43 protein-coding genes and 2 tRNA genes (1 of these 45 running past the window's edge) are annotated in these 57671 nt (G+C 59.3%); 23 read left to right on the top strand and 22 right to left on the bottom strand.

Annotated elements, in window-relative coordinates:
• On the top strand, positions 1 to 926 hold the 3' portion of the coding sequence (locus tag Q0K10_RS00225; protein ID WP_294501608.1) for a hypothetical protein. Its footprint begins 709 nt before the window's first position; 926 of the gene's 1635 nt are visible here — the last part of the coding sequence; the start codon falls outside the window, past its left edge; the stop codon is at positions 924 to 926.
• Between the two features lie 7 nt (positions 927 to 933).
• On the opposite strand, the gene Q0K10_RS00220 is transcribed toward Q0K10_RS00225, so the two are convergent.
• From Q0K10_RS00220 to Q0K10_RS00205, 4 genes are all read right to left on the bottom strand, one after another.
• A complete protein-coding gene (locus Q0K10_RS00220; protein WP_294501605.1) occupies positions 934 to 2157 on the bottom strand; it encodes a hypothetical protein in 1224 nt (407 codons plus the stop codon).
• Positions 2158 to 2356: 199 nt separating this feature from the next.
• Positions 2357 to 3055, bottom strand: a complete 699-nt coding sequence (locus Q0K10_RS00215) for a hypothetical protein (protein ID WP_294501602.1) — start codon at positions 3053 to 3055, stop codon at positions 2357 to 2359.
• Positions 3056 to 3120: 65 nt separating this feature from the next.
• Positions 3121 to 5130: a DUF6259 domain-containing protein gene (locus tag Q0K10_RS00210; protein ID WP_294501600.1), complete on the bottom strand. Its 2010-nt coding sequence runs from the start codon at positions 5128 to 5130 to the stop codon at positions 3121 to 3123.
• 44 nt (positions 5131 to 5174) lie between these two features.
• Positions 5175 to 5933 (bottom strand): helix-turn-helix domain-containing protein, encoded by a 759-nt coding sequence (locus tag Q0K10_RS00205; protein ID WP_294501597.1) that lies wholly within the window; start codon positions 5931 to 5933, stop codon positions 5175 to 5177.
• A gap of 602 nt (positions 5934 to 6535) precedes the next feature.
• Between Q0K10_RS00205 and Q0K10_RS00200 the strand changes: the two genes are divergently transcribed.
• The 9 genes from Q0K10_RS00200 to Q0K10_RS00160 all read left to right on the top strand — a co-directional run bounded on the left by Q0K10_RS00200 (position 6536) and on the right by Q0K10_RS00160 (position 16180).
• Entirely contained in the window at positions 6536 to 7897 is a 1362-nt protein-coding gene (locus Q0K10_RS00200; RefSeq protein WP_294501593.1) for a replication-associated recombination protein A, read from the top strand.
• On the top strand, positions 7890 to 8459 hold the full coding sequence (locus Q0K10_RS00195; protein ID WP_294501591.1) for a 5-formyltetrahydrofolate cyclo-ligase: 570 nt from the start codon (positions 7890 to 7892) through the stop codon (positions 8457 to 8459). Before Q0K10_RS00200 ends, Q0K10_RS00195 begins: the two co-directional genes overlap by 8 nt.
• Before the next feature lie 61 nt (positions 8460 to 8520).
• Positions 8521 to 10164 carry a ribonuclease Y gene (gene rny, locus Q0K10_RS00190; protein WP_294501589.1) on the top strand — a complete coding sequence of 548 codons (1644 nt, stop codon included), beginning with the start codon at positions 8521 to 8523 and terminating at the stop codon, positions 10162 to 10164.
• A 53-nt stretch (positions 10165 to 10217) separates the two neighbouring features.
• Positions 10218 to 11348: an alanine racemase gene (gene alr, locus Q0K10_RS00185; protein ID WP_294501586.1), complete on the top strand. Its 1131-nt coding sequence runs from the start codon at positions 10218 to 10220 to the stop codon at positions 11346 to 11348.
• The gene (locus Q0K10_RS00180) at positions 11345 to 12748 is read left to right on the top strand and encodes an aldehyde dehydrogenase family protein (protein ID WP_294501583.1); all 1404 of its coding nucleotides are present in this window, start codon (positions 11345 to 11347) and stop codon (positions 12746 to 12748) included. Before alr ends, Q0K10_RS00180 begins: the two co-directional genes overlap by 4 nt.
• Before the next feature lie 17 nt (positions 12749 to 12765).
• Positions 12766 to 14082 (top strand): phosphomannomutase/phosphoglucomutase, encoded by a 1317-nt coding sequence (locus tag Q0K10_RS00175; protein WP_294501580.1) that lies wholly within the window; start codon positions 12766 to 12768, stop codon positions 14080 to 14082.
• Positions 14083 to 14123: 41 nt separating this feature from the next.
• Positions 14124 to 14480, top strand: a complete 357-nt coding sequence (locus Q0K10_RS00170; protein WP_294501578.1) for a hypothetical protein — start codon at positions 14124 to 14126, stop codon at positions 14478 to 14480.
• Between the two features lie 21 nt (positions 14481 to 14501).
• Positions 14502 to 15011, top strand: a complete 510-nt coding sequence (locus tag Q0K10_RS00165; RefSeq protein WP_294501575.1) for an NUDIX domain-containing protein — start codon at positions 14502 to 14504, stop codon at positions 15009 to 15011.
• Positions 15008 to 16180 (top strand): ABC transporter permease, encoded by a 1173-nt coding sequence (locus Q0K10_RS00160; protein ID WP_294501572.1) that lies wholly within the window; start codon positions 15008 to 15010, stop codon positions 16178 to 16180. Before Q0K10_RS00165 ends, Q0K10_RS00160 begins: the two co-directional genes overlap by 4 nt.
• 107 nt (positions 16181 to 16287) lie before the next feature.
• On the opposite strand, the gene Q0K10_RS00155 is transcribed toward Q0K10_RS00160, so the two are convergent.
• The 10 genes from Q0K10_RS00155 to Q0K10_RS00110 form a co-directional block, all read right to left on the bottom strand.
• Complete coding sequence (locus Q0K10_RS00155; RefSeq protein ID WP_294501569.1) at positions 16288 to 20238, bottom strand: hypothetical protein; 3951 nt, start codon at positions 20236 to 20238, stop codon at positions 16288 to 16290.
• Positions 20239 to 20275: 37 nt separating this feature from the next.
• Positions 20276 to 21082 carry a type II secretion system protein gene (locus Q0K10_RS00150; protein WP_294501567.1) on the bottom strand — a complete coding sequence of 269 codons (807 nt, stop codon included), beginning with the start codon at positions 21080 to 21082 and terminating at the stop codon, positions 20276 to 20278.
• A 97-nt stretch (positions 21083 to 21179) separates the two neighbouring features.
• Positions 21180 to 22262, bottom strand: a complete 1083-nt coding sequence (locus Q0K10_RS00145; protein ID WP_294501564.1) for a GntR family transcriptional regulator — start codon at positions 22260 to 22262, stop codon at positions 21180 to 21182.
• 131 nt (positions 22263 to 22393) lie between these two features.
• Entirely contained in the window at positions 22394 to 23281 is an 888-nt protein-coding gene (locus Q0K10_RS00140) for an Hsp33 family molecular chaperone HslO (protein WP_294501561.1), read from the bottom strand.
• Between the two features lie 379 nt (positions 23282 to 23660).
• The gene (locus Q0K10_RS00135; RefSeq protein ID WP_294501558.1) at positions 23661 to 23990 is read right to left on the bottom strand and encodes a hypothetical protein; all 330 of its coding nucleotides are present in this window, start codon (positions 23988 to 23990) and stop codon (positions 23661 to 23663) included.
• Between the two features lie 183 nt (positions 23991 to 24173).
• The gene (locus tag Q0K10_RS00130) at positions 24174 to 25964 is read right to left on the bottom strand and encodes a glycoside hydrolase family 2 protein (protein ID WP_294501556.1); all 1791 of its coding nucleotides are present in this window, start codon (positions 25962 to 25964) and stop codon (positions 24174 to 24176) included.
• 87 nt (positions 25965 to 26051) lie between these two features.
• Positions 26052 to 27866, bottom strand: coding sequence for a hypothetical protein (locus Q0K10_RS00125; protein ID WP_294501553.1), 1815 nt, complete (start codon positions 27864 to 27866; stop codon positions 26052 to 26054).
• Positions 27867 to 28052: 186 nt separating this feature from the next.
• Positions 28053 to 28322, bottom strand: a complete 270-nt coding sequence (gene rpsO, locus Q0K10_RS00120; protein WP_294501552.1) for a 30S ribosomal protein S15 — start codon at positions 28320 to 28322, stop codon at positions 28053 to 28055.
• A 190-nt stretch (positions 28323 to 28512) separates the two neighbouring features.
• Positions 28513 to 28890, bottom strand: coding sequence for a carboxymuconolactone decarboxylase family protein (locus Q0K10_RS00115; protein WP_294477870.1), 378 nt, complete (start codon positions 28888 to 28890; stop codon positions 28513 to 28515).
• Positions 28891 to 28916: 26 nt separating this feature from the next.
• Positions 28917 to 29612 (bottom strand): prepilin-type N-terminal cleavage/methylation domain-containing protein, encoded by a 696-nt coding sequence (locus tag Q0K10_RS00110; protein ID WP_294501549.1) that lies wholly within the window; start codon positions 29610 to 29612, stop codon positions 28917 to 28919.
• Positions 29613 to 29856: 244 nt separating this feature from the next.
• Between Q0K10_RS00110 and Q0K10_RS00105 the strand changes: the two genes are divergently transcribed.
• Together Q0K10_RS00105 and Q0K10_RS00100 are read left to right on the top strand one after the other, a co-directional pair.
• Positions 29857 to 30501 carry a prepilin-type N-terminal cleavage/methylation domain-containing protein gene (locus Q0K10_RS00105; protein ID WP_294501547.1) on the top strand — a complete coding sequence of 215 codons (645 nt, stop codon included), beginning with the start codon at positions 29857 to 29859 and terminating at the stop codon, positions 30499 to 30501.
• Positions 30502 to 30634: 133 nt separating this feature from the next.
• Positions 30635 to 31660, top strand: coding sequence for a hypothetical protein (locus Q0K10_RS00100; protein WP_294501545.1), 1026 nt, complete (start codon positions 30635 to 30637; stop codon positions 31658 to 31660).
• A 22-nt stretch (positions 31661 to 31682) separates the two neighbouring features.
• Here Q0K10_RS00100 and Q0K10_RS00095 read toward each other — a convergent pair whose 3' ends face one another.
• The 4 genes from Q0K10_RS00095 to Q0K10_RS00080 all read right to left on the bottom strand — a co-directional run bounded on the left by Q0K10_RS00095 (position 31683) and on the right by Q0K10_RS00080 (position 34804).
• Positions 31683 to 32657 carry an NAD(P)-dependent oxidoreductase gene (locus tag Q0K10_RS00095; RefSeq protein ID WP_294501543.1) on the bottom strand — a complete coding sequence of 325 codons (975 nt, stop codon included), beginning with the start codon at positions 32655 to 32657 and terminating at the stop codon, positions 31683 to 31685.
• Positions 32658 to 32660: 3 nt separating this feature from the next.
• Positions 32661 to 33503, bottom strand: coding sequence for a CDP-alcohol phosphatidyltransferase family protein (locus Q0K10_RS00090; protein ID WP_294501541.1), 843 nt, complete (start codon positions 33501 to 33503; stop codon positions 32661 to 32663).
• Positions 33500 to 34204, bottom strand: coding sequence for a phosphatidylserine decarboxylase (locus tag Q0K10_RS00085; RefSeq protein WP_294501537.1), 705 nt, complete (start codon positions 34202 to 34204; stop codon positions 33500 to 33502). Before Q0K10_RS00085 ends, Q0K10_RS00090 begins: the two co-directional genes overlap by 4 nt.
• 72 nt (positions 34205 to 34276) lie before the next feature.
• Complete coding sequence (locus Q0K10_RS00080; protein WP_294501535.1) at positions 34277 to 34804, bottom strand: DUF2062 domain-containing protein; 528 nt, start codon at positions 34802 to 34804, stop codon at positions 34277 to 34279.
• A gap of 157 nt (positions 34805 to 34961) precedes the next feature.
• Between Q0K10_RS00080 and hydF the strand changes: the two genes are divergently transcribed.
• Positions 34962 to 36206 carry a [FeFe] hydrogenase H-cluster maturation GTPase HydF gene (gene hydF / locus Q0K10_RS00075; protein ID WP_294501533.1) on the top strand — a complete coding sequence of 415 codons (1245 nt, stop codon included), beginning with the start codon at positions 34962 to 34964 and terminating at the stop codon, positions 36204 to 36206.
• A 3-nt stretch (positions 36207 to 36209) separates the two neighbouring features.
• On the opposite strand, the gene Q0K10_RS00070 is transcribed toward hydF, so the two are convergent.
• From Q0K10_RS00070 to Q0K10_RS00060, 3 genes are all read right to left on the bottom strand, one after another.
• On the bottom strand, positions 36210 to 39041 hold the full coding sequence (locus Q0K10_RS00070; protein WP_294501530.1) for an alpha-L-rhamnosidase C-terminal domain-containing protein: 2832 nt from the start codon (positions 39039 to 39041) through the stop codon (positions 36210 to 36212).
• Positions 39042 to 39260: 219 nt separating this feature from the next.
• Positions 39261 to 39337: transfer RNA gene (locus tag Q0K10_RS00065), tRNA-Asp, on the bottom strand.
• Between the two features lie 53 nt (positions 39338 to 39390).
• Positions 39391 to 39467, bottom strand: a tRNA-Asp gene (locus tag Q0K10_RS00060).
• Positions 39468 to 39611: 144 nt separating this feature from the next.
• Here Q0K10_RS00060 and hydE point away from each other — a divergent pair.
• The 4 genes from hydE (at position 39612) to Q0K10_RS00040 (ending at position 46584) form a co-directional block, all read left to right on the top strand.
• A complete protein-coding gene (gene hydE / locus Q0K10_RS00055) occupies positions 39612 to 40709 on the top strand; it encodes a [FeFe] hydrogenase H-cluster radical SAM maturase HydE (RefSeq protein WP_366942909.1) in 1098 nt (365 codons plus the stop codon).
• Between the two features lie 115 nt (positions 40710 to 40824).
• The gene (locus tag Q0K10_RS00050; protein ID WP_294501524.1) at positions 40825 to 41229 is read left to right on the top strand and encodes a hypothetical protein; all 405 of its coding nucleotides are present in this window, start codon (positions 40825 to 40827) and stop codon (positions 41227 to 41229) included.
• 96 nt (positions 41230 to 41325) lie between these two features.
• The gene (ppdK, locus tag Q0K10_RS00045; protein ID WP_294501520.1) at positions 41326 to 44046 is read left to right on the top strand and encodes a pyruvate, phosphate dikinase; all 2721 of its coding nucleotides are present in this window, start codon (positions 41326 to 41328) and stop codon (positions 44044 to 44046) included.
• A gap of 15 nt (positions 44047 to 44061) precedes the next feature.
• Positions 44062 to 46584, top strand: a complete 2523-nt coding sequence (locus Q0K10_RS00040; RefSeq protein ID WP_294501518.1) for an alpha/beta hydrolase — start codon at positions 44062 to 44064, stop codon at positions 46582 to 46584.
• A 13-nt stretch (positions 46585 to 46597) separates the two neighbouring features.
• Here Q0K10_RS00040 and Q0K10_RS00035 read toward each other — a convergent pair whose 3' ends face one another.
• On the bottom strand, positions 46598 to 47530 hold the full coding sequence (locus Q0K10_RS00035) for a helix-turn-helix domain-containing protein (RefSeq protein ID WP_294501516.1): 933 nt from the start codon (positions 47528 to 47530) through the stop codon (positions 46598 to 46600).
• Positions 47531 to 47808: 278 nt separating this feature from the next.
• Between Q0K10_RS00035 and Q0K10_RS00030 the strand changes: the two genes are divergently transcribed.
• From Q0K10_RS00030 to Q0K10_RS00005, 6 genes are all read left to right on the top strand, one after another.
• Positions 47809 to 51072 carry a hypothetical protein gene (locus Q0K10_RS00030; RefSeq protein ID WP_294501514.1) on the top strand — a complete coding sequence of 1088 codons (3264 nt, stop codon included), beginning with the start codon at positions 47809 to 47811 and terminating at the stop codon, positions 51070 to 51072.
• A 387-nt stretch (positions 51073 to 51459) separates the two neighbouring features.
• On the top strand, positions 51460 to 52551 hold the full coding sequence (locus Q0K10_RS00025; RefSeq protein WP_294501511.1) for a prepilin-type N-terminal cleavage/methylation domain-containing protein: 1092 nt from the start codon (positions 51460 to 51462) through the stop codon (positions 52549 to 52551).
• An 18-nt stretch (positions 52552 to 52569) separates the two neighbouring features.
• Complete coding sequence (locus tag Q0K10_RS00020) at positions 52570 to 54534, top strand: hypothetical protein (RefSeq protein ID WP_294501508.1); 1965 nt, start codon at positions 52570 to 52572, stop codon at positions 54532 to 54534.
• 151 nt (positions 54535 to 54685) lie between these two features.
• A complete protein-coding gene (locus tag Q0K10_RS00015) occupies positions 54686 to 55246 on the top strand; it encodes a hypothetical protein (protein WP_294501505.1) in 561 nt (186 codons plus the stop codon).
• 376 nt (positions 55247 to 55622) lie between these two features.
• Positions 55623 to 56279 (top strand): hypothetical protein, encoded by a 657-nt coding sequence (locus Q0K10_RS00010; protein WP_294501503.1) that lies wholly within the window; start codon positions 55623 to 55625, stop codon positions 56277 to 56279.
• A gap of 155 nt (positions 56280 to 56434) precedes the next feature.
• Positions 56435 to 57418 (top strand): hypothetical protein, encoded by a 984-nt coding sequence (locus tag Q0K10_RS00005; RefSeq protein WP_294501501.1) that lies wholly within the window; start codon positions 56435 to 56437, stop codon positions 57416 to 57418.
• Positions 57419 to 57671: the final 253 nt, after the last annotated feature.

The raw sequence follows: 57671 nt of genomic DNA, 5'->3' as shown, positions 1-57671 counted from the left end.
TCCGGATGGAGGCGGCGATTCCGAATCCGGGAGAGCCGTCTCCGCAGGAGCGAGAAGCTGCCGTAGCTGCACGCAACCGGTTGGTAACGAGGTATCTGCTTTATCTGCTCCTGGCTGTGACCGGGTTGTGCGAATTGTTCCCCGAGTGGATTCCATGGGCGGCGATCGTGACGGTTTATACCTCGAGGTATGTTTCGATTCTGCTTGATCTGCTCGGGCTCCGGAGTCCTGAGCGCAGAAGTTTCGACCGGCTTCTGGAGATGAACGGCTACCAATGGGAGGTGAGACGCCAGCTCCTGCGCAGCCATGTGCCGAAAATCCCGTTTCTCGTTCAGGTTATGAAGAAGCATTGCGCAGGTAAGCGGGTCGTCATCGGCGTTTCGGAGCGTTTCGGCCGTTCGACGGAATATGACGAGGCGGCGGAGATTGTGACCGGGCCGCTCCGGGAACAGGCCGAGGCCGCCGGCGTGACGCCGGTCTTTTTCGCGGACGGACTGACTTCCGCCGCGCTGGATGCGTCGTTCGGAAAAGTCGGGGACGCGGCTGCATTCTTTTCGTTCAGCGCAGGCTGGAAAGCATGGACCGGTACAGCGTTATGGCAGCGCCCGAAAGAGGAGCGTCCAGCGATTTTCGTGACGGAGATCACCGCGATGGAGTTCCACGAAGCGTTCGAGGCGATCCGCGACGGGAGGCTGCTCGGAGCCGGGATTGCCGCACTCAAACGCGACCATCTCGATCTCGCCTCACTGCTTCCGGAAGAGCTCCGGTCGCCGGAGGACGATGCTGTGAGAGTCGCGCGAGGGGAAACGGCGAATCTTCTTCCCGTTGACCGCGACAATCTCGATGCTGTTCTTGAAATGCTTGTAACGAGCGGACTTGAGACGTTCCGGCCGTTGTTGCCATCGGGGAGGCGCGGAGCGCAGTAAATCCGCTCTATTGCCGACGCCGCCGGGAGAGTTCCGCTGTTTCGCGGGCCCCCAGGTGGACGGGAGGTGCGAACAGCACCCGGATGGCGGAGGGGCGGCAGCTGGAATCGATGCGCTCGGCCACGGCCACGGTTCGCGCGACATAGTCATCCCGACAATCGGGGCAGTGAAGAATTTCGGTTTCCAGGTAGCTGTTGCCGTTGCGCAACGGCAGAGCTTCGAATTCCGTGAACGTGCCGCGTTCGAGCTCTTCGCGAAGTCGCAGCGGATCCGGCGGGAGAGCCCGCTGCCGCAGCGAGAAAAAGTGTGTGAGTTCCCGGCCGCAGCGATCGCAGCGCAGCTCCGGCGTGCGCGGTTTTCGGACGATGGCCACAGGAGTGAGAATGAGCACGAGCGCTTCCAGCGCCCAGTAGCCGTACCACTCCCAGGCGCCGACAAGCCGCTCCCCCATGCCGCGGATGCCGTCTTCCGCGAGAAATCCGATCACGCGTCCGAGCCGCAGCGGGTCGAAGATGAGTCCGAGACTCCAGAAGTCGTTCAGAATCCAGATCCATCCGACCCAGGCGAGATAAACCGACCAGACTCCAAGTGCGAACGCCGCGAGGCATTCCATCCTTCTGGAGTGGCAGCCGCACCATTTTGCGAGCAATGCGATGCCGCAGCCGTTCAGCGCCGCAAAGACGAAGAGCGCAGCGATGACGACTGCAATGTACGGGACGAAAAAGTTCACCAGCGCATAGAGAAACCCCAGGGCGGGAAGCACGAAGAGCGCCCACGCCACCGCCGCAAGGAGGAACCCTTTGCCGCACTTGCCGTCCGGCGTACGGTAAGGCGTGCCGTGGCCATGCCGCGTGTTGGTCGCTGCCGGGAGGGGACTGGCCGGGAAAGCCGGGTTTTGTGCCGCGTTGGCCGCGATTTCAGCTTCGTTGCGCTCGACCCCTTCGACGAGGGTCCGCCATTCCGGTGAATGTCCGGGCTTATTCAGGGATTTCCGGGCGAGGAGTGTTGCCGGGAGGACGAAGAACGGCCAGAGCAGATTGGCCGGGAGAAGAGAGTTCCACAGAAGTTTTTTCAGTTCCCTCCGCAGGCATTCGGGACACCCGGCGATCATGGCTTCCCGCCAGTCGACCGCTGCGATCAGGCAGGTGATCCGGAGGATCTTGCAGACTTTGATGTTTTCGCACCGGCTGCCGCAGCGCGGGCAGCGATTGAGCCGTTCGGCATCGGGCATATCGTATTCTCCGCGGTTGTTATCCGCATAAAATACCGCGAATGACGGGGAAAGTCAACGGCGTTTCCCGGAAAAAAACGCGATTTCCGGAAAACGGATGCCTGTCAGGAATGAAGACCATTCATCAATTCTCCGGATGCAACGTGAGAATATGCGTGCCGTTTGGGGCGGGGCGGGAACCGGCGGGGAAAAAGCGGCATTATTCCGGCAGCTTTTTCCCGGTCCACGGGCAGTAACGCCAGCTGATGTGAGCGGGTTTGCCGTTCGGGCACTTGCGCGGAACGTAGAGCGAGTTCAACGGAAACTCGAATTCAGCCTGGAGCTTGTTCTCCTTTCCCGCAAGCTCGACGATCAGTCCGCCGGGCTGCGCCGGATCCAGCAGCCGTTCCCGGTTGCCGGTCTGGTCGTTGAACACAAAGAAATGAAGATTCTCGCCGAGGCTGCCGATGGTTCCGCCGAGAACGGGCGTGATCGACCCGATGAGCATTCTGACCGGGGCTGTGACCGATTGGTACGGCTGCAGCGGATACCGTTCCCCGTTCGCATCAACCCGAAAGAACCGCACGGTTTTCTGCAGTTCTCTCCGGCTGTAGTAGCGGACCGGGCCGCTCTGCGGACACTCCCCCCGGACGACGGCGATGACCGTGAGACCGGTCACCGTCCGCAGAATGCGCTCCTTCTCTTCGGGGGTGAGATCGAGATTGCGGTTGAGCGTGGCCTGCCAGTATTCCAGCGGCAGGTACCAGACAAAGGCAATCTGCTCCCGGCTCTGTGCCACGTCCTGCTGGGTCTCTGCGACAAGCTCATCCGGGTTGATCTGGTTGATCGCTTTCCGCTCCACGGCGACTGCCTCCGTCAGCAGTGCCGCGGCAAACAAAGTTGTCAGAATCCGTTTCATACGCTCCTTCCGCTTCTGACATAGTATAGCGGACACTGCGGGATTTTTCAACTCCGTCCTCGAAATTATCGTTCAAATTCGAGCAGAAGCAGGGAGTCGGGCGGCAGTTCGAAACGGATCTGTTCCGCCGAACCTGCGTCCACCGACCCGGCCGTGATCCGGTCGAACCGGCGGAAACGTCCCCCCGGAACAGTGACCGCTCCCCGTTCCGCCGTTTCCGCAGAGCAGAGAATCACCCCCAGCCGCCCCGGAGCCTCGAACACCGAATATTCCACGGCCGGATTGTCGCACCGGGCTCCGAGCGTATCCCGGAAGCGTCCGTTCAGAACAAGGTCGCGATTCCGTTCCCGGAACGCGTTCGCCTTCGTCAGGTACGCCTTGTAATGCGGAGTTTCGTCGATGAGAGCACGGCAGCGGTAAATCTCGACGTCGCTGCGCAGTCCGAGACGAACCGCCCGGTTCACCCGCCGTTCGATGTTCGTGTCGTCCCGGATGCCGCGGTCGGTGATGACGACTTCCGGAAACAGATACCGCATGAACTCCGGGTAATGGCCGGGGTTGCCGTCATCGTAGATGTTGTGGACAAAATCGACGTGTCGGGAGGTCACATCATTGAACCATTCGATTCCGAAACTCATCTCCGGACGCTGGCGCTTGACATATTCCCGCAGCTTGCGGATCATCTCCGCCTTGGCGGCGGTCACTTCCATGAACGGAACGCGGTGCCCATGGGTCGGATCGCAGCAGGGACGCGAAATGTAGCCGAGCTGATCGAAGAACACTCCGTCGCAACCGAGTTCGATCGCCTGGTCGGCCAGATGTTTCAGCACGTCGAGCCACTCGTCTGTTCCGGGGCAGGCGGTCACGAACACCTTGTTGCCGAAAATTCGCAGTGCCGTTCCGTCTCCTCCGAAGGGATAGACTTCCGTATGTTCGCGTCCGGAGGGGAGCTTGACGGAAATTCGTTTTCCGGTTTTCTCATAGAAGTCGGTGGCGGTGTCGATGAGCTGTCCGTTGAAGTAGAGAATCACGTGTCCGCCGTTCGCCTGAAAGGCGGCAATCTGTTTTTTGAGTTCATCGTGCCCGCCCTCGTCTTCGGCGAAATCGTATTCGGGATAGCGGGAGTCGTGTCCGCCCTCGTGCCAGCCGAACAGGAAAAGCGTATCGATGCCCGCCTCAAGCCCCGACTTCAGGATCTTCGGCAGGTCGCGGTAGTGAAACAGCTGTTTCCCGTACTGGTGGCGCAGGATGAGTCGATGCCAGCCGTTGGAGTGGAGGATTGAGGAGGGTTTTTCCGAAGTCACACGCCAGGTGTCGCACCAGTTTCGATAGAGATCCGCCGCCCGGTGCCAGTCTCCCGCGACGGGGGCGAGGCGGTATCCGGTTACGGTTGTTGTTTCGCCGGGGCGCAGGAACGGATACTTTACGACTCCCGCATCGATCTCCTCTCCCCGTTTACGCAGCAGATGCAGCGTGCATTGGAAAGTCGGGTCGAGACTCATCACAGCAAGCGTATTTTCCGGTTCGGCGAGGAGAAAACAGTTCGCCGCCGCAAGGCCGGGGTAGAGACAGGAGAATTCGAGCGCCTTGTTGTCCTGTCCGACATAGCCGGTACGCGACGACTCCTGCAACGCCGGAATATCGCGGTAGCGGATGCCGTCGCATACGGCGGAGGTCAGGAGTTCGGTGCCGGGGCCGAGGTTCACGTTTTTCACGAATGGAAACTGGAATTCGCGCAGAATCGCGTCTTTTGTCCGGTTTTCAAGCCGGGCATCGAAACACACCTGCGTTCCTTCCAGACGGACAACCGCCTCGATGCGGAAGTCGAAGGAGCCCGCTGCGCACTGCATCCCGCTCCAGCGCAGCCGCAGTGTCTCCGCTTCGCGGGAAACCGAAATCTCCCGGGCGGATTCCGCCGTCATCTCCTCTTCCTGCACCCTGCCGTGTTCAAAGATGATGCGCCAGAGTCCGCCGCCGCCGGCCCACTCCCGGCCGGTGGCGGAGTTCCGCAGGGAAATCAGGCGTGCACGGTCGTCGAACGAGATCTCCACGATTCCATTGTTGAGGATATGCATGATCTTCTCTCCTTGAGGGTTGTGATGGCGAAAGAAAGGGGCGGTCAGCCGACTGCCGCAGTGCCGGAATTGGTCAACGTCTGTGCGAGAGTGGTGACACCCCGGCGGTATTGTGCGGAAAGATTTTCCGGGGCATCCACGTCCCAGTTCGCGGCAACGGCCCCGAGAAACGCCCGTCCGCGGAAAACGGGACGGGCATAGATGTGGAAATTCCCGCAGAAGCTGCGCTGGAGTTCCAGACAGCGGTCGGTTCGAATCCGGCCGAGTTCCCGCTTCAGGATATCGATGCCGTCCGCGGCCCCGGGCCACACTTCCGGCGCCGGCAGCCCGTTTTCCCGAATGAATGTGTCGAGCTCCCCTTCCGGAGCGAACGCCAGCAGCATGCGGCCGCTGGCCGTGACGTAGAGGTCGTGAAACCGCATTGCCCGTGTATCGATGCGGAAGCGGGGATTGTAATTGTAGTGACAGAGGATGAGGCGGCTGTTGCGGCGGCGGACTGCGAACAGCACGGATTGTCCGAGTTCCCTGGCGCACTCCCGGATCTCCGTGCGGGCGAAACGCATGAACTCGTCATCATAGAGTTTTCCCCCGGCAATGAGATAGAAAACCGGTCCCGGACGGTATCCCTTGCGCGCTCCGGATTGTTCCAGATAGCCGAGTTCGGCCAGGTCGCGCAGAATGCGGGCCGCTGTCGGCTGTGGAAGATTCAGCACTTCAACCAGTTCGCCCGGCGTCACCGGATGCGGACTGACCGCAATGTACTCCAGAATCGCGAAGGTTTTTTGCAGAACTTTTATCATCATTCATAATGTGAATTAAAACATTCGTTTTGTGATTTAACATGGGGTGCAAACGAGAAAAAATCAAGTGTCATTTTCGGTTGAGACGGCATTTTTTTCGGTTGATTCGCATTGTGAATCCCCGCGGTGGCAGAGGAGGCGCATGGAGGATGCGTTGGGGGGGAGAGGCCGGTCCTGCCATGGACGCCGCCGATTTCGGATAAGGAAAGGGAGGCGGTCTGATTTTTTTTCGGTTTTTTTATGGAAACCGGGGGAAAGGGATTTTTATTCTGCCGCATTTTGTGCTATAATATTAGAAGCGTTGAATTGTGCGCTTTTTAGATAGCGGACCGCTCCGGCGGAGCCGCGTGGAATAAAACAATGCGAAGGTCGCGGTTGCGCGACCGGAACAGGATGAGAGGGGCACGGCGGACCATCTCCGCCTTCACATAGGCGCTTCCAATGCCGGAGGCGTGTCGTGACGGAACGGAGAACGGGGGATTTCCCCGGGCGCCGGGCGGGTTTTCAGGTGCGTACCCGTCTGCCCTGCCGGGCTGGTTCGGTCATCTCTTTTTCCGGATTCTTCGCATTGCAGGTAAGGAACTGTTTTTCGGAGAATCGCAGAAATGGAAGATGGTCTGTTTGAATGGAGCGACGAGGCGCGGCCCGCCACCGTCGGAGAGGGAACTCTCCGGCTGGACATGCCGCTGGCCGCGCGTCTGCGTCCCCGTTCGCTCTCCGAATACATCGGTCAGGAACATCTGCTCGGGAGCGGCTGTCTGCTCCGCCGGGCGATCGAATCGGACCGTTTCAGCTCGATCATTCTCTACGGGCCGCCCGGAACCGGGAAAACCTCTCTTGCGGAGATCATCGCGAATTTGAGCAATTCGGTGTTCGTCCGGCTTTCCGGGGTGACTTCAAGCGTGGCGGATATCCGGCGTGAGATCACTGCCGCGGTGGCCCGCAGGCGCTCCGGCGGTCGCAGAACGATCCTTTTCGTCGACGAGATCCATCGTTTCAGCCGGTCGCAGCAGGACTCCCTGCTGCCGGATGTGGAGAACGGGAACGTTCGCCTGGTCGGAGCGACCACGTTCAATCCGCAGTTTCATGTGGTCGGCGCGCTGCTTTCGCGTTCGCTGGTGTTCGAACTTCGGCCGCTTGCGGAAGCCGAAGTGCTCCGGCTGATTGCGAACGCCCTTGCCGATGAGCGCGGATTTGCGGGGCGGAACATCGAATTGGCCGACGAGGCGGCGGCGTTTCTCGCCGCGGTTTGCGAGGGGGATGCGCGGCGGACGCTCAATGCGCTCGAAATCGCCGTATTGACCACGCCGGCCGATCCGGACGGCGTGGTTCGGGTTGGCGTCGCCGCGGTGGAGGCTTCCGTCCAGCGCAAGATGGTTTCCTACGGCGATGACGGGCACTACGATACGGCCTCGGCCTTCATCAAGAGCATGCGGGGAAGTGATCCGGATGCGGCGCTTTACTATCTGGCGCTGATGCTTCAGGCGGGGGAGGATATCCGCTTCATCGCGAGGCGGATCGTGATCTTCGCCTCGGAGGATGTCGGGAATGCCGATCCGCGGGCGCTTTCGGTTGCGGTCGATGCGATGCGCGCGGTTGAGATGATCGGGCTTCCGGAGGCGAGGATCATTCTATCGCAGGCCGTGACCTATTGTGCGACGGCCCCGAAGAGCAACGCATCCTTCCGGGCGGGGGAGCTGGCAGCGGAGGATGTCGAAAAAAAACGGGTTCTGCCGGTGCCGTTCGCGTTGCGGGACGCGCACTACAAAGGGGCGGCCTTGCTCGGGCACGGGACGGGTTATGTGAATCCGCACGATACCGGCGGATTCGCCGATCAGGAGTATCTGACGGTCGAAAAACGCTACTACGAACCCGGGCAGATCGGGTACGAGTCGAAGATTCGGGAGCGGGTCGAGTACTGGCGCAGTCTCCGGCAGTACAGAAAAGAGGTCGCCGCGAATGGATAGATTGGATAAGAAGGAGTTGCGTTCCCGGTTTCTGGCGCTGCGGCGTGCGATCGGTCCGGAGGAGCGGCGCGCGGCTGATGCGGCGATCTGTCGGAACATCCGCAGTATGGCGTGCTATCGCGAGGCGGAACATGTGGCGCTCTACGCCACCGACGGAACAGAGCCGGATCTGAGTTCGCTTTTGAACGAAAAGGGAAAACGGTTTTACTTTCCGCGCTATGTGGCGGAGGGAAACGAATATGAGCTGGCCGGGGTGGAAGAGCCCGGCAGCGAGCTCGTCAGGGCGAAGTTCGGGCTTCTCGAACCCCGTCCGGAGCTTCCGGCGGCGCCGGCCGGAATTCTGGCGCAAATGCTTATTCTGACGCCGGCGGTGGCGTGTGACCGCCGGGGAGTCAGGCTCGGGCGCGGCGGAGGGTTTTACGACCGGATGCTGGCCGGGGAGAGCGGGGCGGTCGTCGCGGTTGTCTACGGCTGTCAGTTGACGGAGAGTCTTCCTCGGGAACCGCACGACCGGCCGGTCGATTTTGCGGTGACGGAGAAAGAGATCCTGGAGTTTTTATAATTTTTTTTGACAAGGGCGCTTCCGGGGGGGGGAGGGCCCGCAATGGAAAAGGGAAGAGGGAATGGACAAACTTTTGTGGGCAGCGGCAGCCCGGGTGTCGATCGGGGTTGCGGAGCCGGATCTTGTGACCGGGGGGGGAGTCGTCTCCTACTGGGCGCTGATTGCGGTGGCGTGCATTTTCTGTGTGATGGGCATCGCAGCAGGTATTTTTTTGAACACCTGGATTCAGAAAATGCAGAAGGGGGTTGCGAGCAAGGCGGCCGACAAGATCCGGCAGGATGCGCAGCGCGAGGCCGAACATATTCTGCGTGACGCCCGCGTTTCCGCAAAGGGCGAGACGCTGAAGATGCGCGAGGACTGCGAACAGGAGATCAAGGAGCGCCGTCGCGAACAGGCGAGCAATGAGAAGCGGCTCGCCCAGCGCGAGGAGCTGCTCGACCGCCGCGCCGATTCGATGGACGCCAAGGCGAAAAATCTTGAAAAGCAGGAAAAGGAGATCGAAACGCTGCGTGAACGGCTTTCGAACCGCGAGCAGGAGCTGTCGAAGAGCATTTCCCGGCAGATCGATGAACTTGAGCGCATTGCGCAGCTCGGGCGCGAGGAAGCGCGCGGGATGCTGCTTGAGAAACTCAAAAATGAAATCAAGAACGAGTCCGGCCTCATGGTCCGGAATCAGCTTGAGGAGGCGAAGGCCAGGAGCGAACGCGAGGCGCGCCGGATTCTGACTTATGCGATTCAGCGTTATGCGAGTGACTGCACCTACGAGCGCACGACTGCGACGATTCCGCTGCCGAATGACGAGATGAAGGGGCGGATCATTGGCCGGGAGGGGCGCAACATTCGTGCGATCGAGGCGGCGACGGGGGTGAGCATTCTGATCGACGACACGCCGGAAGCGGTGGTGATCAGCTGCTTCGATCCGGTTCGCAAGGAGGTTGCGCGGCAGTTGATGGAGCGGCTCATCAGCGACGGGCGGATTCACCCGACCCGCGTCGAAGAGCTCGCCAAGAAGATCGGCAAGGAACTCGAGGAGGAGCTCTACCAGGTCGGCGAGGCGGCTGTGCTGGAGACCGGCATTCAGGGCGTTTCGCCGCAGATCATGAAGCTGCTCGGACGTTTGAAATATCGTTACAGCTTTTCGCAGAACGTGTTGCAGCATTCTCTCGAGACGGCGTATTTCATGGGGATGATCGCGGCGGAGATCGGGCTCGACGAGCAGAAGGCGAAGCGGATCGGACTCTTTCACGACCTCGGCAAGGCGATCGACCACGAGGTCGAGGGGCCGCATGCGCAGATCGGTGCGGATCTGCTGCGCAAGCACAACGAGGCCAAGGATGTGGTTCACGCGGTTGCGGCCCACCATGGTGAGATCGAGCCGGACAGTCTGTACGACATTCTGATCAGCGCCTGCGATACGTTGAGCGCGTCGCGTCCGGGCGCCCGCAGCGAGACGACGGAACTTTATCTGAAGCGTCTGGAGCAGCTTGAGTCGATTGCACACGAATTTGCGGGGGTCGAGTCCTGTTTTGCGTTGCAGGCGGGGCGCGAGATCCGCGTGGTGGTGATCCCGGAGAAGGTCAGCGAGGGCGAGGCGCAGATTCTTGCCCGCGATATCTGCGGACGGATCGAAAAGGAGATGACCTATCCGGGCCAGATCAAGGTGACGATCATCCGCGAAACCCGCTCTGTGGAGTATGCGAAGTAATCGGTTTTGACGGCGGATTCTCCCGCGCCTGCGGGAGGACGCCGGATGCGCAGATGGTGGTGAAGATGGAACAGGAGAGTCGAGTCAATCTTGAAGTTGATTTGAAGAAACTTGCGGAGAATGTCCACGAAATTCGGCGGCGTGTCGCTCCCGCGAAACTCATGGCCGTGCTGAAGGCGAACGCCTACGGGCTCGGAGTGCAGCCCGTGGCGGAAGTTGTCCGGGACGCCGGGGCGGCCTGTTTCGGTGTGGCGGAGATCAACGAGGCGCTGGAGCTGGTCGATCTCGGGTTGCCGGTGCAGATTCTCGGGAATCTGCTGCCGAACGAGATCGCGCCGGCGGTGGAGCACGGCGTGGTCTGCCCGCTGAATGATCTCGGCATGGCGGGAAAGATCAGTGCCGAGGCGGTTCGACAGAAGCGGACGGTGCGGTGCGCCGTAACGGTTGATACCGGAATGGGGCGGCTTGGAATGCCGGCGGCGACTGCGGCGAAAGAGATTCTTGCGATGCGTGCTCTGCCGAATCTGGTGCTCGAAGGGATCTATTCGCACTGTTCGAACGCGTTTCTGCGACACGACGATTATACGCTCGGTCAGCTCGCTTCGTTCAAGGCGCTGCTCGCGGAGCTTGCGGCGGAGGGGATGACATTCCCGCTGGTGCACATTGCCGCGTCCGATGCGTTGAACAACTTCCCGGAGAGCACGAAGTTGCCGTTCACGCTGGCGCGATGCGGGATCAATTTGTATGGTTATTACGACCCGGAGGTGCATCCGTCGATGCGGCTCTCGCCGGTGGTGGAGCTCAAGACGAAGCTCGCGGCGGTGCGTACGCTTTCGAAGGGAGCTTCGATCGGCTACGGGCGCATGCACCGGCTGCTGCGCGACACGCGGGTCGGAACGATTGCGGCGGGATATGCGGACGGGCTGCCGCTGGCATTGTCGAATCGTGGATACGTGCTTGTGAACGGGCAGCTCTGCCCGGTGCTGGGGCGGATTTCGATGGATTATACGACGATTTCGCTTGAAAACGCGCCGGAGGCGCAACCCGGGGATGAGGTGGTCTGCGTCGGCACGCAGGGAGGTCAGCGGATCACGCTGGACGACTGGGCGCAGCTGAAGGGGACTCACGCCTATGACATTCTCTGTTCGATCGGCACGCGGGTCAGGAGACGGTATCTGCGATGAATATGGGGGAAAAGGGTTCCGGCAGGGAGCGGGACGCGGTTCTTGCGGCGATCGCCGCGAACCGGGAGTTTTTCCTGGCCGGCGGACGCGACTCGGTGCGTCGCCGCCGTGAAATGCTGCGGCACATGCTCGATTTTCTGCGTGCGAACCGGGACAAGGTCTATTCCGCTTTGAATGCCGATCTGCACAAGTCACAGTTCGAGGCGGCGATGACGGAATTCATGCCCGCGTGCGATGCGCTCCGCTTCATGATCCGGAATCTGCCGCGCTTTGCGAAACCGAAGCGTGCGGGCGTGTCGATGTTGAATTTTCCGGCGCGGGGGAGAATTGTGGCGGAGCCCTACGGGCAGGTTCTGGTGTTCGCAACCTGGAACTACCCCCTGTTGCTGGCGCTTGAACCGGCGGCGGGGGCGCTTGCGGCCGGGAACCGGGTTGTGCTCAAGCTCCCGGAAAAGTCGCAGCGTACGACGCAGTTCCTGCTGTGGATGGTCGAAGAGTGTTTCCCGAACGGCGAAATGATCGCCGTCCATTCGGAGTTGGGATTCGACGAGCTTCTGAACGAGAAGTTCGACTACATCTTTTTTACGGGCGGCGAGGCCGCAGGCCGGCGTGTTTACGAGGCCGCCGCCCGGACATTGACGCCGGTCACGCTGGAACTCGGCGGCAAGAGTCCGTGCATCGTCTGCCGGGGGGCCGATCTTGCGCTTGCGGCGAAACGGATCGCCTGGGGCAAGTTCACGAATGCGGGGCAGACCTGCATCGCGCCGGATTATCTGCTTGTGCAGCACGAGGTGCGGGAGACGTTTCTACTTGAGCTGCGCCGGAGGATCCGGGAATTTTACGGGGATGATCCGGTGAACAACTCTGATTATCCGTGGATTATCGATGAGAAGCAGTATGAACGGCTTGCGAAACTTGCGGATCACGGCCGGCTTGTTGCGGGCGGGGAGCGCAATCCGAACCGCTTCTGCATTGCTCCGACCGTGATCGACGGGATTACGTGGGAGGATCCGCTTATGGAGCATGAGATCTTCGGGCCGATTCTGCCGGTGATGGAATTTTATTCCGAAGAGGATCTGTTTTCGAAGCTGAAGGGGCGTCCGAAACCGCTGGCGCTCTATTGTTTCGGCGGGAGTCGCGCGTTTCGGAAAATGCTGCTGGAAACCACGAGTTCCGGGGCTGTGGTATTCGATGATGTGGTGATGCACTTCATCAGTCCGGGGTTGCCGTTCGGCGGGGTTGGCGCGAGCGGCATCGGCCGTTATCATGGAAAATATACGTTTGATACATTCACTCATTATAAGCCGGTGATGAAGCAGTCGACGCTGGTCGACTGGCCGGTCCGCTATCCGCCGTTCACCGGCTGGAAACGGAAATTGATGAGTTTTTTAACCCGATAGAAGAAGGAGAAACAAACATGTCTGGTATTTTCAAAGCATACGACATCCGCGGGATCTATCCGGTCGACCTCGACGCCGCCATGGCAGAGAAGATCGGCCGTGCGTACATCACGTTCACCGGCGCGAAGAAGGTTGTGGTCGGCCGTGACATGCGCCCGCACTCGGAGCCGCTGTTTCAGGCGCTGGCGAAGGGGATGACCGAACAGGGGGCGGATGTGATCGACATCGGTCTCTGCTCGACGCCGCAGAGCTATTTTGCGAACGGCACGCTGAAGGCGGACGGCAGCGTGATGATCACCGCGAGTCATAACCCCGGCGAGTGGAACGGCTTCAAGCTCTGCAAGGCGAACGCGGTTCCGATTTCCGGCGCGACCGGAATCATGGACATCCAGAAGATCGTCGAGACCGAGGCGTGGAAGAAGGATGTAACCCCTGGAAAAATCACGACTTACGACATCAAGCCGGAATATGCGGCATTTCTGCGCAAGTTCGCGAAGATGGACCGCAAGCTGAAGGTCGTGGTCGACTACGCGAACGCGATGGGGCTCTATGAGATCGGCGGAATTACGGATCTCTTCGACATCGTTCCGATGTACGACACGCTCGACGGCACCTTCCCGAATCACGAGGCGAACCCGCTGCATCTCTCGACGCTCGACGCGATCCGGAAGAAGGTGGTCGAGGTCGGCGCGGATTTCGGTGCGGCGTTCGACGGCGATGCGGACCGCTGCGGTTTCATCGACGACAAGGGCGAGGTCATTCCGATGGACCTCTTCACGGCGCTCATTGCGCAGGACATTCTCTCGGACGGTCCCGCGACGATTCTGTACGATCTGCGCAGCAGCCGCGCGGTTCCGGAGTGCATCCGCGAAAACGGCGGCAGGGCGATTCAGAGCCGGGTGGGGCACGCGTTCATCAAGGCGCAGATGCGCGAGAACGACGCGGTTTTCGCGGGGGAACTCTCGGGGCACTACTACTTCAAGGAGAACTTCACTGCCGAATGCCAGGGACTCGCGCTCATCAAGCTCGCGAATCTCGTCTGCAAGAAGAACAAACCCGTGAGCGAACTTGTTGCGCCGTTGCGCAAGTACTTCTCGTCCGGTGAGATCAACTCGAAGGTCGCGGATACGAAGCCGATCCTCGATGCGATCCGTAAACGGTATGCCGACGGCAACATGTATGAGCTCGACGGCATTTCCTCGGAGTATCCGAACTGGTGGTTCAACGTCCGCAGCTCGAACACCGAGCCGCTGCTGCGGCTGATCGTCGAGGCGGACACCAAAGCGCTGATGGAAGAGAAGCGCGAGGAACTGTTGAAACTCATCCGCGGTTGAATGGTTCAACCTGGAAGAATCAAAAGAAGGGATATGGAATTATGAAGAAGATTGCAATGACCCTCGCGTGTGCGTTCGTTGCGGCGGGTATGCTGGCCGGTTGCGGCAGCAGCGTCGACGAGAACAAGACGCCGGAACAGATCCAGCAGGAGATTGCGAGCTGGGATGCCGCGAAGATCCAGAAGGTGATCGACGAGTACAAGAAGGCGATCGAGGAGAAAGCCGCGGAACTCGCCGCCAAGACCGATGAACTCAAGGAGATTCCGCTCAAGGATATGCTCAGCGACAAGGCCAAGGGAATCCAGGGCGAGATTGCCGAGATTACGAAGTCCCTTGACAAGCTCAAGGACAACATGGCCGCCTACGCCGAAGGGCTCAAGGCAAAGGCCGGAAAATAACAACGGTTTCGGAGTTGCGGGATGGCGGAGTATTTCGACATCTATGATGAGGCCGGCAACCGGGTCGGGCGCGCGCTGCGCAGCGAATGCCACGGCAACCCGGCGCTGCTGCATCATACGAGCCACGTTGTGATCTTCCATCCCGACGGGGAGCGGATTCTGCTGCAGAAACGCTCCTCGAACAAGGACATTCAGCCGGGGAAGTGGGATACCGCCGTCGGTGGCCACGTCGACTGCGGAGAGGATTACCTCACCGCTGCGCGGCGCGAACTGCGCGAGGAGCTCGGTGTCGCGGATTTCCCCGGCGAACTCCGGTATCTCTTCGATTCGAAGATCCGCAATGCGATCGAGTCGGAGGATGTGCGGGTTTACGGCCTGACCTCTGCCGGGCCGTTCCGGTTTCAGGCCGAGGAGATCGACGAGATCCGTTTCTGGACGAAGGCGGAACTCTCCGACCCGGCAAACCGGGAACTTTTTACGCCGAACCTCGTTGCAGAACTTGAAATGCTGCGTGAACGGGGGCTTTTATGAGCGGCGGCGAGGGGGGCCGACACTCATTCTTTGCGACGGCGCGGCGCCGTTTTTTCTCCGACGCCCAGGGGTGGTTCGGGGTGATCGGAATTCTGCTGCTGCTGATTCCGGCGATTGCGGCGCCGCTTCTGGCGAACGGGCGTCCGCTCGTCGTCTGGGGAGGGGAAAAGGGGGTGTATTTCCCGTTCGCGGCGTTTCTGTTCGCGCCGGATTCGACGGAGTTTCTGATCGAACAGTTTTTCAATTTCACGCTTCTTTTTCTGCCGGTTGCGTTTGTGATTGCGCTTGTGTTCCGGCGGAGGCTGCTGCGCTGGATTCTTTGCGCGGCAGCTGCTGCGCTGCTGATCGTCCCATTTGCGACGGCGAAGCCGCGCATCGACAAGACCGATTTCCGCAAAGCGGTGGCTGTGTCGGGGGAGCGGGCGATTTTCGCGCCCATTCCCTACGGGCCTTTCGAGATCGTGGCAACACCCTATGAGAAGCCGAACCGGACGCACTGGCTCGGCACCGACGAGATCGGGCGGGACGTCGCCAGCCGTATGATCTACGGGGCGCGAGCGTCGCTGGCGGTGGGACTTTTTGCGACATCAATCGCTCTGGTGATCGGTACGCTGGTCGGATTGATGGCGGGATACTATCGCGGCTGGTTTGACCTGGCGGTCATGCGGATCGTGGAGATTCTGCTCTGTTTCCCGACGTTTCTGCTGCTTCTGATTCTGATGTCGATCCTGAAGGACCGCAAGTTTGAGCAGTCGATTCTGGTGGTGATCGCGGTGATCGGCCTGACCGGCTGGATCGGATTGACATTCCTCGTGCGCGGCGAGGTGCTCAAGCAGCGCGCGCTGCCGTACATTCTGAGCTGCGAGGTTGTCGGCATTTCCGCGTGGCGGACGATGACGGTGCATCTGCTGCCGAACATCACCGGACCGATCCTCATCAGTTTCACATTTGGGGTGGCGGGGGCGATTCTTTCCGAGAGCGGGTTGAGTTTTCTCGGATTCGGGGTGCAGCCGCCGACGGCAAGCTGGGGCGGACTGCTGCGGCAGGCGTTCGACAATCCGCTGGAATACTGGCACTTGACGCTCTTCCCCGGCATTGCGCTTTTCATTGCGGTTCTTGCGTTCAACTTCACGGGGGAGGGGTTGCGGAAAGCGCTCTTCCCGCGATGATCCTCCGCCTCCGATTCGGTCGGAACCGCATTGGGGGACAAGAATATCCGGAACAAAAAAAATGGGCGGGCGCTCCAGCTGGAACGTCCGCCCGGTTTATTTCCGGATCAGTCGAATACGACGAAGGGGAACTTGTCCGGATTCTTGGCGTCTCCGATTCCCGGCGCGATATGGATCCAGCCGTCGCGGCCGTCGCCGTCATTGTCGTTCACGAGCAGATTGAACCGGAATCCACTGCGGAACATCTCCGGCGTCATTCCCGCGGCCGCTTCCGGGAGCGAGAAGTCGTAAGTCGTGACGTCGCCGATGCATTTTGCTTCGAGACGGCATGCCTGTGCAACTGCGGCCGGATCGAATCCCGTGGGCGTCTGGAAGACGTGGACCTCGGGCTTCCCGGAGTCGAGCAGCGAAAGTCCGAACTCCCAGTGTCCGCTCTGCCCCGGAAGCTGGAACGCAAACTGGATATTGTCGCCTTTCCAGACTTCACTGCCGGAGAACGGCTGGCAGTGTTTATCGTCCTTCACGAGCACGCGCAGGTGCAGACCGTCGTTGCTTTTTCCGAGGAAGATCTTGGCACTCAAATCATTTGCGTCCCGCCAGACGCGGAAGTTCAACGCCGGGTCGGCCGCGGTCAGAGAGACGACCTGCGAACGGTCGGCGAGAACGAAGTCAGGATCACGTTCGAAGTTCATGCCGGCGGGGATCGCCACCGCCGAGTTGATCGGGACGGAAAACGCACCTTGCCACGGGGTCCCTTCCAGCGTGTAAGCGACGCCGAGAGACGAGGAACTGCCGTATTCGGCCTTGAAATTTTTATCGACCGTAAGTTCAAACTCCGCTTCGGCGGTTTCTCCCGCGGGAACGGCAATGGTCTGTTCCGGAACGGCCGCATGAAACGAACCGGGCAGGTTCTGCAGGGCAAGGTGGAACGTCCGCTTGCTGGTGAGCGGATTGAACAGCTTCATACGGAACCGGAACGGCCGACCCGGAATCGCCACCCCCGCCGAGGAGACTTCGAGCAGCCTCCCGGCGATTTCCGCATGTTTCGCTCCGGAAAGCCGCAGCGTTTCCGGCATCGGCGAGAGCGTCAGGAGCGCCATGCCGTCGAGAAGCTCCTGGGGCTTCTCATTGCCCATGAGGTCAACGGTCGAAGCCGCCGCCGCATCCGATTTCACGACGAGCGTCAGCGACGAGCCGAACCCCGATTCATCCCATGCCGGAATCAGGATTTCGCTGCCGTTCGAGAATTCAAATGCCCAGAGGTTCGTTCCGAGTTCAAATTGCCGGATGAACTTCATATCACGGTAAAGGCCCGCGAGCATGTTGTAAACCGAATAAACCGGCTTGGGCTGAAAGTCGTTGGTGAGCATCCCGTAGTTGTGCTCCCCGTCGACCGGATCGAATCCGTCGTTGCGGAGATCGTACCAGGTGTAGCCGATGGCGCCGCGGCTCCAGGCAAACAGCAGTTTCTTGAAAAGTGTGAGCGCCTGATTGCGTTCCGCGCCGTTGAGTGAATGGATCGCGGTTTCATTCGAGTACCACGGTACGGTGGTTCCGGTCTCCCGACGCATCGGCAGGAATCGCTCATCGACCACCTGTGCGAACTGCTGGAACGAACCGTGTTCATGGTAGGCGTGAACCTCGAAAGCGCCTTTGGCCAGATTCAGGTAATCGCGGTGGAACGTCGGGCTCTTTTTTCCGGGATGGTCGGTCATGGTTGCGAATCCGCCGGTCATGACGATCGCCTCGGGGACGTGGGTGGAGAGTTCCTCGTAAGTGGCCTTCTGGAGCTGGACGTACTCTTCGAGCGTCATCTGGTTGAAGCCGCCGAGATCCGGCTCGTTCCAGACCTCCCAGTAGCGGATGCGGCCGCGATAGCGGTCAGCAACGGTGCGGACATATTCGCGCCAGGCGTCGAGATCAGGCATGCTGCGATTCCAGTCGAGCCAGTTCTTCGACTTCTGCCGTTCCGGGGTGGCGGCCCACTGCGCGGTGAAGGCGAACATCGCCTGGTGTTCGATGCCGACCATTTCGTAGGCATTCACGAGAAAATCCATTTTCTCGAAATTCCAGACTCCGCGCTGCGGCTGAATTCCACCCCATTCGATGCTGTCGCGCACAACTTTGACGCCGCAGATCGATGCCGCTTCCACCTCGCGGAGCTGATCGACCCGGCTCCAGCGGCCGCTGTGCGTGCAGACGCTGAAGAGAAAGCCCGGTGCATGTCCGGGAGTCGGACCCGAGGGTTTCAGATACGCGAAGCTGCGTGTTGTCCGGTTCTGCATCTGAGGTGCGGCGCTTTCGGAGATGGTCGCCGTCACATCCCAGTGACCGAACTCCTCCGGTTTCCAGGCCGCAGCGAAGGTGCGGGATTCTCCGGGCTGGAGCGACGCCGTGTAGTTTTCCACGTGGGTTTTCCCCGTGAAACTTTTGAACTCAAGAGAGATGGAAAATCTTCCGGCCTGATTCGAGGTGTTGGTGAAACGGAACCGGAGCGCGCTTTCTTCCCCGAACTTCAGCACGTGGACGGCATTGCCCGTGAGAATCTCGAAATCAACCGCTTCCACCAGCGGCTGTTCGACGCCCAGGGTGCTGCCGGTCAGTAGAACCGAGCCGGGAATTGAACCGGAGTTGACCAGCGCGAAACGTTCGACCCGGAGCGGAAGTTTGGCATCGGCAAGAGTTTCCTCCAACCGGAAGGTGAGATGATTTTCTCCCTGTTTCAGCGGGAGCTCCGCGGTTTTGAACTGCTTGTTGGCCGCATCGCGGAACACCCAGTAACACCGGACATCTCCGGCGTTCAGAGCCGCATCAAGCGTGAGGGCGACGGGCCGGGAGTGAAAAAAAAACAAAGAACTCATCCGGTCGTCGAACGAGGTTTCCCCGCGGATGTCGGAAACCAGCAGTCCGTCCGGGCCGAGACAGGGCCGCCCGGTTCCCCAGAAACGGTTGAACGCATTGGAGAGATCAAATCCGTAGAGCGGACGGGTCGCTACCGTCTTCTCCCCTCCGGAAACAGCTGCCGTGACCGAGAGAATCCGGAAGTTCGCCTCGGGTACGTCCTGCGAATAGTCGACGCCCATGCCGTAGATTTTGAGCGGCTGGTCGAGATTCTTGTCGTTGTTGCCGCCCCAGCTGTTCTGCCAGCGCCCGGCGGAGATCTCCCAGGTCACCTCCTGGACGCCGCCCTGCGAACAGTCGATGCTCTTCGAGAACTGGAAGGTCTCGTTGGTCTTGTCGGTCAGGCGCAGCCCGATGCTGCGGACGGGGCATCCCGCGGGCGCTTCGATCTTGGCCGTGACGGAGACCTTGCTGAACTCGGGGAGGGGGAGCGAACGGTTGAACACCAGTTCGATGTATTTCGATTTGCCGGTCTCCCAGTTCACCTCGACGCCGTTGTTGGAGAAGGGGTAGTCGGTCGGCGCGCCGCCGCCGGGAACATACTTCTTGACTCCGGCACTGAGGTCAACTGCGAGCGCCGGGGCCGTGGTTTGCGCGGATTTCGGCGCATCCGCAACCTCGGCGGAGACCGAGAGAATCCGGAAGTTCGCTTCGGGTACGTCCTGCGAATAGTCGACGCCCATGCCGTAGATTTTGAGCGGCTGGTCGAGATTCTTGTCGTTGTTGCCGCCCCAGCTGTTCTGCCAGCGCCCGGCGGAGATCTCCCAGGTCACCTCCTGGACGCCGCCCTGCGAACAGTCGATGCTCTTCGAGAACTGGAAGGTCTCGTTGGTCTTGTCGGTCAGGCGCAGCCCGATGCTGCGGACGGGGCATCCCGCGGGCGCTTCGATCTTGGCCGTGACGGAGACCTTGCTGAACTCGGGGAGGGGGAGCGAACGGTTGAACACCAGTTCGATGTATTTCGATTTGCCGGTCTCCCAGTTCACCTCGACGCCGTTGTTGGAGAAGGGGTAGTCGGTCGGCGCGCCGCCGCCGGGAACGTACTTCCTGATTCCGGCACTGAGGTCGACTGCGAGCGCCGAGGCTTGCAGCGTGGTTGAAATTCCAACGAGAAACAGTGCCAGCAGCACTGCCGCAGAAAGATGATGGCGTTTCATAGTTATTTTAGTACTCAAATTTTTGTAACTCAATAGATTAGATGTATGGCGCATGGGACATCTGGAAGTTGACTTCCTTGTAGCGCACGGAAGATGCGTGTCCGTCAAACCAGAGAACCGGCTTGGTCGCATTGTGGCGGAATGAGGCCGAGTAACTGTCGAGATTCAGGCACTCCTTGTCGATCATATTCAGGGAACCGCCATCGACGATGTCCGGCTGAATTGTATTCGGGTTTCCATCAGTCGGTCCGATTTCGGAGACGAAAACGAGCATTGAGGGAGTCGGCTTGAGGATGGTGCTCGTACAGTTTTTGGTAGCGATCGATTCCGGTTTGACGTAGTAGGAGTTGTTGCCGCCCGGATCTTTTACCGCCGGAGACATCCCGAAGACATCCTGAGCCACATTAATCTGGAAATCATTCATTGAATATCCGCAGAATTCAAGTGTCCCGTCCGTGGGCAGAGAGGCGCACTTGAAGACGCCGCCGTTACGGATGCTGGAGGCTTCCTCCCAGGTCTTGGGTTGCGGATTCATTCCGACGTAGGGTGCCACTCTGAAGTACCACCACTGCCAGTTGCAGCCTTCCACTACTTTCGGTTTGGCGGCCGGGTAGTAGCCGTAATCGCCGGCATACTGCGCCAGACCGCTGAAAACCTGTTTCAGATTGTTGATGCAGGTAATTTTCTTGCCTTGTTCCCGGGCGTTCTGCAACGCCGGCAGCAGCATGGACGCGAGAATTGCGATGATCGCAATCACGACAAGAAGTTCAATCAGCGTAAAAAAGTTCGTTGTTTTTGCCCGCCTGGCACGTGTTTTTTGACAGTTACAGATATTGATCATCATAATGCAATCCTTTTCCTGTTGGGTTGTGATAGGTGTTGATTTCGGTTGTCGGGTTGTTTCTGTAATTGTGGCTACGATGCAGATGTTTTCCTTTCGATCAGTTGACGACAGTCATGGAAATGGTCTTGCGGGTTGATGTTTCGGGAGATTTCAGAGCCCGGACGGATTTTCTTTCAAGCAGTCTCTGCGTAAATTCAATCTGCCGGGAAATTTTTGTTTTATGGTTCAAAATGTCGAGCGCCATGCGGGGAATGAGGACTTTATACTCATCGATCCCCGTATCGACTATGGTGAGCCAGTCGATTCCGGTTTCGCAGCCTGAGCTGATGAGGGAAAGATCCTGAGGAACGCGTATCCCGTGCCGGTCCAGAAACTTGCGGGCGATGACCGCACCATTGCAACTTACCGGAAAGAGCGCGGTAAAGTCATACTTCCCGGCGGCATATTCCTCTATGAATTTTTCAATCTGCTGATCAGGCCGGTCGCCGGGCTGCATTTCACAGTCGAGAACGGTGACTTTGCACCCGTGAGCCCGCGCACAGCTTTCAAATCCGCGCCGATAGGTTTCAATGGTGTAGAGGTGCGGCTCGTTGATGAGAAATCCGAGTTTGCGATGCCCCATGTTGATCAGGTAATTCGCGATGTTCGAGCCGGCGGCGCTGTTGTCGCCGCACACATAGTTGATCTGCTTGACGGGGACCGCGTTGCGGCTCAGAATCACCGGCGCCGGACTCCGGGAGATCGCCAGAATCTGTTCGGGCGTCAGAAGATCGTTGGCGATCCCGTCCAGAATGATGATATCCGCATCGTAGTTCGCCAGCGACTGCGTGATGTCTTCATGATAATCGTAGAGCTCGTGGGCAAACTCGAAACCGTTTGCCTCCGCCCCCTCCCGGAGCGAGTCCGCCATCAGCTGGAAGATTTTCGCCGGCCAGTTGTTCTGGAGCAGCAGCAGCCGCGGAGCCGCCTTTTTCCTGCACACAAAGCTCCCGCGCCCGACATACGCCTTCAGCAGTCCTTTTTCCTTCAGAAGATTGATCGCCGGAGTCACTGTCGACTGGCTGACGCCATATTCCGCCATCAGCTGCCGAACGGTCGGAAAGGGAGCCCCGTCTTCCATCGAGGCGATCCGCTGTCGCAGCATGGCACAAAGTTCATCGCTTTTGCTGGATTTCAACATGACAACGCCGCTTTTTGAAAATTGTATCGATTATGAATACATTTTTATTATACCAAAAAAATCGGCAAAAAGCAAGTGCCGGAAAGAAAAAAAGAGCATTTTTTTCCGCGGATGGAAAAGCGGCCGGAGTGTTACAGCAGATCGTTCGCTGAGAAGTGATACTTCGCATTGCAGAAGTGGCACTGCAGCGTGGGGTTCGGATTTTCCGCGAGCAGTTTTTCGATCTCCTCCCTCCCGAGCATCTGGAGAGCCGCCTTTTTGAGCGATTCCGCCGAACAGCCGCATTCGAACCGCGCGGGGGGGAGTGTACGGAGAGCGAATTCCGGCAATTCAAGCCGTTCGAGCAGGAAGGCGAGAAGCACGCGGAGTCCCTCTTCGGGTTTCCCCATGCAGTTTCTCATGATTTCACCAGCTTCCGACATCTGAAGCCGGGTCCGAATCCGGTCGAATTCCGCAAGGTCGCAGCCGGGCAGTACCTGAATCAGCACACCGAAAGCGGCTTTGACCGGATCGGCAGGTTCGGCCCGCAGTTCAATTTCGCAACGGATCTCGGTTTCATGCTCCTCGCTGACCGAGAGATGGTACCCGAGCGCCGAGCCCGGCAGGATGAAACTGCTGCGGGACTCGCCGGAACTGAGAACTTTACCGTCTTTCGAGCGGGTCAGCTTCACATCCGCGCCCCCTTCGCCGCAGGCGACTTCAACCGAGTCGGCGTTCTCCATCACGTGGGGGTTCTGCACGAGGCCGCGGACAGCTCCATCGGACTTTGCATCCACGACGAGCGCGCCGAGCGGCCCGGTGCAGCCGATCCGGATCGAGTAGCGTTCGCCGTCGTTGAGCAGTGCGGTCATCAGCGCCGCCGAGGAGAGCGCTTCCGCCAGAAGTCTGCCGGCTACCGGATCCGCGTCGTGGCGGACGATTCCCTGTGACGCAAGTTCCCGGAAATTCCCGACCACGAGTTGAATGGCCGGTTCTTTGAAAACCGCGCGCAGCATGAAATCCGGCAGATCGCTCTTCATTTTTTATTTTTCTCCCGATTTGGCATGAAGGTGATGTGATGATCCTGTATCGTGTTTTACTATATCACGAAAGTGCGAGGAATCAAATGAGTTCCCGCCTGTTGTTTGCCGCTTTTGCTTCGAAAAATCTTGAACCGGCCGATTCGATCGGCAATCCATTCCGGCGATTGTGAAGGAACGTTCCGCCGCGGTGAAGATACACCTCGGCTGCGGACTCCTGATGATTCATCCCTTCCGATCATTGCTGTTCTGCGACGGAACCGGGTGGAAAACCGGAACTCTTCTGCAAGGAGAAGTTCGGCTGAGACGCACCCCGCTCGTCTCCGGGAGCCTGCCGGATCACTCTGCGGTCTTTCCGGTGACATTCCGTACGCCCCGTTTATGAGATGAGAACTGCCGCTGCGATCATCGCCGCGCAGATGACAAGCGTGATTCCGATTCCCATGTAGAACTCCCGGCAGCGGAACAATGTCCGGAGGTCGATGAACATCCGGGCGAAAAGAAGGATTCCCGCCCCCAGGGCCCCCGCGATCACGAGCGGGATCACTCCGACGATCAGCAGGGCGTTGCATGGCCACGGATGCCCGCCGTTCAAAGCCGTCGAAAGCGCCAGATAGAGGGCGAACACGATCATTGTTCCCTGCAGCCATACCCAGGAAATCCCTGTCCAGAGGAGAACTTTTGCGACGTTTCGGACGCTGATCTTCATGGACATCACCCTTTTCTCTTCCTGAAAGTACAATACCACGCTTTCCCATGATTACAAGTTTCCCGCGTTGTTTTTCCGCGTTTTCCTGTTGCCCGGAAGGAAGTTCGTCGTCATTTTTCCCGGGCCCGCGCAAAATAAAAACGGCCCCCCGGAATGCGGGGAGCCGTTGAGGAGTCGTCCTGTTCAGATGGACCATTCCGGCTTCTTGCTGAAGATCGGCTTCAGGCTGCCGTCCGGAACCTTCGGAGTGCGGTCATAGCAGTAGACGCCGTTCTCCTCCTGTTCGACGTCCGTAAGCTGCGTGTAGCAGTAACCCGCAATGCCCGGATCGTTGATCATCACATCGACCTGCTCTTCGATTTTCGCGCAGAGCTCCTGCGGCGTTTTGAGGTCGATGCCATGGTATCCCCAGCCTTCCTGCGTCGTCGCGCGCCGCGACTCCGGAATGAACTTGAAGCCGCCCCATTCATCGATCACATACGGCTGGCCCGCGTAGGCGCACTCGTATTTCGGCGCATGGATCATCACCTCGGAGTCCGCCGGACGGATCGCCGCCTTCAGATCGGCCGCCGTCGCCCGGTACGGATGCACCGTCCAGAGGTCGGTTTTCGCGTGGATGTAACCGCTCGAATCATTGACCGGGCGGGTCGGATCGAGCGCCTTGGTCCGGTCATAGATGTTCCGGATGAACGTGCGGTACATCTCGAGCGACCCGGGTGCGGAGAACGCCACGGCAAGGCACTCATCGCTCGGATGCACGCTTTCGTTGAGCGGGCTCCACGCCACGATCGACGGATGGTTCCGGTCGCGCTCGACGATTTCGAGCCACTCGTCGAGATAACGGTAGCGCGCTTCCGGCAGCGCCCAGCTCAGTCCCCAGCTCGGATATTCGTTCCAGGTCAGATAACCGAGTTTGTCCGCCCAGTAGAAGAAGCGCTCTTCAAACACCTTCTGGTGGAGACGCGCGCCGTTGAATCCCGCCGCCATCGAGAGCTCGATGTCATGGCGCAGCGCCTCGTCGGAGGGGGCGGTCCAGATCCCGTCCGGGTAGAAACCCTGATCGAGCACGAGCCGCTGGAAGATCGGCTGATTGTTCAGGTAGACGCGATTTCCCTCGATGTGCACTCTGCGCAGCCCCGCGTAGCTTTCGACCCGGTCGATCTGTGCGCCGGTTTCGTCGCACAGTTCAAACGTGAGGTCGTAGAGATACGGATCATCCGGCGACCAGAGCCGCGGCGAGGGAACCGCGATCTCCATCGGAAATCCGGTCACGGCGGGACCGCTTACGCGGTTCAGTTCCTTCCCTTCCGCTCCGACGATCACCGTGAATGTGTATCCGCGCCGGTCGAGCCGGAAACGGGGTTCGACCGAGAATTTTCCGGATTCGATCGCGGAAGTGATGCGGCAGGAGGCGAGCGCCGCCGGGTGGACGGCCTCCATCCAGACCGTCTGCCAGATCCCGGTCACGCGGGTGTAGTGGCAGCCGGCGGAGTAGGGGGCGTAGGACTGCTTGCCGCCGCCCTGGCAGCCGGAGCGGAGTTCATCGAGGACGTGGACGACCAGTTCCTGTTCGACGCCCGGCTTTACAAATTCGGTTACGTCAAGCGTGAAACTTGCGGATCCACCCTGATGGCGTCCGGCCTCAACCCCGTCGATCCAGACCGTCGCGGCATATTCGACTGCGCCGAAGTGGAGCAGCACGGTTTTGCCTTTCCACGCCTCCGGAACGGTCAGGCGCCGGGCGTAGAAGAGCGACTCGACGAAGTCCGTGTAGCCGAGTCCGGAGAGCGAACTCTCCACGCAGAACGGCACGATGATCTCCCGGTCATAGGTGCTGGTTTTGGTCTGCCAGCTCCGTTCGACGCCGGTTTTTCCGAAGTCGAACCGGCAGCGCCAGCTTCCGTTCAGATTGATCCAGGAATCTTCTCGACGAAATTGCATGCGGGGATATTCCGGACGCGGAATCGCACTCATATTCATATCCTCCTTTTTATGATAAGTTGCGCATTCTGATACAATATACAGTCTCTTTTGTAATTTGGAATGTGAAATATCGGCAAATCAATGCGAAAAATCGCCGTTTCCCGAAAAAAAGACGATTTTTCTCTGCTGTTTCGGCCGGATCTCGTAAACCCCGTCCGGCATTACGGCCAGAAGCGCTGTTCCATTCTCATTCAAACCGAGATTCTGCCGCTGTTCCAATCCGAAGAAACGCAGCGATTCCGCCGGGTTGACGAGGTTGAGCCAGACCAGCCCTTGTTCGCCGGGCACATCCGCCACGGCATAGACTCCGATCCGCAGCGACTTTCGCAGCGCTTTCGCCTGCCGGGCGGTGATTCCGAGTCGCGGAAGCGTCACTCCGGCCTCCTCCGGCAAAGGCGGCGCGTCCCGGAGCATGGCCAGCGGCTGCCCTTTGCCGGGGTCGAATAGCATTCCGATTCCCGAGAGGAAGCTCCAGTTGTTTTCCTGGAGCTGCAAGTGGTAATTCCCCGCGATGGCCGGAAGTTTCGGCGTGAGCGTGAGAGTGGCGGCGTCGAGCTCCATCAGCACCGGAGTTGCGTTGTTCGGCAGAAATGCCGTGTACTCCACGAGCAGCCGTTCCCGGTCCGCGCACGGATAGAGGTTGCGGATCTCGACGGCCCTTGCCCCGGAAATCTGCGGCAGCGGCAGTTTCAGCGGCTGCGGGTTGGAGAAATCGGCCGCTCCGACGAGCAGAACTTTCCGGCCCGGGGCGATCAGGAATGTCCGTTTCCCCGCCGTCGCATACTCGTGCCGCGAACGGGCGGGCAGCTTCACTTCGCTGTAATCGGAGAGACGGCGCCCCGTATTGTTTTCGATGAAAATCTCCTCCGCCGCATCGGGGAAGGTTTTGACCGGGCGGTGTCTCCACTCGTCCGACAGATACTCCCATTTCGCCTCGCCCGGATTCCAGCGCGCGACCCGATACGGTGCGCAGCCATAGAGAACGCCTGCGCGCTGAAACACCCGGTTCACGTTCTCGAACCCGGCGATTTCCGGAAAGATCTGCCAGTATACACTCTCCTGATAAAAGTTCCATCCCGCGAGTTTCTTCACCTGAAAGAGCGGATTGAGCTGTTGCAGCTCCGCTTCCGTGAAATAACGATAGACCGCGTCGGGCGGCATCCCCTGATTGACTGAACTCTTCTCCTCCGGATAAGCGGACGCGTCGAACCGGTTCTCCGCCGGATAACGTTTCAGAATGGCAAGATGCTCCTGTTGCCAGCGGTCAAACCGCTTTTGCTCTTTCGCGATCTCAGCCGCCAGACCTGCCGGCTGCAGTCGGGCGGCGAGGGGCGAGGTTGCGGTCAGCCGGATTTCCGCGAGGTCGAATCCCCACTCATCCGGGTTGAATTTCGGCGGAATTTTGTCGATTACAAGTTCAAACATCACATGACAATGATTCAGGGGTTTGCCGCACCCCAGGCAGAGCAGTTTCTGCGGGTCGAGCTGAAAAGGGAATTCCGCGATTCCCTGCTGATCGGCCGGAAGCCGGAGCTGGAATTGAAACTTGTTTTGTCGCCGGGAACTTGTCTGGCTGCACTCTCCCCCGACCGGGTGCAGACCGAATGCGGTGAGCGTGACGGTGGCGCTGCTCTCCGGGGAGAACGCCCGCCCCGTGAAGCGCAAACGCTGCCCGCCCGGCTTCAGCTCCGAGAGGCAGAACAGCGACTGGATCTGGAGTCCGGGGACTTTGCCGATCCGGATCGCGTTTCCCCGGTACGAGATCACGGACTGCGTATAATATTTGCCGTACGGCACGAAGAGTTCGAGCGCTTCCGGAGGAAGAATTAGTTCCGCCGCTCCTGTGGAAAGTGTCAGAACCATTGCCGTCAGCCAACTCGCCGCTTTGCCCATCGATGCTCCTCCCTGCGTATTGAATTCGCGGAATGCCTCCGCCGTGACCTTGTCCGAAGTGCATTCCGTCAGGTTACGCCAATAAGACGTTGTTCCTTTCCCGGTTCTTAGCGGCGTCCGGAAATTTCGGGGCAGAAAAAAAGCCGGAGTCATCACGACCCCGGCTCTTTCCGGCATTGATCCCGATTACTTCGCGCGGCGGATGCCGAGCGCGTCGGTGAGCTCAATGTACTTCGCGATATTTTCGCGCATCAGATAGGCCAGCAGCTTCTTGCGGAGGCTCACCATCGCGAGCAGGCCACGGCGGGTGCTGTGATCCTTCTTGTTCGCTTTCAGGTGCTCGGTGAGCTCAAGAATGCGGGCGCTCAGCAGAGCGATCTGGACTTCCGGGGAACCGGTATCGCCCTCTTTGCGGCCGTACTTGCTGATGATTTCGCTTCTCTTCGCCTTGTCCATCTTTCTCTTCCTTTCAGAATTGCGTGTCCGGCAGCCTTCCGCCCGGACAAAGAGCGGAAACCACCTGAACCGTTGTCAGATTTGATTAAAATATCCCCGAACCTGCAGTTTTTCAAGCCGGGCAGGGAATTTTTACAAAGAAAAACGCCGGATTTTCTGTAAATCCGGCGTCGATCGTCAGCTTCAAGCCTCACTTTGACTTCAGGTCGGACTTCAGGCTGATCGCCTTGTTGAAGTTGTTGTAGAGGCTGATCGAAGCGGCGACTTCGATCGCGGCGGTGATCTCCTCATCGGTTACGCCTGCCGCGAGGGCGGCGGAACGGTGCGCGTCGAGGCAGTATTCACAGCCGTTGACCGCGCTGACCGCGATGATGATGAGTTCCTTGGTCTTCGGATCAAGTCCCTTGCCGGCGGCTTCGGCGATGCGCATGGCCAGGTCAAGGAAATCTCCGTTGCGCCCCATCGCCTGAAACACTTCCGGGACAAAACCGAACTTCTTCTCGATCCCTTCCTGAATCTTGGCCGCCTTCGCGTCCCCGGTCTTGTTGTAAAGTTTGACTCCAGCCATTTGTTTTCTCCTGTTGATCCGACGTCTTATTCCGTCGCAAACGTGTAGTCGGCAATTTCTACGGCTCCGTCTCCATTTTGAGCCGGATAGTACCGTTTTCCGTTCGAGAGTTCCGCCGGATTCAGGCTTTCGACATGACCGTCGAGAAAGAAGAAATTGCAGAAACTTCTGCCGTTATGAATCTGATAAGCCTGCCCGTTGGAACTGCCGGACAAATTGAGCAGATGCGAGGCGGTCGTGCCCGAGATGGAGCAGCCACCCATCACCATCGCGGTGGGGGAAACCTGAATATTACCCGCATAAAGGTGCTTGGTGCCGCGGAAGTCAAACCCTTCTGCCGACGTGGTGTACACGGCGCCGAAGGTCTGATTCAGATCGCTGATGATCCGGGTGTTATCGTCAGCCGCGTTCGAATTGCTGTAATTGACGAAGGAGGGGCAGCGCAGCACGTTCGGATCCTGATTCAGCTTTTTCCAGTAGAGCGTCACGCCCCAGATGTTTTGATTTCCTGTCTCGGATGAGGAAAGAAAGCGCTGATTCGATTCGTTCATGTAAAGGCTGATGAACGAGGTTGCCTGTTTCTGATTGCTCAGGCACTTGGCGGTTTTGGCACGCTCGCGCGCGCCGTTGATCGCGGGGAGCAGCAATCCGGCGAGGATCGCGATGATTGCGATGACCGCGAGCAGTTCTGTGAGCGTAAAATTGTAACGCTGCTGTTTCATGGTTGTCCCTTCCGTATGACAAAACTATCGTATTTCAAATGGATTCACAAGGATACCCGATGAATAACCTAACCGGCCAAAAGCAATTTGTCAAGCCGTTTCCTCTATTTCCGATGATTTTTCGAGAAAAAAGCCGATTGCGATTTGAAAAATCGCGAAAAAGAACTTACTATACAATAAAGGACGTGTACCTGCTGTCGGTGTCCTGACAAATGGAAGTTGGTAAATACGGGAAATTTGAATCATGAGAACACGAAATTCGTTCACTTTGACGGAACTGCTGGTGGTGATCGCCATCATCGCGATCCTCGCCGGCCTGTTGCTCCCGGCGGTCATGCTCGGTCAGCAGAAGGGGCGCGAAACCCAGGCCAAAGCCGACATGAACACCATCATGATGGCGCTCAAAGGCGTTGAAAACACCTACCAGCAGATGGTGAAAGCCGGGGATTCCAGTTATGGTATGCCATCACCTGCTTCCGGACAGACCTTCATTACAATCGGTGGAGACACCAATACCTCTGCTTATGATAGATTTATCGTGGAATTGTCTGACCCCAAGAATGCTATCTTTAGTAATTCGAGCAGCCTTAATATCAACAAACGCCGGATCCAGTTCCTCGATCCGAAGCCCAGTTATGATCCCAGCGAGGATGGCACCGATACAGTAAATTTGCCTTATCTCTGGCGGGATCCCTGGGGCAATCGTTATGTCATCATGATTGATGTCGAATTTGCCGATAGGATCGAAATGCCGTATGACAGCGACAAATCCATTGCAGGAAAGGTTGCAATTTATTCCTGGGGACCGAATGGAACCGATGATAGTGGTCGGAATGCGGCGGAAGGTATCGGATCCGGTAGGGATGACGATATCGTCAGCTGGCGGTAATTACTCTCCGGTGGCGATTGACGGCGCGGGTTTCCGCGCCGTTTTTTTTGGGCCTCGACTGGAAAAAAATTCTCCCCGCGTGTATATTTTCCGCCGTCCAAACTTATGAAGAAAGGTGTGAGGAATGCGCTTCTTGACGAAAATTCGGGATTTTCTGGTTTATCTCGCGATTCTGATTCCTTACAAACTCCTGCGGCTCATGCCCTATTGCGTGGTCAAAGGTGTCGCGTGGATTTGCGGCAGTGCGATGAATCTCATCCCCTCGATCCGCAAGCTCGTGCGGGCGAATATCCGAACCGCGTTCCCCGAATACTCCTCCGCCGAAGTCGCCGCCGTCGCCGGACGGTCGCTTCATAATCTCGCACTGAACATGGCTGAATTTATCTGGCTTAACGGCAGGCCGGACCGCATCGAACGCTGCTATGTTCTTCCCGAAGACATCACCGGACGGCTCAAGGGACACGTCGCCCGACATGAACGGATCATCTTCGTGAATCCCCATCTCGGCAGCTGGGAGGCCTCCGGCGTCATGGCGCCCTATTACGCCGGCGTCGATATGGTCGCCATCGCGAAACCCGTCCGCAACCCCTATCTGAACCGGCTGCTCAACAGCGGCAACCGCGAAAAGGTCAAAGGTCTTGAAATCATCTTCTCCAACGGCGCGATTCGGGCCGCGACCCGGGCGTTGCGCGAAGGCCGCGGCGTCGGCACTCTGATCGACCAGAACACCCGCGTCCGCGACGGCGGCAGTTTCGTCGAGTTTTTCGGACTGCCGGTCCCGAGCAGCACCGCCCCGGCGCACCTCATGAAATACTGCCTTGCGCACGACATCCCGGCGGTCATCGTCTACGGTACGAGCGTCCGCCACGAGGACGGGCGCGTCTACGCCCACTCCGACTATCTGCCGAAGCCGTTTGCGGAGTACCGGGACGAGACCGAGGTCCTTCAGGACCTGATGCGGATCTCCGAATCGTACATCCGCCGCTACCCGGATCAGTATCTCTGGTTCTATCGCAGATTCCAGAACATCGAGCCGGACTGCCCGGAAACGCTGAAAAAACGGTATCCCTATTACGCGAAGGTTGTCGGTCCCCATTTCTACCGCAAGACCGCGCGCGACGTTCGCGCGGAAGAGCAGGGGAAAGCCGATTCGCAGTAGACGCGTGGTGGAGTCTGTCCGCTCAGCCGCGTCGTTCGGCGAGCAGGCAGTCGCGCACGTCGTCGATGACCTCTTCGAGCGTGTGTTCCGGCTGCCAGCCGGTCAGCTGCCGGATCGCCCCGGTGTTCGGCATCCGGCGCATCATGTCCTCGAATCCCTTGGCGTATGCCTTGTCGTAGGAGAGATATTCGATTTTCGAGCTGCTCCCGGTGCGTTCGATCACAAGTTGTGCGAGTTCTGCAATCGTGATCGAGCGGCGGCCTCCGATGTTGTAGATCCGTCCGAACGATTCCGGCCGGTCGACGAGCAGCCGCAGGGCACGCACCACGTCGGCGACGTGACAGAAACAGCGCGACTGCTTCCCGTTCCCGTAGACCTGCAGCGGCTCTCCGGAGAGCGCCCGCCCGACGAAGCGCGGAATCACCATCCCGTACATGCCGGTCTGGCGCGGCCCGACCGTGTTGAAGAAACGAACCACCGTCCCCGGCAGATTCACCGCACGGTGAAACGCCATGACGTAAAACTCGTCCAGGAGTTTGCTGCAGGCGTACGACCAGCGCGAATGGTACGGGGACCCGATCAGCAGATCGTCCGTTTCGGTGAATTCCGGATGCGTGGATTTTCCGTAAACCTCGCTGGTGGAGGCGACGATGATGCGGCGACCGTACTTCGCCGCCGGTTTCAGCACATTTTCCGTGCCGTGAACATTCGTGGTGATTGTGCGGACCGGATCCTTGACCACCAGTTCGACGCCGACGGCCGCGGCAAGGTGGAACACCGTGTCACACGCCGCGATTTCCGCGTCGAGCAGTTCCGCACTTTCCAGAATGTCCGCTTCGATGACCCGCAGTTTCGGATGGTTGGCGACTTTTGCCAGATTGCGAGGCGAACCGGTCGAATAGTCGTCCACCACGACCGCTTCGTGCCCGTCCGCAAGCAGAGTTTCGACCAGATGGCCGCCGATGAAACCGGCTCCGCCGGTGATGAGAAAACGCATGAATCAACCCGCCTTTCCAGCCGGATCCGCGTCCGCCGTCTGTCCCTTCTCCGTCGCCCGGCGGCGGAAGAACCGGAACAGCGCCAGAATCGGCCCCGCGAAAATATAAAGTGTCACAATCACGGCCAGCCCGCCGAACCGGAAGAACACCACCACCAGCAGCATCGCCGCCAGCAGCAGTTCCCGTTTCCGGTTGCGCCGCACGGAGAGCAGCCACTTGGCCGCGTGCGTGTAGGGAATCGGGCTGACCATCAGCAGTCCGAGAATCGCCGCATAGGCCGGGAGCAGAAACGCGTATTTCGTGAGATCGATGTCACACGACCACGCGTAGGCCACCACCGCGCAGATGCCGATCGCCGCACCGGGGGAGGGCAGTCCGCTGAATTTATCACTGGATTTCTTTTCGAGCATCGCGTGAACGTTGTAGGTCGCCAGCCGCAGCGCCGCGCCGCCGACGTAGACCGAGCAGAGCAGATAGATGATGATCTCCTCCGTGCGGCCGATGTGGTTCGGCGTCCGCAGCGAGTGAGTCATGACCGCGACCAGCGTCGCCGGCGCAACGCCGAACGTCACCATGTCCGCGAGCGAATCCATCTGAAGTCCGTGCATGCTTGCCGCGTTGAAGATTCGCGCGGCAAGCCCGTCGAGCGAATCGAAGATCATCGCGCAGCAGATGATGACCGCACTCCAGAAAAATACGTCGAGCCGGTCCACCCCCCGCTCATACGCCCGCAGTGTGATGAGAATCGCAAGAAATCCGCACAGAGAGTTGCACAGCGTCAGCGAATTCGGCACATATTTGAGCCATCGGTTCGTTTTCAGCAGGTTGCGGAACCGCTGCTTCATTTGTTGTCGCTCCCGCCGTTGGCGGCGACGGCCATGACGGTTTCTCCTCCGCGGACCTTGTCGCCGACTTTCACCTTGACGTCGAACTCGCCGACCGGCAGATAGAGTTCCGTGCGCGAGCCGAATTTGATCATCCCGTAAACTTCGCCGCGCCGCAGTTTGCGGCCCGGATCGACCGGGCAGACGATTTTACGCGCGATTTTCCCGGAGATCTGACGGACGGCCATCGGGAAACTCTTCCCGTCGGCGTTCGCGGTTCCGGAGATGGTCATCGCTTCGTTCCGGACTGCGCACTCGGGGTGGCGCGCATCGAGGAACTCTCCTTCGCGGTAGAGTTTCCCCGTCACGTCGAATTCCGCCGGCGAACGGTTCACGTGAACGTTCAGCACAGAGAGAAAAATTCCGATCCGCAGCGCGCGCCCTTCGAACGGAGGAACATGGAAGTCGTCAACCACGCCGATGTCGCGCACCACCCCGTCCGCCGGGGCGACCAGCAGCTTCGGATCCGTCGGAATCGTCCGCTTCGGATTCCGGAAAAATGCGGCAAACGCGACAAACACCACGATCGCTGCCGCGCCGACTCCGCATCCCCAGCCGGGATGGACGTATCTGCCCAGAAAATAACAGCCGATCAGCACCGCCACCGTGACCAGCAGCGCGCTTCCCCACTCCCGAATTCCGTATCTGGTCAAAGTCATCATTACGCCGTTTGAATCCTTATCGTTGAATGATCTGCCTGAAATCGTAACATAATATAACCGTCCACGCCGTTTTTACAACTTTTTTCCGGTGGCTTTTGCCCGTCTTTTCGCGCGTTCCGCCCGGAAGCGGAGGACCAGACGGACCGTGAGACGGTAGCCGGGTATCGCCGTGAGCACTCCGAAAAAGAGTCCCCCCGCGAAAAACGAGAGCACCAGCGGAGTCCCGAGTTCGAAGAACGCTGCAAGCGACGGCTCTTCGACCAGCGAATGGAGTTTCTCCGTCAGCACCCGCCAGCGCAGCGGATTGAGCAGCAGCCAGCTTCCGACGTAACACTGCACCGGGTAGAAGAAGAACGACGTGACGTAATTGCTGTGGAACGTCAGCAGAAATGCCGGAATCTTCGCCCCCTTGAGCAGCCATGCCAGTGCGATCGCCGGAAGCGACTGCACTCCGATCGGCAGAAAGAATCCGATGAAAATCCCCACCGCAACCCCGCGCGCGATATATTCCGGAGAGCCGTTGTTCCGCATGATTTTCAAATAGTAGAAGCGGATGCTTCTGCGAATTTTCTGAATCGCACCGCGTCGTTTGCCGGACATCGCAGTTTCCTCTCGCCGGAGATTTCATGGTGTAACGTTTTTCCACTATACAGGCGTACCGGGGATTTTTCAACCGGGCGACTTTACTTTTTCCCTTTTCCATGGTATTTTAAACAATTGCATTTGAGTTTCAATCTGAAAGGGGAGTCTGTCAGAAATGGAAACCGCACCGCGCTCCATGCGCCTCCAGATCGCCGTCGCCGGACGTACGAATTCCGGCAAATCGAGCTTTATGAATCTGATCGCCGGACAGGATGTCGCCATCACTTCACCCGTTCCCGGCACCACCACCGACGTGGTCGAGAAAGCGATGGAACTGCGCCCGCTCGGACCGGTTCTTTTTCTCGATACCGCCGGAATCGATGACGAGACTGAACTCGGCAACCGCCGTATCGAACGTTCCGGCCGCGCCTTCGACCGTGCCGACGTGATTCTGCTCGTGACCGGCGCGGGCGTCTGGGGCGCCCCCGAAGAGCGGATGCTCGCGGTTGCCCGGGACCGCAAAGTCAGTCTGATCCCGATCGTGAACAAGTGCGATCAGACCGCGCCCGCGCCGGAGTTCCTGGCGAAGCTGCGCGAGGCGACCGGATTTGAACCGCTCTGCGTCTCCTCGAACGGCGGAGAGGCCGAACGCGAACGCGTGCTGCCGTTGCTCAAGGATGCGCTGCTCGCGGGATGCCCGGAGGATTTTCTCACGCCGCCGCCGCTGCTCGGAGACCTCGTGAAACCCGGGGACACCGTCGTGCTCATCGTCCCGGTCGACATTCAGGCTCCCAAGGGGAGACTGATCCTGCCGCAGGTGCAGGCCGTCCGCGATGCACTCGATTCGGATGCACTCTGTTACGTGGTCAAGGAGAGCGCGTACAGGAGCGCCCTTGCGAATCTGCGCGAAAAACCTGCGCTCGTGGTCTGTGACTCGCAGGTGGTCGACCTCATGGTGCGCGAGACGCCGGCGGATGTTCCCTGCACGACTTTTTCGATTCTCTTCGCCCGGCTCAAGGGGGACATGAATGTGCTGGCGGCCGGAGCCGGACGAATCCGCTCGCTGCGGCCCGGCGACCGGGTTTTCATCGCCGAAGCGTGTACGCACCATGCGAGCGACGACGACATCGGCCGGGTGAAGATTCCACGCTGGCTGGCGAAGTTTGTCGGCGGAGAACTGCACGTCACGGTCGGTGCGGGGCGCGACTATCCCGCCGACCTCTCAAAGTATCAGCTTGTGATCCATTGCGGGAGCTGCATGTTGAACCGGCGCGAAACCCTGCGCCGGATCGAAAACGCCCGCCGCAGCGGCGTGCCGATTACGAACTACGGCATGGCGATCTCCACCTGCCACGGCGTGCTTGAGCGGGTGCTTTCCCCGTTCCCGGAGGCGCTGGAGGCGTTTCGGCGCGGCAACTGAGAATCAATTCTCCCCGTCCCCGTCTCCGTCATCGATGTCGTATTCGGGGGTGGGATTCAGCAGCGTCACCTTCTCCCCGAGGCGGAATACGGTGTTCGCAAGCTGTTTGTGACTCATCTCCGGAAGGATCTTCACCGGGAAGCTCGAATCGAGTGTGACGTCGAGCGAGCCGTCCTCCTGCACCGCCCATTTGACTTTCAGCCGGCCGCGGGCCATCGGAAACACCGATTCGGCCCAGTCGACCTGGTGAAACGCAGGATTGAAGTAAATGACCGAGTGACCCGCCTCTGCGATGCGGATCCCGAGGATTTCACGCACGAGGAAGATGTTCGGCGAGACGCAGCTCCCTTCGGAGAACTTCGTCGGCGCCGGATCGTCGTGTTCGAAGTCGACCCGCCAGGCGTTCGCTTCCGGACACATCCGTTTCGACCAGTAGTCGCGGAAGTAGCGGAACGGCCACTCCTTCTGCCCCAGCGCGAACATCATCTCCATGAAGAGAAAATGGAAGTACGGGTGGCGCGATTCGTCACTGCGGTCGAATGGAGGATCGTAGTTGAAGAAGCTGTAAAAGAAATATTCAAACGACGAGAGCGGCAGAACTCCGCCGAACATCGCGCAGAAGTTCGCGAACAGGTTGTGGTCCGGCATGCGTTCGCTCTCCAGCGACCAGCGGCAGAAGAGGCTGCAGGCGGGGTCGAAATTGCGGTTGCGCAACTCTTCGGCGACTTTGCCTGCGAGGTCGTAGCAGTGGGCTGCCTTCTCCTCCTCCTCGACCGTCCGGTAGATTTCCGCGGCCGAAAGCAGGAAGCGGCAGAAGAGCGCGTTGATGTAAGTCGGAATCTCTCCTGCCCGGAACTCCCCGGAGCTGATGCGGCTGTCGAAGCTGAACCGGGTCTCCGTATCGACGAGCAGCCCGGTATTTTCGTCGATCATCGCTTCGAAGTATTCGAGCGTCAGGTCGAGGCTCGGAATCGTCTCCCTGAGGCGGGTGATGTTCGCGGTGAACCGGTAATTGTAGTAGATCCAGACCGGCAGAAAGAAGAGCTGATGAACCTGTGACGCATGCCGCGAACCGAACGTCAGCGCCGGAATGTCGCCGTTTTCGAGTTGCGCGTCAAGGAATTGCCGCAGCCGGGCGGAGGCGTACTCGTAATCGCCGAAGGTCACGCTCATGTTGACCGCGTCGATGTAGGCGTCGAGCATGTAGCAGTCGTTGTCGGCGCGGGATTCCGCCAGCGGAACGAAGGCGGCGGAACGACGCAGCGTCTGCCGGCCGATCTCCCAGAACTGGTTCAGAAGTTCGTCGGAGCAGCGGAAGGTGGTTTCCTGCCGCTCGTTCCGCACGAGTTCCTCAAAGCTGATGCCGAGCACCTTGACGCTGCCGGAGGTGTGCCGGACGGAGATCATGATGTAGAAACAGTCCGTCGGGATGAAGGTCAGGTAGACGTTCCGGGCGTTTCGGCAGCGGATGGTACCGGTTCCCCGCACCTCCTTGCCTGCGGAGATGAAGCCGTTTTCCGTGCGGCGACAGCCGATGGTGATGTCGACCAGGTCTCCCGCCGCCGCCTCCAGCGTGACCCGGACAAAGCCGTAGCGGACCATGTCGAGCCGGTAGAGCGCGAAGTCGCCGGTCTGAAGCGGACGGCTCCAGGCAAGTTTCGCCTCCTCCTCGTCGGCGGGAAGGGTTTCCGCTTCGAAACGGCTTTGTGACAAATACGCGTCCGGATCGGTGAGGTATTCGAGTTCCGGAACGTAATTGTCCTGTACGAGACGTCCGAATTTCAGTGACGGCGTCGCCTCTTCAAGCGACAGTTTCAGGGGGCCTACGGTGTTCCAGCCTTCGGATGCCTGCTTTTCCGGGGCCCGGCTGAACCAGAATTCGCGGCCGTCGTCGGAGGGGATCATCATGACCATGCCCATCGCATGGCGTCCGGGATTCTGGACGAGCAGCAACCGGTTCCACCCGGCTTTGAGCGGGAGCTTCACTTCCACGCCCATCGCTTCGGAAGTGTTGAGCACGAGACGGTTGTTGCAGAAGAGTTTCATCGGGTCGTCGGAATAGACGCGCGCCGGGAGACTTTCATCGATTTCGCTGAACAAAAAGGTGTTGGCGGCATAGGTTTCCATGCCGTTGCCGTCGGCGTCCTCGAATGTGACCTGCGTCCAGTTCGGCGGCTGAACGAGTTTTCCGCGGGCAAAGGGGGCCGGCACCGGATTTTCCACCGCGATTCCGGGAGGCGCGAGCGGGTGTGGTTCGAGTTTGCTGCCGAAGTCGTCTCCGACGATCGTGGAGTAGTCCGGGTGCTTCCATTGTCCGTCGGTCAGAAAGACCGGGGTCGTCCAGTTCAGCGGGCAGTCATCCGCGTTGAAGAACTGGCTCAATCCCTGATCCTTCGAGAGGCGTGCTCGCGGTGCGCAGTAACAGTTCCCCTCGCGTACAACCCAGGTCTGGTCGCTGCACAGCAGAAGTTTTCCCTGCGCTTCCATCTGGCACCAGAGTCCGGGCGAGTGTCGGTTGTGGCCGCCCTGGTCGGCGTTGTAGTAGACGAGCACGGCGATGACATTGATTCCGGATTCGAGGTAATAGGTCACCTCATGCATGTCGACGTAGCTGACGCCGCAGTTCTGGTGGGCGCGCGGTCCGAAGCCGACGAAGCGGCCGTTGATGAAAAGCTGATAGGCGCAGTTCGCGCTGATCCAGAGGAGCGTGTCGAGATTGACCGTCGTGCAGACAAACTCCTTGCGCATCAGGAGAAAGCTGTCGGGGCGGTTCAGAAGCGAATTCTTCCAGATCCATTCTCCCGTGATCCGGGTCGGCATTTTGGTCTCCGTCATAAGCGCACCTCCCTGTCGTATCGGGTGCCCCGCGGTCGCCGCGGTCGCACGTCGGCTTTTGGTTTCCTCAATACTCTTCCCTATGTATTATGACGCCAAAAACAACGGAAGTCAACCCGTAAAGCAGAAAATTTACGAATAATCACGTCCGAGGGGGCGTTTTTTCCGGAAAAACGAGCGATGACACGAAAAAATGAAATGGAATTCAGACAAAAAAAGTGGCGAGAGAGACGGGGCTCGAACCCGCAACATCCACCGTGACAGGGTGGTACTCTAACCAATTGAGCTACTCCCCCGCATATCTGCGGTATGCGTCAACTTTCCGGATGCGTCGCACCTTTGAAAAAAGTGGCGAGAGAGACGGGGCTCGAACCCGCAACATCCACCGTGACAGGGTGGTACTCTAACCAATTGAGCTACTCCCCCGCATCCGTCGGTTTTCGCAACGTCCCTTAAGATATCACCAATCCGGCAGAATGCAAATCCCCGAATGAAGAAAATTTCGAAAAAGTTGCATATTTTTCTCCGGAGTGCTACATTATCTGCCGCATTCAGCCGTGGAGGAGCATGATGAAACTCGAAACCGTACTTGCCGCCGCCGTCGCCGGAGAACGTCTCGACGACGGGGCGCTCGCGTTCCTGCTGGGGCTCGGGGAACCCGCCGAACTTGAGGCGCTTTTCCGCGCCGCCTACGCCGTGAAACTCCGGTATGTCGGAAACCGGGTCCGGTTGCGCGGACTTGTGGAGATCTCCAACATCTGCCGGAAAAACTGTTACTACTGCGGCATCCGCAGCGGCAACGGGAAGGTTTCCCGCTTCACCATGAGTCGCGAAGAGATTCTTGAGGCGGCCCGGCTCACCGCCCGCTTCGGCTACGGATCGATTGTGCTTCAGGCGGGGGAACGGAACGATCCTGCCTGGATCGACTTCATCGAAGAGACGGTTCGGCAGATCAAGGCAATCGACGGCGGAAGACTCGGGATCACGCTTTCGCTCGGAGAACAGACGCTGGAGACGTACCGCCGCTGGTTCGCCGCGGGAGCACACCGTTATCTGCTGCGGATCGAGAGTTCCGATCCGGAGTTTTACGCCCGGCTTCACCCGGCGGATCACCGTTACGACGAGCGGGTCGCCGCGCTCGGATTTCTGCGCGAGGCGGGGTATCAGGTCGGAACCGGTGTGATGATCGGGCTGCCGGGGCAGACGGTGTCGCATCTTGTGCGTGACCTCCGCTTTTTTCAGAAGCTCGACGTCGACATGATCGGAATGGGGCCGTATCTTGTCCACCACGATACGCCGCTCGGGCGGGAATTTCCGGAAACCGGCAGCGATGCGAACCGGCAGCTGGAAGCGGGCCTCAAGATGATCGCCGTCACCCGGCTTCTGCTGCGCAACGTGAACATCGCGAGCACGACCGCGCTGCAGGCGCTCGCGCCGGACGGGAGGGAGCTCGGACTTCTTGCCGGTGCGAACGTCATCATGCCGAACGTCGGGGATCTCGCATACCGCAAAGGGTATCTGCTTTATGAAAACAAGCCGGGCACCGATGAGAATGCCGATTCCGCCCGGGTATCGCTCGAGCGTGCGATCACTGCCATCGGGGAGCGGATCGCTTACGACGAGTGGGGGGATTCTCCCCACTTCGCCGCTCGAACCGGGAGCCGTTGAGCGGCGTGCGAAATTTGTCCGCGGGGGAACTTGTATTCCGGCGCGGCGGGGATTAGATTATGTGGTCGTGCCGGAAGATTTTTCGGGAAATAATTTTGACGGGGAATGGATGAAAATGAACGGAAGAACACTTTTTGTCACGGTGTCGGCGTTCGTCTGCGCCGCTTTCCTGGCGGGCTGTACGACTTATGACAACAACTATCTGAGGCCGGAGGATTTCGCGGTCTACCTTGAGCGCGAAGGGGTGAAGGTCGAGGGGGTCCGGCCGCTGCCGGGCGAACCGTTCCGCGCCACGAGCGGCTGCGCCGTGAAGGTTGCGGACTGCGAGGTCGGCGTCTACAAATACGACCGTTCGTCGACCGTGCAGGAAAAGCGGGTGAAAAAGATCGCGGAAGAGGGGCGGACCTACATTCAGGGAATTCCGTTCCCGGTTGAGGTGCGCGGATCGTTCATGTTCCTCGGCCTTGAGAAGAATCCGCAGAAACATCAGATCATCAGAGTGATCGACAAATTCTACTGAGAAACATCGGCGGAACGGCCGCATCCGGACGCTGTTGCGGCCCCGTATTGAAGAACAGTCACAGACAACAGCAGAAGTACGGAGGAAGAGGGAAGAATGGCGGAGAAGAAATATGTGTATTCGTTCGGGGGAGGGGATTCCGAAGGTTCCGGTTCGATGAAAGAGCTGCTCGGCGGCAAAGGCGCGAATCTGGCGGAAATGGCTTCGCTCGGGCTGCCGGTACCCCCGGGATTCACGATCACGACCGAATGCTGTGTCGATTACTTCCGGGAGGGCGGCCGGCTGCCCGCGTGTCTGGAGAAACAGGTTCAGGCGGCGCTCGCCCGGGTCGAGTCGGTCATGGGTATGAAGTTCGGCGATCCGGCCAATCCGCTGCTGGTCTCCTGCCGTTCCGGCGCGCGCAGTTCGATGCCCGGCATGATGGAGACCGTGTTGAACGTCGGGTTGGCGACATCTACGATTCCGGGACTCATCGCCAAGACCGGCAACGAGCGGTTCGTCTACGACGCCTACCGGCGGCTGATCATGATGTATTCGGACGTGGTGATGGAGAAGGCCGAGGGAATCGAGCCCGGGGAGGGCAGGGCGATCCGCAAACAGCTCGACGAGATGCTCGACGACCTCAAAGCCGAAAAAGGCTATGCGAGCGACACCGATCTCACCGTCGAGGATCTCAAACAGCTCTGTTCGGCGTTCAAGGCGAAAGTGCGGGAGACGCTCGGCGCGGAGTTCCCCGACGATCCGATGCAGCAGCTCCGGGGCGGCATCTGCGCCGTGCTGAAGAGCTGGAACGGCAAAAAAGCGGTCTCCTACCGCCGCATCGAAGGGATTCCGGACGACTGGGGCACTGCGGTCAATGTGCAGAGCATGGTCTTCGGCAACATGGGCGAAACCTCCGCGACCGGCGTGGCCTTCACGCGAAATCCGGCCACGGGCGAGAACAAGTTCTACGGTGAGTGGCTCATCAACGCGCAGGGCGAGGACGTCGTCGCCGGAACCCGCACCCCGAATCCGCTCAACAAGGATACCTGCAACGAGCAGAACAAACATTTGAAGTCGCTTGAAGAGCTCTATCCGGCTCTTTACGAACAGCTTTATGCGATCCGGAACAAACTTGAGGCGCATTATCGCGACATGCTCGACATCGAGTTCACGATTCAGGAGGGTGTGCTCTACATGCTGCAGTGCCGCGTCGGCAAGCGGACCGGCGCGGCCGCGTTGAACATGGCCATGGACATGCTTGAAGAGGGGATGATCGACGAGAAAACCGCCGTGATGCGCGTCTCTCCGGCGCAGCTCGACGAACTGCTGCATCCGATTCTCGACCCGAAAGCCGAGAAGGGGGCGTCGATCATCGCGAAGGGACTTCCGGCCGGGCCGGGCGGAGCGGTCGGCCGGATCGTTTTCTCCAGCGCCGAGGCGGTCGCCGCTGCGGCGAAGGGGGAAGCAGTGGTCATGGTGCGCGAGGAGACCAATCCGGAGGATGTCGAAGGCATGCGCGCCGCGACCGGAATTCTCACCGCCCGCGGCGGCATGACCAGCCATGCCGCGCTCGTCTGCCGCGGCTGGGGCAAGTGCTGCATCGTCGGAGCGGGCTCGCTTGTGATTGATGAGGCGAACCGCACGATGAAGGTCGGCGGCGTGACTTATACCGACCGTGATGTTCTCAGCATCAACGGCAGCCGCGGCTACGTCTATGCCGGGGCGCTCACGACGATCGATTCGAGCGAGAATCCGCAGCTGAAGCACTTCATGGCGCTCGTGGACAAGTTCCGAAGACTCGGCGTGCGCGCGAATGCCGACACGCCGGACGATGCGCGGATTGCGCGCAGCTTCGGTGCGGAGGGGATCGGCCTCTTCCGGACGGAGCATATGTTCTACGGCAAAAACAGCGAGAAGCCGCTCTTCGCGCTGCGGCGGATGATTCTGGCGCACACCCGTGACGAGAGGGTCGCGGCGATTGCGGACCTCTTCGGGTTTGTGAAGAACGACGTGAAGAACACGCTCAAGGCGATGGCGGGGCTGCCGGTCACGTTCCGGCTGCTCGATCCGCCGCTGCACGAGTTCGTTCCGAGCGCCCCGGCGGCGCGGGCGGAACTTGCGGCGGCGCTCGGTATCACGGTCGAGGAGATCGCCAGACGCGCGGAGAATCTGCACGAGGTCAATCCGATGATGGGGCACCGCGGCGTGCGGCTCGGGATCACTTATCCGGAAGTCTCCGAAATGCAGATGCGCGCGATTCTGGAAGCCTCGGTCGAACTGGAGAAGGAAGGCGTTGCATGCCATCCGGAGATCATGATTCCGGTGACCTGCGACGCCTCGGAACTCCGTTTTCAGAAGAAGATTCTCGCACGTGTCGCCGGCGAGGTCGCCGCGAAATTCGGGCTCGAAGCGGTCGAGTACAAGGTCGGGACGATGATCGAGATCCCGCGCGCCTGTTTGCTCGCGGACGAGATGGCGGCGGAGGCGGACTTCTTCAGCTTCGGCACGAACGACCTGACCCAGATGACTTTCGGCTTCAGCCGCGACGACATCGGCGGATTCCTCGGGGACTACCTGGAGAAGAAGCTGCTCGCGGCCGATCCGTTCCAGACGATCGACCAGGCGGGCGTCGGCAAATTGATCCGGTTCGCGGTCGAGAACGGCCGTCGCGTGAAGCCGGAACTGAAGATCGGCATCTGCGGCGAGCAGGGCGGCGAGGCGAAGTCGGTCGAGTTCTGCAACCGGGTGGGGCTGAATTACGTTTCGTGCAGTCCGTTCCGGGTGCCGATTGCGCGGCTGGCGGCGGCGCAATCGGCGATCGCGGACGGGAAGTAACTCCCGGGAGAGTGCATGGGGGAGCGCAGATACGCGGAATTCGCGGACGACCGGGGGGCGATCAGCCGGATCGCCTGGTACGACAGCGGAGGAGAGGGGGATCCGGTTCTGCTGATCCACGGGTTTGCCGAACATGGCTGCACCTGGGATGCGCTCCTCGACTTTCTCCCGGAGAACTATCGTTATATCCGGATCGACGCGAAAGGGTTCGGCTACTCTTCGAAGAACGATCCGGAGCATCTGACGCTCTATGATCAGGCGGCATTCGTCGCGGCGTTCATCCGCCGTCTTGATCTGCGGAATCTTGTGCTGGTCGGCCACTCGATGGGCGGGGCGATCTCGTGTCTGCTGCTGGAGGACGGGGAGATCCGTGAACGGGTCGTGAAGCTCGTTCTGCTCGACCCGGCCGGGATGTTCACGGAGGTTCCGGAATTCATCGCCACGCTGGCGCTGGTTTCGCCGCGCAATCCGCTGCTGCGGTTCGCAAACGAGGAGCTCATGGTCTACCTGGTCATGAGCCGCGCCTATTTCCGGGAAGAGAAGATTTCGCAGGAGCTGATCCGGCAGTACGCCGAGGCGATGCGGCTGCCGGGCGCGCGCGACTGCGTGATCGCGGCGGCACGCCACTTCCGCATTCCGAATGTGGCCGGTTTTCAGGCGGGGTTGAAAAAACGGACGCTGCCCGCGTTGATCATCTGGGGAGCCGAGGACCGGATCATTTCAGTTGAAGATGCCGAAAAATTCCACCGCTGTCTCCGGAACTCCCGGCTCGTCGTGCTGCCGGAGTGCGGACACTCCCCTCAGGAGGAGATGCCCGGGGAGACTGCCGGAGTGATTGCGGAATTTCTGTGCGATTCGGGCGCTCCCGCTCCGCCGGTTCCGGTGGAGAGAACCCCGCCGCCGCGTCCTTCGTCGCCGTTCGGCAGCCACTTGCGCCAGCTGACCGGAACGTACAAGCTGCGCATGGCCCGGCTCGTGGACCGTTGGAGCTTCGGAACGGTTTTTCTGCTCATTTTCATCAAGGTTTTGCAACTGCTGAAAAAACTCGGCATGCGCGCCGAGGAGAACGGCTGGCGCAAGGCGACCGGGATCTTTCTGCGCAATGAATATTCCAAATTCGTGCTTTCGTGTTTCCGGCTGCGCTACTGCCGGGAAGAGGTCGCGCCGGAGGATTTTCCGGCGGCGCGCCGGGAGTTGGCAGAGCATCTGGCGGAGTACATCCGGGGGCACAGCGCGCTGCACTGGACGGCGGCGCCGGGGAGATTCCGGCTCGGCCGGCGGAAGATCGATTTCACCGACATCGCCGAGGCGTTCTACGACAAGAGCGGGGAGCTGCTGTGGATCGAGATGCATTTCGATACGAGCCGCGAAAACTTTCAGCTTCTGACGCGGGAGCATATCCGCGAGACGCTGCGCTGCATGGTCGTCAACGTGAACCGCCTCCGCTCGAACGAAGGCGGCGACCAGGTGCGGATTCTCGCGGGGCGGATGCGCCGCTGGGCGCGTCGAGTGCCGGGATTCAGCTTCGGGGCGCGACACGAGCTCAAGAGCCTCGTTGAACGGCTGCTGACCGCGACTTTTCTCCACTGCGAACTGCTGCCGAAGGAGCGGGAGCTTCAGCTTGCCCGCCGGATCGCGAGTCCGAATCTGCGCAAATACCGCAATCCCGGCTGGGGACTGCTGAACGTGGTTGCGCGGTTCACGCCGGATTTCGCCGAAGCGGATCTGTGGATGCAGTTCCATCACGTGCCGGTCGACGGCATGCCGATGCAGGAGAGTCTTGCGGGGTTGAAAACGAGCTGGGGATGTGCGGGGATTCTGCCGTATCCGGCGCTGTCGTCTCCGGTGGCGCGGCCGGAGATCCTCTACGCGGGAAACCGGCTGTTCCGCAACCGCTTTTTTCTCGACTTCGGACCGATGCTGACGCTGCGGCGTGAATTGAACGCAAAGTACGCGACGCTGATGGAGGGCGCCGCGACGGTGGCGGGCATGGTGGTCTGGGGGCTGGCGCAGCATCGGTTTTTCCGCAACTGCAAGATGCTTTTTCCGGTCGACACGGAGCCGAAGAGCGGGAATCCTGCCGAGCGGGAGCTGAGTCTGGTTTTCATCCGGGCGGGGGCGTACATCGACCCCGCGAATCCGCTTTCGGGATTTCTGAATTTTCAGAAGGAGTTCAACCGCAGGCTCTGGCGCACACGGAACGGCACGAGCGAGAGTTATGAACTTCTGGAGCTCTATTCGATGATCCACCCGCTCTTCTACCGGCTCGCGCAGCGGTGGATGCCGGAGTCGATGGGCGAATTCGTCGGATCGATGGGGTTGTCGATCCTGCGGGACGCGGACATCTTCATCAGCCCTTTGAGCGATCTTCAGGTCAACGGGTTCATGACGATCGGCGATCTTGCCCATCCGACCGGGGACGGGGGGACGGCGGGTGCGGTCTCCGTCTGCGGCACGCGCGACCAGATCCGCTTCTACCAGGAGGCGATGACCGATCTCGCGAAAAACTATCGTCGTTTTCTCGAACCGCGGGAGTGAGCGGCATTTCCGATCACTCCGGTCTGGAGCGGTTCATATCGCGGAAGCGGCGCGCCGTCATGCCGGTCCGCTCCTGGCAGAGCCGGCAGAGATAATTCCCGTCGCAGAAGCCGCTTTTCAATGCGATTTCGGTGATGGTGAGGTCGGTCCGGCACAGCAGCCGGGTCGCGTGGGAAAAGCGGAGATCCTTGAGATAGGCGTGCGGGGTGCTGCCGGTCGCGCTGCGGAATCGGCGGAAGAAATTCCGCCGTGACATGTGGACGACTCCGAGCAGATCGTCGATTTTGATCGGTTCGAAGAGATGGTCGTACATGTAACGGATCGCGTCGCCGATCAGGAATTCCGGGACCGGTGCCTCCTCTGCCGTTTCCCCCGCACGGCAGAGCGTTACGATGATCTCCATGAAAATCGCCGCACTGTAAAAGTTCCGGCCGGGCCGGTTCGATGAGAGCTCCTCCGCCAGTTCGGCGATTTTTCCGCTCAGCGTGGCGCTTCCGGCGGGAGAGAGATGCAGAAGCGGTCGCGCGACCAGTTCCGGGTTGATTGCGCGCCGCGGTGTGAACAGACGGTCGAACAGCGGCATCATCTCCCCGTCGAGCAGCGGCAATGCGAGTTTGCGGGGGTCGTAGACCAGATTGACCAGACCGAGGGTTTCGGTCCGATCGTAACTGTGAGAGACCCCCGGATAGATCAGAAGCACGTCTCCCGCCTGAATCTCGGATGCAAACTCGGAAGACGGTGTTTTGTCCCGGTGCGGCGGCAGCCGTTCCGGATCCGCCTGAATCAGGTGAAGTCCGGGACCGCTTTGAACGAGAACCAGCTCCATGAAGGTGTGCCCGTGAAATTTCCGCGCCGGGTGCGCTCCGCGGGCGACCTCCTCCACATAGAGCGGCATCGCGTGACGCGGCAGATAACGTGCCAGATCGTTGGTCAGAAAACTCGCCATTGCCCATGTCGTTTCCGGCAGGAACGTGAACTCCCACCTCTGGTTTCTGTTGCGGGGTGACTTTTTTTAGCGTAGCATCTTCCCGTTTGCTTTTCAACCGTATTTTCAGCCGGAGCATCGAAAAACGGCGGATTTTCCCGAAAATTCATTGCTTTCCGGAAGAAAAAACGGTACAGTGGCATTTTATAACGATAAAATGTCATTTCTGGAAAGGTTATCACTGGAAAGGCGAGGTATAATATAGACGAAAACCTCGAATGAGAATAAGGATGAATCGTATGAAGCGTGTGTTGTATTTTCTGCTTTTCTCCATTGCCGCGTTCGGCTGTACTGCCGGTGAAGTTGATTTTTCCAGGTTTGCCGGCTCGAATTTCTGGGCGGCTGGCGGGAAGGCCGGTGTTGCACCGGAAGGAGACGGTCTGCTGGTGAGCTGGGACCCGGCGGTCCGGCGTTTCATGGAGTTCACGTTTCCAGTGGCGCAGCCGCTTGGAACGTTTCAAATTGCAACCGTGACCGTGAAGCTGAAGAGGAGTGCGCAAAGCACACTCAGTGCGCTTTCACTGCGGCTGATGGATCGCGACGGCGAAATCTTCCAGTTCCGCGCCGCCGTCGGCGAGGGTGTGGAGGAACTGAACTACCGGATCGACGGGAACGACACGGCGCGCGCCGCAAGTTGGAAGAGTTCGGCGGAGGCGACGATGAACCGGAAACTCGATTTTCCGGTGAAACTGCTCGGGTTTGCGGTCGACTACCCGGCCGGTTCGGCTCCGGGGGAGGTGAGAATCTCTTCCATGACGTATGAGAAGTTCCCGGAGGAGCGCGAACCGATCCTGGTGAAGGAGGGGGTCGCTGTTCCGGGAAAGGTCTTCTCGGTCGGCCGGGAGGGAGACGTTCGGGTGTTCGAATATGCCGAGGGGGTGAATTTCCCGGTTTTGAACGGCGGGCAGTTCCGCCTGCGTCTGAAGTGTTCCGGCGGGAATCCGCAGGCCATTCTGCTCCTGGAGCATGGAGAACAGGAGAAACCGTTGAAGGCGGCAACCGTAAAACCGGATGGAAAAGATGGGGTCACATTAATCTATCCGGTTCCATACGAACTTGATACAATGTCTGTTTCCCTGCGGAAAATTTGCGTCGAATCCGGTGAGGACGTTCAGTTGGTTGAGCTCGCCTATGAGATTCCGCATGTGAAACTGGATTTTTTATTCGGGGCAGGCTCCCCGGTCAATGTCTGGCAGCAGGGAACGCCGGGGAAATACCGGATCGCCAATTCCGGTCGCGAAGTTCTCTCCGGGAAGGCGGAGCTGATCTGGAGCGACCTTGCGGGCCGAGAGCTGGATCACCGCATCGAAACACTCTCGCTCGCTCCCGGCGAAGCGTGCGAATTTCCGCTGCCGGAACCGGAGCGGTTCGGGTTGTACCGGCTGTCCGGAACGCTGCCGGGGGCCGGGGGGCGTCCGGTGTATTTTTCGCGCCGGGTCGGTTATATGCCGCCGAACGAAACGACGGAACATGACAAGATGCAGTACGGGGTCGTTCTGCTGACGCCCGCGCTGCCGCGGCTGGAACTCTGCGCGCTGGCGGCACGGCTCTGTGGAGCGGACTTCGACCGTTCGTCGATCATCTGGATGTACATCGAACGGCACGAGGGGAAATGGGATTGGAGCTATCCGGACGCGCACAGCCGGATTCTGAAGAAGAATCACCTGCGCTGGGCGCCGATCCTCTGGTGTCCGCCGCGCTGGGCGACTTCAAAGAGCTGGAAGCCCTCCTATGAACCGATCCTGCCGAGTTTCGGCTTCCCGCTGCCGGACTACCGGCTCTGGGAGGAGTATGTGCGCAACAGCGTCGAACGTTACGGCAGAGACAACATCCGGGTCATGGAGGTGTGGAACGAGGCGGAGCTGCCGGGATTTGCGAACTTCACCCCCGAGGAGTACGCGGAGCTGCTGAAGCGCGCTTACGGCGTCATCAAGTCGGTCAATCCGGAAATCAAGGTGGCGATCTGCGGGTTCACCTGCCTGCCGGGCCAGCATCCGAAAATGACGTTCCCGGATTTCATGCCGCGGGCTCTGCGCGCCGCCCGGGGAAAGTATGACCTTCATCCGATTCACCTGCACGGATTTTTCCATGAATACGCGGGTGGAATCCGGGATTTCCTGCGACTTCGCCGGGAGTGGAACATCACGGTTCCGTGGGCGGCCAACGAAACCGCGATCACGTCGTCCTTCTGTTCCCGGCAGGTTCAGGCCGAGGTTCTGTTTGAAAAGATGGTGTTTTCGCAGGCGAACGGGGCGGTTGCCCACGTCTGGCACAACATGTACGATCTCGGGCGCGACCCGTACAACAAGGAGCACAACTTCGGACTGCTGGATCATGCGCTGGAGCCGAAGGAGGCGTATCTCGCCTTCAACAACGTGACCCGGCTTTTCCGCGGGGCTGAGCTGCTGCGTGATCTCTCGTTCGACGAGTGCAGCGTCTACCTGTTCCGGAAGGGAAAACAACTTTTGCTGCCGGCCTGGACGCTTTATCCGCCGGTTTCCGAGCGGCTGCTGGTTCTGGAGAATGTTCAGGGGGACGTGTATCAGGTCGACGTGTTCGGCAACCGCGCACCAGTGGAGGTGATCGATGGAAAACTGCTGCTGCCCGTCACCTCGTCTCCGGCGACGCTGGTTCTGGAGCAGCGGGAACTCCCGGTGGTTCGAGGCGAACTGTTTGTTCCCGCGGGAAATACCGGGGAGTTCCGTCTCGCGGGGAAGGGCGTGGTGCGCTCCGTCATCGGGCAGCCGGAAGGGGAGGAGGCTCGGGAACTTGCCGTGAAAGACGGCGTTTTCCGGATGGAATTCGATCCCGGCAGACTGCAGAAACCGCTGACGCTGACCTTGACGTTCGATACGGAGTTCGGCAAGGCGGCCGTCCGGCAGTTTATAACGCCGCGGTTCACGCTGCGGGCCCGTACCGGCTTTGACCGTCCGGCGGACTTTGAGCGTTGCGACGGTTCGAGTTTTCAGCAGACCTCCCCGAACGACCCGATGTTCGCGGAGTGCATCTGGAAGGGGAGGGAGGATTGTTCCGTCAAACTCTGGCTCGGGTGGAAGAGTCCGGACCGGATCGTCATCCGGGCTGTGGTGCGGGATGACATTCATTTTCAGGATCAGAACGGTACGCTGATTTATCAGGGAGACGGGCTGCAGTTTTTCTTCTCCCGGACGGCGACCGGAGGCATGTGGAAGTTCGGGGTCGCCCGTGACAATCAGGGGAACGTCCGCAAATTCTGCTGGCTCAATCCCGCTCAGTGCGATGGTCCGGCATTGTTGAATCAGATTGCCGCGGCCGTCAGCCGCGATGAGCAGAAGAAGGAGACCGTTTACGACCTGGAGGTTCCTGCCGATACGCTCGGAATCGTCCGTGGAGTTCCGTTCCGTTTCAATTTGCTCGTGAACGACAATGACGGGCGCTGCCGCGAGGGGTATCATGCACTTACGGAGATTCTGGATGACGGCAGAAACGACAACGGCTATCCGGTTGTTTTGTTTGAAGATTAACTTGGACAATCAATAACTTACAGAAAGGAGTCCCCTGCAATGAGAATGGAAAATGAATCCTCTCCGGCTCTGTTTCCGTTCGAGAAGTTCCCTGCCCCGGCTTTCTCTTTCCGTGTCGAATGGCGGTACGCGTCCGGCTCCGGAAACACTCCAGCCTCCCATGATTCTGCAACGCTCGAAGCGGCGCTTCTCTTGATCGGGCTCCCCGTGGCAAAAATTTATCAAGTATCCAATTCTTCCCCGGCTTGCGCCGGGCGGTCAAGAGAGGGGGCCGGGGGAGAGAAAGCGGCTCGCAAGAGCGCGTCTCTCCCCGTACCGACCACCCCTCAAACGTCCCATCGGTCCATCATAGCCCCGCAACAAAGTCTCCGCTCGGCAAGCGGCGAGGTGGAGCAAAAACGCGAACGGGTCTTTCCGCAGAAAAGCGGGAAGAGCCGTTCGCGTTTTTGCGGCTCTTTCTCCTCGCGCCGGCCGACCGCAGCCGAGTCCGGGACCGCTCCGTACGCGGCACCGGCACCTTGCCGGACGCAGGGGGTGCGGGGGGCGGCGGAAACGCCCCCTGCCGCCCACGACCCCGCAACGTCCCGGAAGGTGGAAACGCCCCCTGCCGCCCACGACCCCGCAACGTTCCGGAAGGTGGAAACGCCCCCTGCCGCCCACGACCCAGCAACGTTCCGGAAGGTGGAAACGCCCCCTGCCACCCACGACCCAGCAACGTTCCGGAAGGTGGAAACGCCCCCTGCCGCCCACGACCCCGCAACGGTCAAAAAACGCGGCAATGCGACGAAAAAAGCGGCGTTTACCTTGATAGAGCTCCTCGTGGTGATTGCGATCATCGCGATCCTGGCGGGGATGCTGCTGCCGGCGTTGAACCGTGCCCGTGACAGCGCGAGAAGCACTGCGTGTCTGAGCAATCTCAAACAGATGGGGATGATTCATCTGCAGTATGCCGATGACTCGCGCGGCATTCTGCTGCCGCCGGATCCGTATGGAACCAAGTGGGCGAAGTTTTTGAGTGACAAGGGGTATCTGTCTGGATTTCCGCAGAAATCCCCGTGGAATCAGTACGGAGTGTGGTGCTGCCCGGTGGGATCGACATTCGACCATCTGGATATGCAGTCCTATGGCGTGCCGAACATCACCGACAACTCCTATTCGGTGTCGGGAATCGGGGTTTCCTATTTTGCCCGGAGTCTGACCCGGGCGCTGAAGTTTGAGACGGAGAAGGGGCGCGATCTGATTCTGGTCGGTGATTCGGCCCGGACCGACAACGGTTATCAGTATTACGTGATTGAAAACAGCATGAACGGTTCGCATCATGCGACCGGTTCGGGATACGGAGAAGTCAAGGTGTTCAGCCTCCGGCACAAGGGGCAGAAGTTCGGCAATGCGGCGATGCTCGACGGCCATGCGGAAGCGCTGAGTGCGGACGATCTGCGGCAGTCGGGACAGTACAATTTCACATACACAGACAATTGATGGGAGCGCGGCAGGCAAATGGCTGCACAGATCTGGATGCGTCCTTCCGGGTGGGGGGTGGCTCCGCCGTATTTAGCGGTGTTTCGGAATCGGTTTGAGGTGACGGCTCCGGGCGTTGTGCGTTTCACGTACAGCGCCGACGAGCGGGTGGGGTTCTTCTGCGATGGAGAATCGATAGCTGACGGGCCGCCGCGCGGGACGCCGGAACGCTGGTTTCTGTCGACGGTGGAGATTCCGGTCGCCCCGGGGAAGCATGTGCTGACGGCCCGGCTTCTGGCTTTTGGAGCGGGGTTGACCGCCCGTGGTCAGATGTCCGTAATGCCGGGATTGCTGGTGAACGATGAGAGCGGTCTGCTTTCTGCCGAGTGGGAATACCAGCTCTGCATGGGGTGCAGTTTTGTTTCGAGCAACACGGACTGGGGGAGTTATGCCCATATTCTGACTGACGAGTCGTTCAACTGGCATGCCCTGACCGGTGATGGAGGACAGTGGCGGAAGCCGGAGTACGTCAACTCACCGCGTCCGCTTGTCAAGTCGGAATTGCCGCCGATGCGGAGCGAGGAGGTGTGCAACTTCCGCCGCAGCGGACCGTATTTCTTCTTTGATGATTATGTCTGCGTTTACGGGGAGTACCGGTTTTCGGGGACGGGAGAGGTGCGACTTCGCTGGGCCGAACCGGGTTGCGATGCGGAGACCCCGCCGCCGGGATTTGCGGAACAGAGCAAGCCGGGGGAACCGTATCCGTGTTTTTCAGGATCGGGCGACCGGTTCCGGCTGACCGGCGGAGAGGTCTGCTGGCGCGATTACTGGTGGCACGCGGGACGGACGCTTGAAATGACCCTGTATGGAGATGTGAAACTCGAATCAGCCCGTTTTTTTCAAACGGGTTATCCCTGGAAGCTCAGGCGTTCCCTGGAGGTACCCGGCGATGAGCGGATGACCCGGCTTCTGCGCCGTTCGTGGGCGACGCTGCAGGCGTGTTCGTTCGAGACGCTGATGGATTGTCCCTATTATGAACAGCTTCAATATATTTCGGACAGTCGTTTCGATCTGCTTGTATTCTATTGCCTGACGGACGACATCCGGCCGGCGCGCAATGTGCTGCGACAGTTTGCGGAGGGACAGTATGCGTCCGGCATGCTCCCATGCCGTTATCCGACCCGTGAATCCGCCGCGTACCGGCCGGAGTTCGGGGAGTATTACACGCTTCACATTCCCGCGTTTTCGGCGTTTTACATCCAGATGCTGCACGACTACGCCAGACACACCGGGGATGGAGCGGTGATCCGGGAACTGCTCCCGGCGGCGCGGCGGGTGGCGGATTTTCTCAAAGGGTGTCTCGGCCCGGACCGGCTGCTTCACGTGCCGGGCTGGAATTTCATCGACTGGCTGGAGAGCTGGGAGGGGGGAGTCCCTCCCGGATGCCGGAACGGGGAGGGGTGCACTTTGAATTTGATTTTCCTTCTTGCGTTGAACGATCTGGCCGATCTGGAACGGAATTTCGGCTCGCCGGAGGAGGCGCGGAACCGGGAACGCCTGGCCGAACAGCTCGCCGCGGCGGTTCGCGACACGTATTTCATGCCGGAACGCGGCTGTTTTGCGGAGGATCGCAACCACAGTTACGTGTCGGAACATGCGCAGGTATTTGCGCTGCTGGCGCTGAGGGAGAGCGCGGTGATTCCGGTGTTGAGACGGGGGAATCTCGATTCCTGCGGGATCGCATTTTCATTCTACTATCTGGAGGCGTGCCGCGCATTCCAGCTGGACGACCTTTTCCGACGGCGGCTGGAGCGGTATCTGGAAACCGCAGGAGAGCCGGGAGTGCGCACCATGCCGGAGGTGTTTCCGAACTCCGGCTGGCTGCGATCGGACTGTCACGCCTGGGGCGCGCATATTCTCTATCACCACTTTGCGGCGGGGACCATTCTTGATCCGGTGTGTGCGGATGTTTCCCGGACGTGCGGGGTCGCGATCGGCCTTTGAGAGGAATCGATGTCGATGAGCCCGTCCGGATTTGCAATCGACCGGAGATCGGGGTATTGTAGTACGGGGAAGGAATGGTTTCCCCGGAAAACGTGATTTCTGATCGGGAAGGCGGCGCACGGTGATTTTGGGGAGGCATCTTTTTTCGCCGATGAAGAGGAAAGCGGTTCTCGTTTTTCTCCTCTTCGGTCTGCTGTTGGTCGGCTGTGCAGTATATTTTCTGCTGAGGTCCACCGTGGATATGCGGACGGGGGAGGCCGGGGATTTTGATTTTCTTCCTCCCGCCATTTGTGAACAGCTCGGACTCGGCGATCTGAAGATCGACGGGACGCTTTTTTATCAGCAGTTCACGAATTCCCATCGCGGGTGGCAGACGACCGGGATCTACGGCAGACTGGCGCCGGAGGCGCTGGCGTTGTTCGACGGAGATCCCGCCTCCCGTGGGCTTCCGTTTCGAGGGGAGGATGAGTTTACGGGATGGAAGGCCAGTGAAGTTCTCACGATTGCGCCGACGGGTGATGCTCCTTTGCCGGAGAGGGTGGTCGAAATGTTTCATTTGTACAGAACGGCTTCTGATGCCCGGAGTTACCGGACCTCTCTGGAGGAGGATTTTCAAACCTTTCGGTTCGAGAAGGGACCGGTATTTGGCATCCTTCATATTCTGCGCCCGGGCGGGCTGTTCTTCCTCTCGATTCAGCGAATGAAACTTTAAGCCGGGTGTATCCGGCAGATTGCAATTCCCGGGATGCGGAGTATTGTAATCCGGGGATCGGACCGATGTTTTTTACGTCGATGAGAACGGAACTCCCGGTTTCGCATGCGCGATTCCTGTTCCGCTGTTTTTTCTGCTTTTTTGGGGGGATGCGGCACGAAATCCGAAATTGGAAATCTTCCCGTAGAAAATACGCCTGGGGCAGGATCGTTCTTGCAGTGCTGTCGTCGCTGCTGGTTCTGGCATTTGATTTATTGCCGGTTTTGTAAGTTCAACTCGAATCATCGAATTCGATTGTGTCAAAGGTTGCAATTCTCCTGCGACAGTGTATAGTTGTTCAAATATGTTTCGGTTTCATGCGGGACGGGGAGGCGTTATGACTGAGTTTGCGAAAAGAGCGATCATGATCGTTGTAACGAATATTCTGATCGTGATGGGAATCGCCTCAATTGCTCATCACGTGTTTTCCTTTTCCTGCAATGATGAAAGATATGCCTTTCAAAGATGCGTTGACTGTCTTTTTATACTGCCTCCGATCATTGTGTCGTTTATGGAAATCTATTCCCGTGCCCTGTGTTCGAGAATAGACGCGTTCTTATATAGAATATATGCCGTGGCAATCTGGAGCTTTGTGCTGCCGTTGTTTCTGAAAATGGTAACGTTGTGGCCGTATTTTTCTCAGCGGTTTTCCCATGCGGAAATCTGGAGATGGTATTGGTTCATCACATTTTTTTCTATCACAGGTTATATGATTTACGCGCTTCTGTCTCCCGGAAAACGGAAGATTGTTTCAGCCGGGATTATTTGGCCGATTTTATACATGGAAGGAGTGATCATTTTTCATACCTATTGGAGTTTGCTTGGTTTCATCGCCTGGTTTATTACCCTGTTGGTTTATGCTGTTATCAGTTATCGGAAGAAAGAGCTGCGGCTGGTTTCATCATTGGCTCCCGCCGCTCTTTTCGGGAGCCTGTTCGGCTTTTTCGTGATTTGCTGGGTTATATTCAGACGCTTCTCCGAGATATTTGTTTAAACGCATTATTTGCATCATGAGTCTGATGCCGGTTTGTCGTGGTTGCCGTTCATGAAATGTTTTGTGACTTCAATATGGGAAGAAGAAAAATGCAGCTTGATTTTCAACCTCAAGGACGGCTTGCGAGACGCCGACATTTCCCGTGAAGAAGAAAAATGCAGCTTGATTTTCAACCGGTGGTCGAACGTGTACGAAATGCAATCCTGTTACGGAAACTCCGCCCCGGGGAGTATTCCCGCATGCCGCCGGACATGAATGCCGTGCCCAACGAGTACGGCTGTGCCGATGCGGCGAATATCCTCTACTCAATCGGCGAGATGACGCGCGATCCCGACGAGCGCGCCGCGGCAATCCGTACGTTGCAGGATTTTCAGGATCCGGCGTCCGGGCTCTTCCGGGAAGCGACGCATCATCCGTTGCACACCACCGCGCATTGTCTGGCTGCACTGGAACTCTTTGAGGCCGGGCCCCGCTATCCGGTTACGGCGGTGGAGGAACTCCTTTCACGACAGACTCCCCGGGAGTTTCTCGACTCCCTCGACTGGGAAGGAAATCCGTGGAACGAATCCCACAAAGGAGCCGGTCTCTACACCATCTGTTTTTTGACCGGCATGATGACTCCCGCATGGCGAAATGACTACTTCGACGATCTCGACGCGCACGCCGATCCGGAGACCGGCATCTGCCGCAGAGGCGCGGCAACGGGGAAACAGGAGCTCGCCCGCCATCTCGCCGGGAATTTCCATTATCTGTTCTGCTATCTGCACGCCCGGCGGGCATTCCCGTTCCCGGAAAAGATGATCGACAGCTGCATCGCTCTTTACCGGGATGGGGAGCTGCTGGAATTTTTCGGGGAGAAGTTCAGTTTTCTCGAAGTGGACTGGGTATTCACGCTTCACCGGGCGACCCGGCAGACGCCGCACCGGTTCCGGGAGAGTCGGGAGACTCTGCGGGAGTTTGCGCGGAAATACCACGCCTTCCTGTGCGGAGAATCGTGGGAGAACGCCATAGGCGGCGACGATCTGCATGCACTTTTCGGGATGGTGACCGCGGTTGCGGAACTTCAACTCGCGCTGCCGGGGGAGATCGTTACCGTGTGCCCGCTCCGGAGTGTTCTCGACCGCCGTCCCTTCATCTGAATTCGCCTCACAAACATTTTTTCTTTCTCGCGCGACAGTAGAAGAGAGGGGTTCGGGGGAGAGAAAGCGGCTGTTGTCGGCCGCGTCGCTCCCCGTACCAGCCATCCTTCAAATTACCAATCAGCCGGGCAACATCACGCATCATCGTCTCCGCTCGGCAAGCGGCGAAGTGGAGCAAAAAGGGGCTGTTGCAAAACCTCATAGTTTTGCAGCCGCCCTTTTCCCATATTTATAAGACTCTCTCAGCATTTCA

The sequence above is a fragment of the uncultured Victivallis sp. genome (assembly GCF_944391105.1).
Classification (GTDB): Bacteria; Verrucomicrobiota; Lentisphaeria; order Victivallales; family Victivallaceae; genus Victivallis.
Note: the sequence above shows the minus strand (reverse complement) of the source record. Positions and strands in the feature narration are given on the sequence as shown.

Coding starts and splice junctions, on each gene's coding strand:
- Q0K10_RS00080 (WP_294501535.1), bottom strand. CDS start 34,804: ATGTCCGGCAAACGACGCGGTGCGATTCAGAAAATTCGCAGAAGCATC.
- alr (WP_294501586.1), top strand. CDS start 10,218: ATGGTGGTGAAGATGGAACAGGAGAGTCGAGTCAATCTTGAAGTTGAT.
- Q0K10_RS00160 (WP_294501572.1), top strand. CDS start 15,008: ATGAGCGGCGGCGAGGGGGGCCGACACTCATTCTTTGCGACGGCGCGG.
- Q0K10_RS00210 (WP_294501600.1), bottom strand. CDS start 5,130: ATGCATATCCTCAACAATGGAATCGTGGAGATCTCGTTCGACGACCGT.
- Q0K10_RS00005 (WP_294501501.1), top strand. CDS start 56,435: ATGCAGCTTGATTTTCAACCGGTGGTCGAACGTGTACGAAATGCAATC.
- Q0K10_RS00020 (WP_294501508.1), top strand. CDS start 52,570: ATGGCTGCACAGATCTGGATGCGTCCTTCCGGGTGGGGGGTGGCTCCG.
- Q0K10_RS00145 (WP_294501564.1), bottom strand. CDS start 22,262: ATGTTGAAATCCAGCAAAAGCGATGAACTTTGTGCCATGCTGCGACAG.
- rny (WP_294501589.1), top strand. CDS start 8,521: ATGGACAAACTTTTGTGGGCAGCGGCAGCCCGGGTGTCGATCGGGGTT.
- Q0K10_RS00105 (WP_294501547.1), top strand. CDS start 29,857: ATGAGAACACGAAATTCGTTCACTTTGACGGAACTGCTGGTGGTGATC.
- Q0K10_RS00200 (WP_294501593.1), top strand. CDS start 6,536: ATGGAAGATGGTCTGTTTGAATGGAGCGACGAGGCGCGGCCCGCCACC.
- Q0K10_RS00170 (WP_294501578.1), top strand. CDS start 14,124: ATGAAGAAGATTGCAATGACCCTCGCGTGTGCGTTCGTTGCGGCGGGT.
- rpsO (WP_294501552.1), bottom strand. CDS start 28,322: ATGGACAAGGCGAAGAGAAGCGAAATCATCAGCAAGTACGGCCGCAAA.
- ppdK (WP_294501520.1), top strand. CDS start 41,326: ATGGCGGAGAAGAAATATGTGTATTCGTTCGGGGGAGGGGATTCCGAA.
- Q0K10_RS00050 (WP_294501524.1), top strand. CDS start 40,825: ATGAACGGAAGAACACTTTTTGTCACGGTGTCGGCGTTCGTCTGCGCC.
- Q0K10_RS00180 (WP_294501583.1), top strand. CDS start 11,345: ATGAATATGGGGGAAAAGGGTTCCGGCAGGGAGCGGGACGCGGTTCTT.
- Q0K10_RS00215 (WP_294501602.1), bottom strand. CDS start 3,055: ATGAAACGGATTCTGACAACTTTGTTTGCCGCGGCACTGCTGACGGAG.
- Q0K10_RS00035 (WP_294501516.1), bottom strand. CDS start 47,530: ATGGCGAGTTTTCTGACCAACGATCTGGCACGTTATCTGCCGCGTCAC.
- Q0K10_RS00155 (WP_294501569.1), bottom strand. CDS start 20,238: ATGAAACGCCATCATCTTTCTGCGGCAGTGCTGCTGGCACTGTTTCTC.
- Q0K10_RS00090 (WP_294501541.1), bottom strand. CDS start 33,503: ATGAAGCAGCGGTTCCGCAACCTGCTGAAAACGAACCGATGGCTCAAA.
- hydF (WP_294501533.1), top strand. CDS start 34,962: ATGGAAACCGCACCGCGCTCCATGCGCCTCCAGATCGCCGTCGCCGGA.
- Q0K10_RS00195 (WP_294501591.1), top strand. CDS start 7,890: ATGGATAGATTGGATAAGAAGGAGTTGCGTTCCCGGTTTCTGGCGCTG.
- Q0K10_RS00205 (WP_294501597.1), bottom strand. CDS start 5,933: ATGATGATAAAAGTTCTGCAAAAAACCTTCGCGATTCTGGAGTACATT.
- Q0K10_RS00175 (WP_294501580.1), top strand. CDS start 12,766: ATGTCTGGTATTTTCAAAGCATACGACATCCGCGGGATCTATCCGGTC.
- hydE (WP_366942909.1), top strand. CDS start 39,612: ATGAAACTCGAAACCGTACTTGCCGCCGCCGTCGCCGGAGAACGTCTC.
- Q0K10_RS00125 (WP_294501553.1), bottom strand. CDS start 27,866: ATGGGCAAAGCGGCGAGTTGGCTGACGGCAATGGTTCTGACACTTTCC.
- Q0K10_RS00165 (WP_294501575.1), top strand. CDS start 14,502: ATGGCGGAGTATTTCGACATCTATGATGAGGCCGGCAACCGGGTCGGG.
- Q0K10_RS00110 (WP_294501549.1), bottom strand. CDS start 29,612: ATGAAACAGCAGCGTTACAATTTTACGCTCACAGAACTGCTCGCGGTC.
- Q0K10_RS00150 (WP_294501567.1), bottom strand. CDS start 21,082: ATGATGATCAATATCTGTAACTGTCAAAAAACACGTGCCAGGCGGGCA.
- Q0K10_RS00030 (WP_294501514.1), top strand. CDS start 47,809: ATGAAGCGTGTGTTGTATTTTCTGCTTTTCTCCATTGCCGCGTTCGGC.
- Q0K10_RS00040 (WP_294501518.1), top strand. CDS start 44,062: ATGGGGGAGCGCAGATACGCGGAATTCGCGGACGACCGGGGGGCGATC.
- Q0K10_RS00095 (WP_294501543.1), bottom strand. CDS start 32,657: ATGCGTTTTCTCATCACCGGCGGAGCCGGTTTCATCGGCGGCCATCTG.
- Q0K10_RS00220 (WP_294501605.1), bottom strand. CDS start 2,157: ATGCCCGATGCCGAACGGCTCAATCGCTGCCCGCGCTGCGGCAGCCGG.
- Q0K10_RS00015 (WP_294501505.1), top strand. CDS start 54,686: ATGAAGAGGAAAGCGGTTCTCGTTTTTCTCCTCTTCGGTCTGCTGTTG.
- Q0K10_RS00140 (WP_294501561.1), bottom strand. CDS start 23,281: ATGAAGAGCGATCTGCCGGATTTCATGCTGCGCGCGGTTTTCAAAGAA.
- Q0K10_RS00115 (WP_294477870.1), bottom strand. CDS start 28,890: ATGGCTGGAGTCAAACTTTACAACAAGACCGGGGACGCGAAGGCGGCC.
- Q0K10_RS00070 (WP_294501530.1), bottom strand. CDS start 39,041: ATGACGGAGACCAAAATGCCGACCCGGATCACGGGAGAATGGATCTGG.
- Q0K10_RS00130 (WP_294501556.1), bottom strand. CDS start 25,964: ATGAGTGCGATTCCGCGTCCGGAATATCCCCGCATGCAATTTCGTCGA.
- Q0K10_RS00085 (WP_294501537.1), bottom strand. CDS start 34,204: ATGATGACTTTGACCAGATACGGAATTCGGGAGTGGGGAAGCGCGCTG.
- Q0K10_RS00135 (WP_294501558.1), bottom strand. CDS start 23,990: ATGAAGATCAGCGTCCGAAACGTCGCAAAAGTTCTCCTCTGGACAGGG.
- Q0K10_RS00010 (WP_294501503.1), top strand. CDS start 55,623: ATGACTGAGTTTGCGAAAAGAGCGATCATGATCGTTGTAACGAATATT.